Source organism: Ferrovibrio terrae (assembly GCF_007197755.1).
Taxonomy (GTDB): domain Bacteria; phylum Pseudomonadota; class Alphaproteobacteria; order Ferrovibrionales; family Ferrovibrionaceae; genus Ferrovibrio; species Ferrovibrio terrae.
Window position 1 is genome coordinate 3,197,997 of sequence record NZ_CP041636.1, and the last position, 56,267, is coordinate 3,254,263.

55 protein-coding genes (2 of these 55 cut by a window edge) are annotated in these 56,267 nt (G+C 63.5%); 21 read left to right on the top strand and 34 right to left on the bottom strand.

Features of this window, described 5'->3' with window-relative positions:
- Together FNB15_RS15565 and FNB15_RS15570 are read left to right on the top strand one after the other, a co-directional pair.
- Positions 1–191: the 3' end of a DUF423 domain-containing protein gene (locus FNB15_RS15565; protein ID WP_144069590.1), read on the top strand. Its footprint begins 196 nt before the window's first position; the window shows 191 of its 387 coding nt (coding positions 197–387); the start codon falls outside the window, past its left edge; it ends in the stop codon at positions 189–191.
- A 91-nt stretch (positions 192–282) separates the two neighbouring features.
- The gene (locus FNB15_RS15570; protein ID WP_144069591.1) at positions 283–1,494 is read left to right on the top strand and encodes an MFS transporter; all 1,212 of its coding nucleotides are present in this window, start codon (positions 283–285) and stop codon (positions 1,492–1,494) included.
- Here FNB15_RS15570 and FNB15_RS15575 read toward each other — a convergent pair whose 3' ends face one another.
- From FNB15_RS15575 to FNB15_RS15585, 3 genes are read right to left on the bottom strand one after another with little or no spacing between them, the layout of a single operon-like run.
- Entirely contained in the window at positions 1,495–2,817 is a 1,323-nt protein-coding gene (locus tag FNB15_RS15575; protein ID WP_144069592.1) for an O-acetylhomoserine aminocarboxypropyltransferase, read from the bottom strand.
- A 4-nt stretch (positions 2,818–2,821) separates the two neighbouring features.
- A complete protein-coding gene (locus FNB15_RS15580; protein ID WP_144069593.1) occupies positions 2,822–3,325 on the bottom strand; it encodes a CoA-binding protein in 504 nt (167 codons plus the stop codon).
- A gap of 1 nt (position 3,326) precedes the next feature.
- The gene (locus tag FNB15_RS15585) at positions 3,327–4,136 is read right to left on the bottom strand and encodes an enoyl-CoA hydratase (protein ID WP_144069594.1); all 810 of its coding nucleotides are present in this window, start codon (positions 4,134–4,136) and stop codon (positions 3,327–3,329) included.
- Positions 4,137–4,406: 270 nt separating this feature from the next.
- Here FNB15_RS15585 and galU point away from each other — a divergent pair, with 270 nt between their 5' ends.
- Positions 4,407–5,285 (top strand): UTP--glucose-1-phosphate uridylyltransferase GalU, encoded by an 879-nt coding sequence (galU, locus tag FNB15_RS15590; RefSeq protein WP_144069595.1) that lies wholly within the window; start codon positions 4,407–4,409, stop codon positions 5,283–5,285.
- Positions 5,286–5,313: 28 nt separating this feature from the next.
- Complete coding sequence (locus tag FNB15_RS15595) at positions 5,314–6,627, top strand: UDP-glucose dehydrogenase family protein (RefSeq protein ID WP_144069596.1); 1,314 nt, start codon at positions 5,314–5,316, stop codon at positions 6,625–6,627.
- A gap of 30 nt (positions 6,628–6,657) precedes the next feature.
- Here FNB15_RS15595 and FNB15_RS15600 read toward each other — a convergent pair whose 3' ends face one another.
- The 3 genes from FNB15_RS15600 to FNB15_RS15610 all read right to left on the bottom strand — a co-directional run bounded on the left by FNB15_RS15600 (position 6,658) and on the right by FNB15_RS15610 (position 10,540).
- The gene (locus tag FNB15_RS15600; protein WP_144069597.1) at positions 6,658–7,908 is read right to left on the bottom strand and encodes an MFS transporter; all 1,251 of its coding nucleotides are present in this window, start codon (positions 7,906–7,908) and stop codon (positions 6,658–6,660) included.
- 184 nt (positions 7,909–8,092) lie between these two features.
- Positions 8,093–9,133, bottom strand: a complete 1,041-nt coding sequence (locus tag FNB15_RS15605; RefSeq protein ID WP_144069598.1) for an adenylate/guanylate cyclase domain-containing protein — start codon at positions 9,131–9,133, stop codon at positions 8,093–8,095.
- A gap of 171 nt (positions 9,134–9,304) precedes the next feature.
- Entirely contained in the window at positions 9,305–10,540 is a 1,236-nt protein-coding gene (locus FNB15_RS15610) for a D-alanyl-D-alanine carboxypeptidase (protein WP_246068700.1), read from the bottom strand.
- 196 nt (positions 10,541–10,736) lie between these two features.
- Between FNB15_RS15610 and FNB15_RS15615 the strand changes: the two genes are divergently transcribed.
- The 7 genes from FNB15_RS15615 (at position 10,737) to FNB15_RS15645 (ending at position 18,829) form a co-directional block, all read left to right on the top strand.
- The gene (locus tag FNB15_RS15615; RefSeq protein ID WP_144069599.1) at positions 10,737–11,459 is read left to right on the top strand and encodes a hypothetical protein; all 723 of its coding nucleotides are present in this window, start codon (positions 10,737–10,739) and stop codon (positions 11,457–11,459) included.
- Positions 11,460–11,647: 188 nt separating this feature from the next.
- Positions 11,648–12,166 carry a phasin family protein gene (locus FNB15_RS15620; protein WP_144069600.1) on the top strand — a complete coding sequence of 173 codons (519 nt, stop codon included), beginning with the start codon at positions 11,648–11,650 and terminating at the stop codon, positions 12,164–12,166.
- 179 nt (positions 12,167–12,345) lie between these two features.
- The gene (gene clpS / locus FNB15_RS15625) at positions 12,346–12,675 is read left to right on the top strand and encodes an ATP-dependent Clp protease adapter ClpS (RefSeq protein ID WP_144069601.1); all 330 of its coding nucleotides are present in this window, start codon (positions 12,346–12,348) and stop codon (positions 12,673–12,675) included.
- Positions 12,676–12,691: 16 nt separating this feature from the next.
- Entirely contained in the window at positions 12,692–15,073 is a 2,382-nt protein-coding gene (clpA, locus tag FNB15_RS15630) for an ATP-dependent Clp protease ATP-binding subunit ClpA (RefSeq protein WP_144069602.1), read from the top strand.
- A gap of 181 nt (positions 15,074–15,254) precedes the next feature.
- A complete protein-coding gene (locus FNB15_RS15635; RefSeq protein ID WP_221932663.1) occupies positions 15,255–16,853 on the top strand; it encodes an ABC transporter substrate-binding protein in 1,599 nt (532 codons plus the stop codon).
- 60 nt (positions 16,854–16,913) lie between these two features.
- Positions 16,914–17,906 (top strand): ABC transporter permease, encoded by a 993-nt coding sequence (locus tag FNB15_RS15640; protein ID WP_144069603.1) that lies wholly within the window; start codon positions 16,914–16,916, stop codon positions 17,904–17,906.
- Entirely contained in the window at positions 17,903–18,829 is a 927-nt protein-coding gene (locus tag FNB15_RS15645) for an ABC transporter permease (RefSeq protein ID WP_144069604.1), read from the top strand. The genes FNB15_RS15640 and FNB15_RS15645 overlap by 4 nt, the downstream gene beginning before the upstream one ends.
- A 6-nt stretch (positions 18,830–18,835) precedes the next feature.
- Here FNB15_RS15645 and FNB15_RS15650 read toward each other — a convergent pair whose 3' ends face one another.
- From FNB15_RS15650 to FNB15_RS15685, 8 genes are all read right to left on the bottom strand, one after another.
- Positions 18,836–19,498, bottom strand: coding sequence for a tetratricopeptide repeat protein (locus tag FNB15_RS15650; RefSeq protein WP_144069605.1), 663 nt, complete (start codon positions 19,496–19,498; stop codon positions 18,836–18,838).
- A gap of 11 nt (positions 19,499–19,509) precedes the next feature.
- Positions 19,510–19,938: an HIT family protein gene (locus FNB15_RS15655; RefSeq protein ID WP_144069606.1), complete on the bottom strand. Its 429-nt coding sequence runs from the start codon at positions 19,936–19,938 to the stop codon at positions 19,510–19,512.
- Between the two features lie 70 nt (positions 19,939–20,008).
- Positions 20,009–21,196 (bottom strand): GNAT family N-acetyltransferase, encoded by a 1,188-nt coding sequence (locus FNB15_RS15660; protein ID WP_144069607.1) that lies wholly within the window; start codon positions 21,194–21,196, stop codon positions 20,009–20,011.
- On the bottom strand, positions 21,193–21,951 hold the full coding sequence (locus tag FNB15_RS15665; RefSeq protein WP_144069608.1) for a glycerophosphodiester phosphodiesterase: 759 nt from the start codon (positions 21,949–21,951) through the stop codon (positions 21,193–21,195). Before FNB15_RS15665 ends, FNB15_RS15660 begins: the two co-directional genes overlap by 4 nt.
- A 9-nt stretch (positions 21,952–21,960) precedes the next feature.
- Entirely contained in the window at positions 21,961–22,440 is a 480-nt protein-coding gene (locus tag FNB15_RS15670; protein WP_144069609.1) for a RidA family protein, read from the bottom strand.
- Between the two features lie 5 nt (positions 22,441–22,445).
- Complete coding sequence (locus FNB15_RS15675; protein ID WP_144069610.1) at positions 22,446–22,907, bottom strand: RidA family protein; 462 nt, start codon at positions 22,905–22,907, stop codon at positions 22,446–22,448.
- 112 nt (positions 22,908–23,019) lie between these two features.
- Entirely contained in the window at positions 23,020–23,733 is a 714-nt protein-coding gene (locus tag FNB15_RS15680; RefSeq protein WP_144069611.1) for a GGDEF domain-containing protein, read from the bottom strand.
- 168 nt (positions 23,734–23,901) lie between these two features.
- Positions 23,902–24,861: a 2-hydroxyacid dehydrogenase gene (locus FNB15_RS15685; RefSeq protein ID WP_144069612.1), complete on the bottom strand. Its 960-nt coding sequence runs from the start codon at positions 24,859–24,861 to the stop codon at positions 23,902–23,904.
- A gap of 130 nt (positions 24,862–24,991) precedes the next feature.
- On the opposite strand from FNB15_RS15685, the gene FNB15_RS15690 reads away from it, so the two are divergent.
- A complete protein-coding gene (locus FNB15_RS15690; protein ID WP_185973574.1) occupies positions 24,992–25,858 on the top strand; it encodes an EipB family protein in 867 nt (288 codons plus the stop codon).
- A 6-nt stretch (positions 25,859–25,864) separates the two neighbouring features.
- Here FNB15_RS15690 and FNB15_RS15695 read toward each other — a convergent pair whose 3' ends face one another.
- Both FNB15_RS15695 and FNB15_RS15700 read right to left on the bottom strand, forming a co-directional pair.
- On the bottom strand, positions 25,865–26,773 hold the full coding sequence (locus FNB15_RS15695) for an ROK family protein (RefSeq protein ID WP_144069614.1): 909 nt from the start codon (positions 26,771–26,773) through the stop codon (positions 25,865–25,867).
- Positions 26,774–26,783: 10 nt separating this feature from the next.
- Positions 26,784–27,485 (bottom strand): HAD family hydrolase, encoded by a 702-nt coding sequence (locus tag FNB15_RS15700; protein WP_144069615.1) that lies wholly within the window; start codon positions 27,483–27,485, stop codon positions 26,784–26,786.
- A gap of 101 nt (positions 27,486–27,586) precedes the next feature.
- Between FNB15_RS15700 and FNB15_RS15705 the strand changes: the two genes are divergently transcribed.
- Together FNB15_RS15705 and FNB15_RS15710 are read left to right on the top strand one after the other, a co-directional pair.
- Positions 27,587–27,961 (top strand): response regulator, encoded by a 375-nt coding sequence (locus FNB15_RS15705; protein ID WP_144069616.1) that lies wholly within the window; start codon positions 27,587–27,589, stop codon positions 27,959–27,961.
- 22 nt (positions 27,962–27,983) lie between these two features.
- A complete protein-coding gene (locus FNB15_RS15710; RefSeq protein ID WP_144069617.1) occupies positions 27,984–29,348 on the top strand; it encodes a PleD family two-component system response regulator in 1,365 nt (454 codons plus the stop codon).
- A gap of 107 nt (positions 29,349–29,455) precedes the next feature.
- Here FNB15_RS15710 and rpmG read toward each other — a convergent pair whose 3' ends face one another.
- The 10 genes from rpmG to FNB15_RS15760 all read right to left on the bottom strand — a co-directional run bounded on the left by rpmG (position 29,456) and on the right by FNB15_RS15760 (position 40,430).
- On the bottom strand, positions 29,456–29,623 hold the full coding sequence (gene rpmG / locus FNB15_RS15715) for a 50S ribosomal protein L33 (RefSeq protein ID WP_144069618.1): 168 nt from the start codon (positions 29,621–29,623) through the stop codon (positions 29,456–29,458).
- 73 nt (positions 29,624–29,696) lie between these two features.
- A complete protein-coding gene (locus FNB15_RS15720) occupies positions 29,697–30,290 on the bottom strand; it encodes an NUDIX hydrolase (protein ID WP_144069619.1) in 594 nt (197 codons plus the stop codon).
- Positions 30,287–30,982, bottom strand: coding sequence for an NUDIX hydrolase (locus FNB15_RS15725; RefSeq protein WP_144069620.1), 696 nt, complete (start codon positions 30,980–30,982; stop codon positions 30,287–30,289). The genes FNB15_RS15720 and FNB15_RS15725 overlap by 4 nt, the downstream gene beginning before the upstream one ends.
- Positions 30,983–30,998: 16 nt before the next feature.
- Entirely contained in the window at positions 30,999–31,397 is a 399-nt protein-coding gene (locus FNB15_RS15730) for a DUF983 domain-containing protein (RefSeq protein WP_246068701.1), read from the bottom strand.
- A complete protein-coding gene (locus tag FNB15_RS15735; protein WP_144069621.1) occupies positions 31,394–32,380 on the bottom strand; it encodes a magnesium transporter CorA family protein in 987 nt (328 codons plus the stop codon). Before FNB15_RS15735 ends, FNB15_RS15730 begins: the two co-directional genes overlap by 4 nt.
- A gap of 144 nt (positions 32,381–32,524) precedes the next feature.
- Positions 32,525–33,514: a glycerophosphodiester phosphodiesterase gene (locus FNB15_RS15740; protein WP_144069622.1), complete on the bottom strand. Its 990-nt coding sequence runs from the start codon at positions 33,512–33,514 to the stop codon at positions 32,525–32,527.
- Positions 33,511–35,781, bottom strand: coding sequence for a ribonuclease R (gene rnr, locus FNB15_RS15745; protein WP_144069623.1), 2,271 nt, complete (start codon positions 35,779–35,781; stop codon positions 33,511–33,513). The genes FNB15_RS15740 and rnr overlap by 4 nt, the downstream gene beginning before the upstream one ends.
- Before the next feature lie 5 nt (positions 35,782–35,786).
- Positions 35,787–38,531, bottom strand: a complete 2,745-nt coding sequence (topA, locus tag FNB15_RS15750; RefSeq protein WP_144069624.1) for a type I DNA topoisomerase — start codon at positions 38,529–38,531, stop codon at positions 35,787–35,789.
- A gap of 154 nt (positions 38,532–38,685) precedes the next feature.
- Positions 38,686–39,186, bottom strand: a complete 501-nt coding sequence (locus tag FNB15_RS15755) for a PAS domain-containing protein (RefSeq protein ID WP_144069625.1) — start codon at positions 39,184–39,186, stop codon at positions 38,686–38,688.
- A gap of 107 nt (positions 39,187–39,293) precedes the next feature.
- Entirely contained in the window at positions 39,294–40,430 is a 1,137-nt protein-coding gene (locus tag FNB15_RS15760) for a hypothetical protein (protein WP_144069626.1), read from the bottom strand.
- A gap of 137 nt (positions 40,431–40,567) precedes the next feature.
- On the opposite strand from FNB15_RS15760, the gene FNB15_RS15765 reads away from it, so the two are divergent.
- Both FNB15_RS15765 and FNB15_RS15770 read left to right on the top strand, forming a co-directional pair.
- Positions 40,568–40,891 (top strand): hypothetical protein, encoded by a 324-nt coding sequence (locus FNB15_RS15765; RefSeq protein WP_144069627.1) that lies wholly within the window; start codon positions 40,568–40,570, stop codon positions 40,889–40,891.
- 126 nt (positions 40,892–41,017) lie between these two features.
- Entirely contained in the window at positions 41,018–41,806 is a 789-nt protein-coding gene (locus tag FNB15_RS15770; protein WP_144069628.1) for an SDR family NAD(P)-dependent oxidoreductase, read from the top strand.
- Here FNB15_RS15770 and FNB15_RS15775 read toward each other — a convergent pair whose 3' ends face one another.
- From FNB15_RS15775 to FNB15_RS15785, 3 genes are all read right to left on the bottom strand, one after another.
- Complete coding sequence (locus FNB15_RS15775) at positions 41,807–42,295, bottom strand: YchJ family protein (protein WP_144069629.1); 489 nt, start codon at positions 42,293–42,295, stop codon at positions 41,807–41,809. It lies immediately after the preceding gene.
- Position 42,296: 1 nt separating this feature from the next.
- Positions 42,297–42,941, bottom strand: coding sequence for a muconolactone Delta-isomerase family protein (locus FNB15_RS15780; RefSeq protein WP_144069630.1), 645 nt, complete (start codon positions 42,939–42,941; stop codon positions 42,297–42,299).
- A 149-nt stretch (positions 42,942–43,090) separates the two neighbouring features.
- Positions 43,091–44,950 carry a PHA/PHB synthase family protein gene (locus FNB15_RS15785; RefSeq protein ID WP_144069631.1) on the bottom strand — a complete coding sequence of 620 codons (1,860 nt, stop codon included), beginning with the start codon at positions 44,948–44,950 and terminating at the stop codon, positions 43,091–43,093.
- A gap of 162 nt (positions 44,951–45,112) precedes the next feature.
- On the opposite strand from FNB15_RS15785, the gene FNB15_RS15790 reads away from it, so the two are divergent.
- The 5 genes from FNB15_RS15790 (at position 45,113) to recJ (ending at position 51,593) form a co-directional block, all read left to right on the top strand.
- A complete protein-coding gene (locus FNB15_RS15790; RefSeq protein ID WP_144069632.1) occupies positions 45,113–46,114 on the top strand; it encodes a hypothetical protein in 1,002 nt (333 codons plus the stop codon).
- A 106-nt stretch (positions 46,115–46,220) separates the two neighbouring features.
- Entirely contained in the window at positions 46,221–47,441 is a 1,221-nt protein-coding gene (locus tag FNB15_RS15795; protein WP_144069633.1) for an LL-diaminopimelate aminotransferase, read from the top strand.
- Positions 47,434–48,753 (top strand): homoserine dehydrogenase, encoded by a 1,320-nt coding sequence (locus FNB15_RS15800; protein ID WP_144069634.1) that lies wholly within the window; start codon positions 47,434–47,436, stop codon positions 48,751–48,753. The genes FNB15_RS15795 and FNB15_RS15800 overlap by 8 nt, the downstream gene beginning before the upstream one ends.
- 9 nt (positions 48,754–48,762) lie before the next feature.
- Complete coding sequence (gene glpX, locus FNB15_RS15805; protein ID WP_144069635.1) at positions 48,763–49,794, top strand: class II fructose-bisphosphatase; 1,032 nt, start codon at positions 48,763–48,765, stop codon at positions 49,792–49,794.
- A 2-nt stretch (positions 49,795–49,796) separates the two neighbouring features.
- Positions 49,797–51,593 carry a single-stranded-DNA-specific exonuclease RecJ gene (recJ, locus tag FNB15_RS15810; protein WP_144069636.1) on the top strand — a complete coding sequence of 599 codons (1,797 nt, stop codon included), beginning with the start codon at positions 49,797–49,799 and terminating at the stop codon, positions 51,591–51,593.
- A 1-nt stretch (position 51,594) separates the two neighbouring features.
- On the opposite strand, the gene FNB15_RS15815 is transcribed toward recJ, so the two are convergent.
- The 5 genes from FNB15_RS15815 to FNB15_RS15835 all read right to left on the bottom strand — a co-directional run.
- Complete coding sequence (locus FNB15_RS15815) at positions 51,595–52,515, bottom strand: DMT family transporter (RefSeq protein ID WP_144069637.1); 921 nt, start codon at positions 52,513–52,515, stop codon at positions 51,595–51,597.
- Between the two features lie 21 nt (positions 52,516–52,536).
- Positions 52,537–53,043 carry a cupin domain-containing protein gene (locus FNB15_RS15820; RefSeq protein WP_144069638.1) on the bottom strand — a complete coding sequence of 169 codons (507 nt, stop codon included), beginning with the start codon at positions 53,041–53,043 and terminating at the stop codon, positions 52,537–52,539.
- A gap of 66 nt (positions 53,044–53,109) precedes the next feature.
- Positions 53,110–53,997: an ABC transporter permease gene (locus tag FNB15_RS15825; protein WP_144069639.1), complete on the bottom strand. Its 888-nt coding sequence runs from the start codon at positions 53,995–53,997 to the stop codon at positions 53,110–53,112.
- The gene (locus tag FNB15_RS15830; protein ID WP_144069640.1) at positions 53,994–54,935 is read right to left on the bottom strand and encodes an ABC transporter permease; all 942 of its coding nucleotides are present in this window, start codon (positions 54,933–54,935) and stop codon (positions 53,994–53,996) included. Before FNB15_RS15830 ends, FNB15_RS15825 begins: the two co-directional genes overlap by 4 nt.
- A gap of 52 nt (positions 54,936–54,987) precedes the next feature.
- On the bottom strand, positions 54,988–56,267 hold the 3' portion of the coding sequence (locus FNB15_RS15835) for an ABC transporter substrate-binding protein (protein ID WP_144069641.1). Its footprint extends 226 nt past the window's final position; the window shows 1,280 of its 1,506 coding nt (coding positions 227–1,506); the start codon falls outside the window, past its right edge; it ends in the stop codon at positions 54,988–54,990.

Genomic DNA, 56,267 nt, shown 5'->3' on the forward strand with positions numbered 1-56,267 from the left:
GTTTCTGGCTGCCGGCTGCCGGCTGGTGCTTCGTCGCCGGACAGCTGCTGTTCACCGGCTCGCTCTATGCCTTTGCCTTCGGCATTGCCCCGGGCTGGCTGGGGCTGCTGACCAAGCCCGGCCTGGCCGTGCTGGTACTGGGCTGGCTGGCGCTGTTCCTGCACGCCCTGTTTGCCCGCCGACAACAATGAACCGGCAATAATGTATGGAGGCATTTTAGGGGCTTGCTCCGTGGCCGGACGGGCGTAGGCTGGCGGCAACTCCAGTTACCCGAGTCCGCAGATGTCCCGCTCTTCCGGTTTCCTGACGCTGGTTTTCTCCAGTCTGGCCCATACCTATTCGCATCTCTTCACGCTGCTCTACGCCACCATCGTGCTGGTGCTCGAGCGCGAATGGGGTATGGGCTACGACACGCTGTTCGCACTGTCGATCCCGATGAGCGTGCTGTTCGGTGCCGCAGCACTTCCCGCCGGCTGGATGGGCGACAAGTGGAGCGCGTCCGGCATGATGGCGCTGTTCTTCCTCGGTGTCGGCCTGTGCTCGATTGCAACCGGCATGGCCGATACGCCGCTCACCATCTGCCTCGGCCTGGCCGGTATCGGACTCTTCGCGGCGATTTATCATCCGGTCGGCATTCCCTGGCTGGTGCGCAATGCCGTCAACCGCGGCCGCGCACTCGGCATCAATGGTGTGTTCGGATCGGTCGGCACCGCGGCTGCTGCGCTCGTGGCCGGTTTCCTGGCCCAGCTTTACGGCTGGCGCGCGGCCTTCATCCTGCCGGGCGCAGTCTGCCTGATCACCGGCGTCGCTTTCCTCTGGGCACGACAGACCGACCGGCTGCTCGATCGTGGCGAAGATGCCGTGCCGACGCCGCCACCCGGCAAGAGCGATATCTGGCGCGTCTTCTGGGTGATGTCGGCCACCATGCTCTGCACGGGCCTCATCTTCCAGGCGACGGCTTTCGCGTTGCCCAAGATCTTCGACACGCGCCTGTCGGACTGGTTGAACGACAGCATGCTCGGCATCGGCGGCATGGTCACCATCGTCTATACCGCCTCGGCATTGTCGCAGATCGTTGGCGGAGAACTGGCCGACCGTTATGCTTTGCGCAGCGTTTATGCCGCTGTGCAGTGGTTGCAGATTCCGGTCATCATCATCGCCATGATGCTGATCCATCCAGCACTGGTGCCGGTGGCGGCGCTGATGGTCAGCCTCAATGTGGCGGGGCAGGCGGCGGAGAATTCACTGCTGGCGAAATACACGCCGCCGCAATGGCGAGGCAGGGCCTTTGGCGCGAAATTCGTGCTGACGCTCGGCGTGTCATCGCTCGGCGTGGCCGTGATCCCGGTGATCTACCGCATGACCGGCACGCTGGACGTGCTGTTCATCCTGCTGGCGGTGGCTGCGGCTGGAGCGGGGGTGTTTGCGCTGTTATTGCCACGCGACAAGGCTGCCGCTGCACAGCAGACAATCGTGCCGGTAGCGGCCGAGTAATCAGACTGCGTTCAGCGCTCGATCGAGGTCCTTGATCAGATCGGCGACGTCCTCGATGCCGATCGATAGCCGGATCACGTCGTCACCGGAGCCTGCCGCCGAGCGCTGTTCGGGTGTCAGCTGACGATGCGTGGTCGAGGCCGGATGGATCACCAGGCTGCGCGTATCGCCGACATTGGCCAGATGCGAGAAGATCTGCACGGCATCGACGAATTTCAGCCCGGCGTCGTAACCGCCCTTCAGGCCGAAGGTGAAAGTGCTGCCGGCGCCCATGGGCAGGTATTTCTGCGCCAGCTCGTGGTGCCTGTCGCCCGGCAGGCCGGCATAGTTCACCCAGGCTACCTGCGGATGTTTCAACAGGAATTCGGCTATCGCCAGCGCATTGTCGCAATGCTTGCGCATGCGAAGGCTCAGCGTCTCCATGCCGGTCAGGATCATCCAGGCATTGAAGGGCGAGATCGCCGGGCCGAGATCGCGCAGCGAGATCACGCGGCAGGCGACAGCGAAGGCCATGTCGCCGAAGGTCTCCCAGAAGGTCAGGCCGTGATAGGCCGGCGAGGGTTTCGATAGGTGCGGGAACTTGTCGTTCTGGCCCCAGTCGAACTTGCCGGAATCCACAATCACGCCACCCATGGAGTTGCCATGGCCGCCGAGGAACTTGGTGGCCGAATGCAGCACGATATCGGCGCCATGCTCGATGGGACGGCAGAGATACGGCGAGGCCATGGTGTTGTCGATGATCAGCGGGATACCGGACTCATGCGCGATCTCGGCCAATGCGGCGATATCCGCCACCACGCCGCCGGGATTGGACAGGCTCTCGGCATAGATGGCTTTGGTCTTCGGTGTGATCGCCTTGCGGAAGCCGTCGAGGTTGTCCGGATCAACGAAAGTCGTGTGCCAGTCGAAGCGCTGGAAGCTGACGCCGAGCTGGGTGATCGAGCCGCCATAGAGCTTACTGGAGGCCACGATATGGTCGCCCGGGCTCATCAGCATGTGGAAGGCCACCAGCTGCGAGGCATGGCCGCTGGCGACAGCCGTTGCCGCGCGGCCATTCTCCAGCGCCGCAACCTTCTGCTCCAGCACGGCGGTCGTCGGGTTGGTCAGGCGGGTATAGATGTTGCCGAAGCTCTGCAGGTTGAACAGCGAGGCGGCCTGGTCGGCATCCTCGAATACAAAAGCCGTGGTCTGGTAGATCGGCGTCGAGCGCGCGCCGGTGACCGGATCGGGCGCCGTGCCGGCATGCACCTGCAGGGTATCGAAGCCATAGGGCGAGGTGTTGTCTGCCGCACGACCTGCAGCAGGCTTCTTGGTATCGGCCATGATCTTAAATCCGCCGTTGACGCTTGGAGTTGATAACGCGGGTATTCACACCCATCCAGCCGATCTCCTGGCTGAGCCGGCCGTATTCGATCTTGGGGCAGCGGTTCATCACCACGTTGAGCCCGGCGGCCTCAGCCTTCTGCGCTGCGGCATCGTTGCGCACACCGAGCTGCATCCACAGCACTTTGGCGCCCACCTTGATCGCTTCGTCGGCGAGCGGCGGGATGGCATCGGAATTGCGGAAGCAGTCGACCATGTCGACCTTCACCGGAATCTCGTTGACGCTGGCATAGACCTTCTCGCCAAGAATCTCTTTACCGGCTTCCTTCGGGTTGACCGGGATGACGCGGTAGCCTTTCTGCTGCAGGTATTTCATCGCGAAGTAGGAGGGGCGGTTCCAGTTTGCGCTGGCGCCGGCCATCGCGATCACATTCACCTTGCGCAGGACGCCGCGAATGTAATCGTCGTCGTAATTGTCGTGGTCGATCTTTTCCAGGACAGCACTCATGTCAGCGGCCCTCCCATTTGGGGTCGCGTTTCTCGATAAAAGCGTCGATGCCTTCTTCGGCATCGCGTGCCAGCATGTTTTCCGTCATCACCCGGCTGGCATAGTCGTAGGCTTGAGCCAGCGGCATGTCGACCTGGCGGTAGAAGGCTTCCTTGCCGATCTTCACGGTCAGCGGCGACTTGGCGGCGATCTGGATGGCCAGTGCCAGCGCGGCATCTGCGAGGCCAGCTTCCGGCACCACGCGGTTGACCAGGCCGATCTCGGCGGCGCGGGCCGCCGGCAGCAGGTCGCCGGTCAGCAGCATTTCCATCGCATGCTTGCGCGAGACGTTGCGCGACAGCGCCACCATCGGTGTCGAGCAGAACAGCCCGATATTCACGCCGGGCGTCGCGAAACGTGCGGTATCGGCCGCCACGGCCAGATCGCAGCTCGCCACCAGCTGACAGCCGGCGGCGGAGGCTACGCCATGTACCTGCGCGATCACCGGCTGGGGCAGGGCGACCACCGACTGCATCAGCATCGAGCATTGCCGGAACAGGGCTTCGTATTGCTGCCGGCCCGGATTGGCCCGCACTTCCTTCAGGTCGTGGCCGGCGCAGAAGCCGGGGCCACTGGCGGCGATGATCACCACTTTGACACTATCCCGCGCGGCCTTGATGGCATCGAGCTCAGCCTGCAGGGCGGTCATCATCCCGACCGAGAGGCTGTTATAGGCCTTGGGCCGGTTCAGGGTCAGGCGGACAATGCCGGCTTCGGGCTGGGCGCGCAGGACCGGCTGGTCGTTTGGCTTCAAATCAGGTGCGGCGGACACGGGCCTCTCCGGGCATTTTCGGGGATGGGCGAGGGGCCATGATAGGGTCCGGGCCAGGATAGTGAAAGGCGGGCAGGGACAGTGGCCGGGTCACTGCCGCCGCGCCCCGTTCCGGGCCGCATTTCTGCCCCATTACCGGGCCATGAAAGGCGGCCAGAAGTCCGGCCGGACCCGGCCCCCCAGTTGCACGAGACCGGGGCGGCAGCGTAAAAACGCGCAGTGGCCCGGGCTCGAATCGCCCCCGTTCAACAACAAGAAAGTGCCAGTCGCATGATTCGTCCGATCCGCAAAGCTGTGTTTCCTGTCGGAGGCCTCGGCACCCGCTTTCTGCCCGCCACCAAGGCGATGCCGAAGGAAATGCTGCCGGTCGTCGACAAGCCGCTGATCCAGTATGCCGTGGAAGAGGCACAGGCCGCCGGCATTGAGGAGTTCATTTTCGTTACCGGCCGTGGCAAGCAGGCGATCGAGGATCACTTCGACCGTTCCTACGAGCTCGAGGATACGCTCAAGGAGCGCAACAAAAACGACCTGCTCGACTTGATCAACAGCTGGATGCCCAAGGCCGGCGCGGTGTCCTACACCCGCCAGATGGAACCGATGGGCCTGGGCCATGCCGTGCGTTGCGCCAAGTCGCTGGTCGGCGACGAGCCCTTTGCCGTGCTGCTGGCCGATGACCTGATCCTGTCGAAGCGGGGCTGCCTCGCCGAAATGGTGGATGCCTACAATAAGGTCGGCGGCAACATGATCGCGGCGATGGATGTGCCGCACGAACACACCAAGCGCTATGGTATCGTTTCGCCGGGTAAAGACACTGACAAGCTTGTCGAGGTGAAGGGCCTGGTGGAAAAGCCGAGCCCGGACAAGGCGCCGTCGCGCACCGCCGTGATCGGCCGCTATATCGTGCAGCCGTCGGTGTTCGATCATCTTGACAAGGTGCAGCGTGGCGCTGGCGGTGAGATCCAGCTGACGGACGCGCTGGCCCGCATGATCGGCGAGGTGCCGTTCCATGGCCTGCGTTTCAGCGGTACGCGCTACGATTGCGGCGACAAGATCGGCTTCCTGCATGCCAACATCGCTTACGCGCTCGATCGCGCCGATATGAGCAAGGATGCGGCCGAGATCGTCCGCGAGGTTTACAAGACGCTTTAAACGCGGCGGTACCGCCGGGGGGTAGAGAATGCGCGTAGCGATGATTGGCACCGGCTATGTCGGCCTGGTGTCCGGAACCTGTTTCTCCGAGTTCGGTCACAGCGTCACCTGTGTCGACAAGAATCCCGACCGCATCAACAGCCTGTTGCGTGGTGAAATTCCGATTTTCGAACCGGGTCTGGACGATCTGGTGCTGCGCAACGTCAAGGCCGGCCGCCTGTCGTTCACCATGGACATCAAGGCGGCGGTGGCCAATGCCGATGCGGTGTTTATCGGCGTCGGCACGCCGTCCCGCCGCGGCGATGGCGAAGCAGACCTCTCGTATGTTTATGCGGCTGCCAAGGAGATTGCCGAGGCGCTGACGCATTACACGCTGATCGTCACCAAGTCGACCGTACCGGTGGGTACCGGTCGCGAGGTCGAGCGCATCATCCGCGAAACCCGTCCCGATGCCGAATTCGAAGTCGCTTCCAATCCGGAATTCCTGCGCGAAGGGGCGGCCATCGAGGATTTCATGCGTCCGGACCGCGTGGTCTGCGGCGCAGGCAGCGACCGGGCCAGGGAGCTGCTGCGCGCGCTCTATCGTCCGCTGTATATCAACGAGACGCCGATCCTGTTCACCACGCTGGAAACGGCGGAGCTGATCAAATACGCCGGCAACGCCTTCCTGGCGACCAAGATCACCTTCATCAATGAAATCGCCGACCTGTGCGAGAAGGTGAATGTGAACGTGCAGGACGTGGCGCGCGGCATCGGCCTGGATGGCCGTATCGGTGGTAAGTTCCTGCATGCCGGCCCGGGCTACGGCGGCTCCTGTTTCCCGAAAGACACCAATGCGCTGGCAGCCACCGGCCGCAAGTTCGACGCTCCGCTCAGCATCGTCGAGACCGTGATCGATGTGAACGACAAGCGCAAAGGCCGCATGGCTGAGAAGGTAGTGGCTGCCTGCGGCGGCTCGGTGAAGGGCAAGACCATTGCGGTGCTTGGCCTGACCTTCAAGCCCGAGACCGATGACATGCGCGACAGCCCCAGTCTGGAGATCGTGCCGGCGCTGCAATCGGCTGGGGCGACCATCCGTGCCTTCGATCCCGAAGGCATGCATGAAGCCAAGAAGCTCTTCAAGGATATCGTCTGGTGCGATGACGGCTACGAAACCGCGACCGGTGCCGACGTCCTGGTGATCATCACCGAGTGGAACCAGTTCCGGGCGCTGGACATGGAAAAGCTCAAGACGCTGCTGCGCGCACCGGTGATGGTTGACCTGCGCAACATCTACAAACCGGCCGAAATGAAGCAGGCCGGCTTCCGCTATTACTCGGTCGGTCGCCCTCCTGTTCAGTAAGGCGCCGGTGCAGTAAGGCGCCGCGGTCGTCTAAGCGGCTGTGCGGCGCGGCAGCAGATACCAGGCCAGCCCCAGCAGCAGCAGCACCATCGCCAGGCCGAAGGTCCACTGATAGGCGACCAGCGGATAGCTGCCGTTATCGCCGCGCGGCCACAGTGCGATCAGCCAGCCCATGCCGGCTTGGGCGAAGAAGGTGAAGCCGAACACCACGCCGTTCAGCAGCGTGTTGATCCGCCCGGCCTGTTCCGGCGCGAACTGGCTGCTCAGGATCGGATAGGCCAGAACGGTGGTGTTGCACATGATGCCGAAGGCAATCCACAGCAGCGGGCTGGTCGGCATCCAGCCGCTGGCCAGTGCCGCCAGTACGATGGCATAGAGCACCACGCCCCAGGACATGACCCGGCCGAGCGGGATGCCACGGCGCTGCAGCCGGTCGGCGGCAATGCCGGTCAGGGTGAAGCCGGCGGTGAGGGCTGCCGCCATGATGAACAGCACCTGCGCGGCGCCGGCGCGGTCGAGACCGCCGACATCCCGCAGGTAAGGCCCGGCCCAGAGTCCCTGGATCGACATGCCACTGGCCATGCCCATCATCGAGACCGGGGCGATGCGCCAGAACCGCGCATCGGCCAGGAAGCGACCGCATTCGCGCAGCTGTTCCCCCAGATTGGCGGTAGAGGGCGGCCTGGCTTCACGCTCTGGCACAATGAAAAAGATCATCGTCGAAGCGAACACGGTCAGCGCGGCCAGGCCCCAGAATAATGCGGTCCAGTGATAATGCTCCAAAGCCAGTTCGACCGGCAGTGTGGCGGCCAGTGCGCCAAGGCCGCCGGCGGTCATGAATACGCCATTGGCCAACGCCCAGCGCTCCTTGGGCAGCCACAGCGCAATGGCCTTCATCGCCGACATCAGCCCGCCGGCGACACCGAAGCCGACCAGCGCGCGACCAATCACCAAATGCGACAGATTGCTGCCCACGGCGAAGACCACGGCGCCCAGGGCGGCTGAGAGCAGCAGGCAGGCCTGTACGCGGCGCGGGCCATAGCGGTCGAGCAGGATGCCGAGCGGCAGCTGGAACAGCGAGAAGGTGACGAAATAGGCGGCAGTCAGCGTCCCGAGATCGCCCGCGCCGATACCGAGATCGCGCTGCAGGTTTGGTGCGATCACCGCATTCACGCTGCGGAACAGGTAAGACATGAAATAGCCGCAGGCAAACGGCAGCAGCACGCGGAAGGCTACGAAGGCCATACTGGCGGAGGTCACGTTGGGGGTAGAAGCAGGCATCGCCCCTGATCCTTTTGGTCTATGCCCTCCTGCCGGCCGTCAGGGCCGGGCAGGGAGAAGCAACCAAGGGGCGGGATGCCATGTCGCCTGCAACGGGGCGGGCGACAAATCAGGGCTTCGGGCGAGGCTGAAAATAGCAAATGGAACCGCGGCTGTCAGCGCAGACGAAACAGGCTTTTTGAGATCAGGTGATGCTGTAGAGGACGACGGGGGTCGACTTGCCCGGCAGCGGAAAGGTGCCCAGCCCCTGCGACGTCATCCCGTCCGGCAGTGCGGCTGCCGCAAGGGCCTCGGCCGAGGCAATGATGTCGTTGGGCAGGGTTTTGGCGACCGTTTCGATTTTCGCGGTGGTGTTGACCGTATCGCCCAAAAGTACGATCTCGCGTTTCACTTCACCCATTTCACCTGCCACCACCGGGCCGGCATGCAGTACGGCGCGGAAGTCTGGCGCAACCCCGAAATCCTGACGGTAGCGGTCTGACAGCTGGGCGAACCGCTGCTGCGCCTCGCGTACGGCTGCATAGGCGCCGGCCGGATTCCGACGGCCGTCCAGCGGCCAGGTCACGATCATCTCGTCACCGACATACTTATGCACCACACCGCCCCAGGCCAGCACGGGTTCGGTCAGGTCGACAAAGAAGCGGTTCAGCAAACTGTGGAAAGCCATGTCACCGATCTTCTCGGCGATGGCGGACGAGCCGCGCATATCGAAGAACACCATCAGCCGGTGCTCCAGCCGCGGGCGGTGATAGCGGCCACGCAGCATGTTGCCCAGCACGCCGGGGCCCAGCAGCATCGACATTTCCATGGTGAAGTTGATCAGCAGCGCGAAGCCGACCGAAAAGAAGAAGGTGATGGCAGTAATGCGGTTGAAGCCGAAACCCGGGTCGCCGGGTGCGCCGAAGAATGTGCTGCCCAGCCAGTCGCCGCCGAGGATGGCGCCGATGTAGACGACCTCCTTGATGGCCAGCAGCTGCCAGAAGGGACGGCGGCGCAGCCCGTTGGCGCCCTCGACGACATAGATCTCGAAATAGGCGATGGCGGAGCTGACCAGCAGACCGGTGAATGCTCCCCGCAGCGTGCCGTGCACCAGGATATGGGGGAGGAAGTCCTCGCCCATGATGATGCCGAGGGCTGTCCCGTAAGCAGCGCCAAGCAGGATGCCCAGCAGCATGAACAGGTGCAGGAGCTTGAGGCGGCGGCGGCGGGTGTGGGTCAGGTCCATGAGTGCAGCTCGGGGTGTCGCGCGATCATAAAAAGCCGGGAGTTGGGAGGAAAGCCGACATGGCGGTCATCTTGTGCCGGCGCGCACATTCCGGGCCCGGAAACGGCGGAAATGAAAAAGGCCGCGGCAACCTGGATCGCCGCGGCCTGTTTGAAATGCGATCCGGCGCGCTCAGGCGTCCGGCGAAATGACCGCGCAGGTCATCTTTTCACGCTTGAGCTGTTCGCAGGCCTGACGGGCGGAGGTCTGGGTCAGGCCGGTGAGGCGGGCGCGGTACAGCGTGCTCCTGCCGGCATCGATGGCATCCACCAGCGGCTCGGCCTCCGGCAGCTTGGTCTTCACACGGTCGAGCAGCTTCTCGGCGGCAGCAGCCTGTTTGAAGGCGCCGAGTTGCACGGCCCACTCGCCAGACGGTGCGGCAGCCTCGCGCGGTGCGGCGACCTGGGTTGCCTTCTTGATCTGTTTGGCGCGGGCAGCGGTGGGCGCGGGCGCGGCCGCTTCGGCATTCGAGATCAGGCCGAGGCCCTGGTCACGCTTCGGCGCGTCGACCATCAGCAGTGGGGCATTGCGGTCCTCGCCGCTCTCAAGCTTCTCGAAACCGATGTCGAGCAGCTGGATCATGCGGTTGTCGCGGGCCTGCACGCTGGTGCCGCCATAGACCACCGCCACGATGCGGCGGCCATCGCGCTTGGCCGAGGCCACCAGGTTGAAGCCAGAGGCGGCGATGAAGCCGGTCTTGATGCCGTCGGCGCCTTCATAGCGCGCCAGCATGTGGTTGTGGGTGCGGACAGGCGTGCCCTGCCATTCAAATTCGGCGGTTGAGAAGTAGCTGTAGTAAGCCTTGTGGTTCTTGACCAGGGCGATACCCAGCGTCGCCATGTCGCGCGCCGTGCTCTTCTGCTTGGTGTTGGGCAGGCCAGAGGCATTCTGGAATATAGTGCTGTGCATACCGAGCTGCTGGGCGCGGCGGGTCATCATCGCGGCGAACTGCTTCTCGGTGCCGCCGATGGCCTCGCCCAGAACGGCAGCCGCGTTATTGGCCGACTTGGTGATGTTGGCGAGGATGGCGTCGCGCACGGTAATGGTCTGGCCGGCGCGGAGCGGGATGCCGTAGGGCTGGGCTGCGGCGTGCTTTGACACGGTCAGCCGCTGGTCCATTTTCAGCCGGCCGTCCTTCAGGGCATCGAAGGCCATGTACAGGGTCATCATCTTGGTCAGAGAAGCGGGATAACGGGCGGCGTCCGGCTCCTGGGCATGGAGCACTCGGCCGTTATCGGCATCGACCACGATGGCGGAATAGGGACCGGCCAGGGCGGGGGCAGCCGTTAAGGCCAGCGCCAGGGCAGTGAAACAGATTGTTACAATAGCCGGGAGAATCCGCCCCTTGGCCAAATCGGTTCGCATCATTATCTGCCTTACCTCGGTATCCCTTAGGGCGATGGGTGCCCTGACTGCGGGTAACGACCGGGTGCCCCCCAGGCCGCGAATCGGGAGAAGGATATTAACCAGACCTACCCCTTGTCCAGCGCATTGTTTACTAACAGATTGAATCGGCATGGATTCACCAGGATCCGCAAGCCGGAAACGCAGGAAAACCCAGACTATGACGAAGAGCTTTAAAAAAGTGTTCGCGGTTGGCCTTGCCCTAGCGGCAGGTCTGGCTGGCTGCGCCTCCCAGGGCCCGACCGACAATCCGCTCCGCCGATCCCTGACCTGGGACCGCTATGTGGGCGGGGACGACCTCGCCCGTGCCTGCACCGCCGGCCAACCCGCGAAATATCGGCTGGTCTACAATGCCCGGCAGGACGACCAGCAGCGCAGTTATGACATCACGGCGCAGCCCGATGGCGGCGCGATGATGGAGGCCCGGGTGCTGGGCCGGGGCCTGCTGAACAACATCCTGATCACCGATCCGTTGCGGCCGTGGAACGGGGAGCAGGCGCTGTATCGCATGAATCCGTCGGAGTTCACCCAGTTGCAGGCGGCGATCACGGCGACCGGTTTTGAAGCGCCGGCGCCCAGCGGGCTCTTCCTGCGTGGCGACAGCTTCTACTGGACTGCCAGCGCCTGCCGGGAGGGTAAATTCCACTTCCATGCCTGGGGCTGGCCCTCGCCGGAATTCGACCGCATGGCCGTGCCGCTGCTGCGCGCTGTGGCGCCGTTCGACAAGACGGCCGAGAAACCGATCGAGCCCTATGAAGTGGCGCTACCGCCCTATGGCACCATGCTCAGCCAGGGGACGGAAAAAGGCATGAAATCGGTACCCCATCGCTACATCGTGGGCGAGAACGGCCTGCGCTACAGCCAGGGCATCCTGTTCAACTAAGCGAGTTTTTCACAGATTTCGGCCGATTCTATTGCGGCGCACAAGATTTTTGTGCACCGCACCATTTTTTCATTGACGATCCGGCAGGCAGTGCCTAAATTCAAGGCTGTTGCAGCGCAGCATTTTGCCGTCCCCCTCCAGGTGGGTCAGGCCAGTGATAAACCCCGAGACAGCAAGGACAGCACCCCATGGCTACCAAGAAGAAGATTGAAGGCACCGAAACCGAAGCCCTCGCCAACCCGTTTGAGGCTGTGATGTTCGCTTCGAAGGAGCAGGTCGAAAAGTCGATCGCCGCGAGCACCGAAGCGCTGGAGAAGGCGTTCTCGATGAGCAAGGAGCGTTTCGACGCCGTCAGCAAGAGCGTTGATGACGCCGCCAAGCTCGGCAAGGATCAGGTCGAAGCCTACGTGACCGCCGGCAACGTCGCCAGCAAGGGCCTCGAGAGCATCAATGCTGAAGTCATGTCCTTCACCAAGACCCAGGTGGAAGACCAGATTTCCGCCGCCAAGGCGATGATGGGCGCCAAGACCCTGCAGGAATTCATCGAACTGCAGAGCGGCTACGCCAAGAGCGCCTTCGAGGCCTACACCGCGCACACCACCAAGCTGAGCGAAGTGGCCACCAAGGTCGCGCAGGACGCCTTCGCGCCGATCAATGCCCAGGTTCAGGCCGCCGTCGAAAAGATGGTGAAGCCGCTCGCCGCCTAAATATTATGGCGGCTTGCGCCGCCAGAGTTTCCTCCCCAGTAGAGTATGTTTTAGAGCCCGGTCACAAAACCGGGCTCTTTTTTTGTCCCAAGGCTACTGGTATTTTTAACCCGCGTGGCCATATCATCATTCCGTGCACCAATTGTTTTCCTGGTGCCGCAAGTTTGCTGGGTCTGGGTATGAGCGAACGGGATGGACGTGACGGGCGCGGGCGCACCGAGGTCGGCGTGGTCACCAAGACCCGGCCAAAGACGCAGAAGCCGCCTATGTACAAGGTTATGCTGCTGAACGACGACTACACTCCCATGGAGTTCGTCGTGCATGTGCTTGAGCGCTTTTTCAACAAAGCGCGCGAGGATGCGACCCGCATCATGTTGCATGTCCATCAGAAGGGCGTCGGCATCTGCGGTGTCTTTACCTACGAAGTTGCCGAGACCAAGGTTACCCAGGTGATTGATTTCGCGCGCCAGCACCAGCATCCGCTGCAGTGCACGATGGAACGCGACTGAGGGAGGCTTACACGTAATGGCATCTTTCTCCCGCACGCTTGAACAGACCCTGCATCGCGCGCTGTCGCTCGCCGGCGCCAAAAAGCACGAATTCGCCACGCTCGAACATCTGCTGTTCGCCCTGACCGAAGACCAGGATGCGATTGCGGTGCTGCGTGCCTGCAATGTCGACGTCGAGAAGCTGCGCCAGCGTGTCGGCACTTTCATCGATGAAGAACTGCGCGGCCTGGTGGTCAGCATCCCACAGGATGCCAAACCGACGCTGAGCTTCCAGCGCGCCGTGCAGCGCGCTCTGTTCCATGTGCAGTCGTCCGGGCGCGAGGAAGTGACCGGCGCGAACGTGCTGGTCGCGATCTTCTCCGAGCGTGAAAGCCATGCCGTGCATTTCCTGCAGGAGCAGGACATGACCCGTCTGGATGCCGTCAGTTATATCAGCCATGGCGTTGCCAAGGCGCCGGGCAGGGGTGACCGTCGTCCGGTGCGGGGTGCCGACAGCGATGTCGAGCAGCGCGCCGAGCGCGTCGAACGCGGTGAGCGCGAGCGCAGCGGCGGCGACCGCAATGCGGCTAAGGACAAAGAGGCGCTCAGCGCCTACTGCGTCAACCTCAACGAGAAGGCCAAGGCCGGCAAGATCGATGCCCTGATCGGCCGCGAGGCCGAGATCGAGCGCACGATCCAGATCCTGTGCCGCCGCACCAAGAACAACCCGCTTTATGTGGGCGATCCCGGTGTCGGCAAGACCGCCATTGCCGAGGGCCTGGCGCGCCGCATCGTGCGCGGCGAAGTGCCGGATGTCCTCAAGGACTCCACCATCTATGCGCTCGATATGGGCAGCCTGCTGGCCGGCACGCGGTATCGCGGTGATTTCGAAGAGCGCCTGAAGCAGGTGATGCAGGAACTGGAGGGCCAGCCCGGTTCGATCCTGTTCATCGACGAGATGCATACGGTAATTGGCGCCGGCGCTACCTCGGGTGGCGCGATGGATGCCTCCAACCTGCTGAAGCCGGCACTGGCCTCGGGCGCGCTGCGCTGCATCGGTTCGACGACCTACAAGGAATTCCGGTCCTATATCGAGAAGGACCGCGCGCTGCTGCGCCGGTTCCAGAAGATCGACGTCAACGAGCCGACGCCGGCCGACGCGATCAAGATCCTGAAGGGCATCAAGGGCTACTACGAGCAGCATCACGGCGTGCGCTACACTGAGGATGCGATCAAGGCTGCCGTTGAACTTGCCGCGAAATACATCAACGACCGCAAACTGCCCGACAAGGCGATCGACGTGATCGACGAAGTCGGCGCGGCCGAGCTGATGAAGCCGGAACACAAACGTCGCAAGACCATCGGCGTGAAGGAGGTCGAGGCCATCGTTGCCAAGATCGCCCGCATTCCACCCAAGTCGGTTTCGCGCGAGGACAAGGAGTCCCTGCGCAATCTTGAGGCCGAGCTGCAGCGCGTGGTCTACGGCCAGGACAAGGCCATCGAAGCACTCTCCAGTGCCATCAAGCTGGCGCGTGCCGGCCTGCGCGAACCGGAGAAGCCGATCGGCAGTTACCTGTTCTCGGGCCCGACCGGTGTTGGCAAGACCGAAGTTGCGCGCCAGCTCGCCACCATCATGGGCGTCGAACTGATCCGCTTCGACATGTCTGAATACATGGAACGCCACAGCGTCAGCCGTCTGATCGGTGCACCGCCGGGCTATGTAGGCTTCGACCAGGGCGGCCTGCTGACCGATGCGGTCGACCAGCATCCGCATTGCGTGCTGCTGCTCGACGAAATCGAGAAGGCGCATGGTGACCTGTTCAATATCCTGTTGCAGGTGATGGACCACGGCAAGCTGACCGACAATAACGGCAAGCATGTCGATTTCCGCAATGTCGTGCTGATCATGACCACCAATGCCGGCGCGTCCGAAATGTCCAAGAATGCCATCGGTTTCGGCCGCGGCATGAAGGAAGGCGAGGACGAAGAGGCGATCAAGAAGATGTTCACGCCGGAATTCCGCAATCGTCTCGATGCGGTGATCCCCTTCGCGTCGTTGGCTCCGGAAGTGATCAACAAGGTGGTCGACAAGTTTGTCGCCCAGCTCGAAGGTCAGCTTGCGGATCGCAATGTCACCGTTGCCCTCACTGACGAAGCCCGTGCCTGGCTGGCCGAGCGTGGCTATGACCAGCTCTATGGCGCGCGTCCACTCGGCCGCGTCATCCAGGAGCACATCAAGAAGCCGCTGGCCGACGAGCTGCTGTTCGGGCAACTGGTGAAGGGTGGTCACGTCCTCGTGAAAGTCGAAGACGACAAGCTGGCCTTCGAGTTCACCGTCGAAAAGGGCGGACCGGATAAAAGCGGGAAGGGCGGCACCGATGGCTCTTCCGACGGCAAGGTGCCCGAATACGCGCACTGATCCCGGTTCGCGTCATACGGGTTAGCGTTACGGAAGCGCTCGCGAGTCCGTAGACATAAATTCTCCATAAAATTACAGTGGTGTCCATGCGGCGCAGGCTTCAGGCCTGCGCCACAGGGACCGTCCGGCCTGGGGAAAGCTCTGGCCGCGCGGGGAGGACAAAAAACAACAGGAGGCTATATTGGCCAAATTCCGTATCAAGGCCGCGCTGCTTGCCGGCGCGCTGACACTTGCTCTGCCGCTGATCGCCGCTCCGGCACTCGCGCAGGGCAAGGTGCTGCGCTGGGCGAGCCAGGGCGACTACCTCACCATGGACCCGCACAGCCAGAACGAAGGCCTGACCCGCACGGGGAGCTTCCAGACCTATGAAGGCCTGGTTGGCTACAGCGCCGATCTGAAATTCGTGCCCGCGCTCGCCACCTCGTGGAAGGCGGTCAATGACACCACCTGGGAATTCAAGCTGCGCCAGGGCGTGAAGTTCCATGACGGCAGTGACTTCACCGCCGACGACGTGGTCTTCTCGGTGAAGCGCGCTCAGCACCCCAACTCCGACTTCAAGACCTACATCGCCAGCGTCAAGGACGTGAAGAAGATCGACGCGCAGACCGTGCACGTCGAAACCAATGGCGCCAACCCGATCCTGCCGAACCAGATCGCCAACATCTTCATGATGTCGAAGGCCTGGGCGGAAAAGAACAATGTGGTCAATCCGCAGTCCTACAAGGACAAGGAAGAGACCTTCGCGGTGCGCAACACCAACGGCACCGGTCCGTTCGTGCTGAAGACCCGCGAACAGGACGTCCGCACGGTTGTGGCCAAGAACCCGACCTGGTGGGGCCTGAAGGACAACCCGCATAACATCGACGAGATCGTCTATACCCCGGTGACCACGCCGGCGACCCGCGTCGCCGCACTGCTGTCGGGCCAGCTCGATTTCGTGCTCGACGTGCCGGTGCAGGACGTGGAGCGCGTGAAGCGCTCGGCCGGCCTGCAGGTGAAGAAGACCAACGAGATCCGTACGATCTTCCTCGGTCTTGATGTCGGCAGCCCGGAACTGAAGTACGGCGACGTGAAGGGCAAGAATCCCTTCGCCGACAAGCGCGTGCGTCAGGCCATGTACCATGCCATCGACATGAACGCGATCGCCCAGAAGGTGATGCGCGGCGATGCGGTGGTGGCGGGCATGATCACCTCGCCGGGCGTGCATGGTTACGAAAAGGCGCTGGACAAGCGCCTGCCGTATGACCTGAACAAGGCGAAAGCGCTGATGAAGGATGCCGGCTACGCCAACGGCTTCGGCATCAAGCTGGATTGCTCGAACGACCGCTACGTGAATGACGAGGGCATCTGCCAGGCTGTGGTTGGCATGCTGGCGCAGATCGGCATCAAGGTTGATCTGGCGGCCCAGTCGAAGACCCTGCATTTTCCCAAGCTGCAGAAGAAGGATACGTCCTTCTACCTGGTGGGCTGGGGCGTGCCGACCTTCGACAGCCACTACGTCTTCTCGTATATGGCCCAGACGCCCGACGGCAAGAACGGCAGCTGGAACTTCACCAACTACTCGAACCCGAAGCTGGACGGCATGATCAATGGTATGCTGAGCGAGCTCGATCCGGCCAAGCGTGACAAGCTGATCCACGACGCGTGGACCATCCTGAACGACGAGATCATCTACCTGCCGCTGCACCACCAGGTGCTGAACTGGGCGATGAGCGAGAAGCTGGATATGCCGATCATCGCGGACAACGTGCCGCGCTTCCACTTCGCCAAGATGAAGTAACCCCAACCGCCGCCCCGGGTCATACCGGGGCGGCGGACCTTTTTTTGTAAGTAAAGCCCCATGCTCGGTTACATTGTCGGACGACTGGCGCAGGCGCTGGCGGTCATGCTGGCTGTCGCTCTGGTGGCCTTTATGCTTTTCAATTACGTCGGCGATCCGATCAACAACATGGTTGGTCAGGACGCCACGACCACGGATCGTGCGGAGTTGCGCGAGCAGCTCGGCCTCAACGATCCTGCGCCCTTGCAGTTTGCCCGTTTCCTCGGCAATGCGGCGCAGGGCAATTTCGGCCTGTCGTATCGCCTGAAGCGGCCAGTTTCAGTGCTGATCCAGGAGCGTGTGCCGGCCACGCTGGAACTGGTCTTTCTCTCGGCCCTGGTGGCGCTGGTTGTCGGCATGCCGCTCGGTGTCTATACGGCGCTCCGCCGCGACAGCTGGCTCAGCCGCGTGATCCTGACGTCCAGTCTAGTCGGTGTGTCGCTGCCCACCTTCGTGATCGGTATCGGCCTGATTTATCTCTTCTCGGTGCAGTTCGATTGGCTGCCCAGTTTCGGCCGCGGCCAGGTCACGCATCTTGGCTGGTGGAGCACCGGTTTCCTCACCAAGTCGGGCTGGGCCGCCATCATCATGCCGGCCATCACGCTCAGCCTGTACCAGCTGACGCTGGTGCTGCGTCTGGTGCGCACAGAAATGATGGAAGTGCTGCGCACCGACTATGTCAAATTCGCCCGCGCGCGGGGCCTGAGCAACCGCATCGTGCATTTCCATCATGCGCTGAAGAACACCATGATGCCGGTGATCACCATTATAGGTTTGCAGGTCGGTGGCCTGATCGCATTTTCCATCGTCACCGAGACGGTGTTCCAGTGGCCTGGCATGGGTCTGCTGTTCATCCAGGCGGTCGGTTTCGCCGATATCCCGGTGATGGCGGCTTACCTCGTGCTGGTCGGCGCCATGTTCGTGGTGCTGAACCTGATGGTCGACCTGGCCTATTTCGTGATCGATCCGCGGTTGCGCATGGATCGTGGCAAGGCGGCGGGGAAGGCGACATGAGCTTTTCTTTTGGCGCCATCCTGCGCAGCTGGGTCGACAGCGACCTGGCCTACAGCTTCCGCCGTTCCCCGGCCGTCGTGGTTTCAGCCGTGGTGGCGCTGACGATCATTCTCGCCGCGGTGCTGGCGCCGCTGGTCTCGCCGTTTAATCCGTTCAACCCGGCCGCCGTCAAGTTGATGGATGCCTTCACGCCGCCGGCCTGGACGGACGAGGGCCAGCTGACCTATCTGCTCGGCACAGACGATCAGGGCCGTGATCTTTTCTCGACCCTGCTGTATGGCAGCCGGATCTCGCTGCTGGTCGGCTTCTCGGCCATCGCTTTCGCAGCCGTCTTCGGCACGCTGATTGGCGTGCTCTGCGGATATCGCGGCGGCTGGCTCGATATCGCCGTCATGCGCGTCGCCGATGTGCAGCTGACCATCCCAAATATCCTGATCGCGCTCACCATCGACGGTATCGCCCGCACAGCTCTGCCGCGTGAGTTGCACAACGAGATCGCCATCTTCGTACTGATCTTTGCGATCGGGATCGCGGACTGGCCGCAATTCGCCCGCGTCGCCCGTTCAGCGGCGCTGGTGGAGCGACACAAGGATTATGTTTCGGCCGCCCGCGTGATCGGCCAGCCGTCCTGGGTGATCGTGCTGCGCCATGTGCTGCCCAATACGCTGGGGCCGGTGCTGGTGCTGGCCACTGTCGGCCTGGCACTGGCGGTGCTGGCGGAAGCAACGCTGAGCTTCCTCGGTGTCGGTGTGCCGCCCACGCAGCCTTCGCTGGGCACACTGATCCGTGTTGGGCAGAGCTTCCTGTTCAGTGGCGAATGGTGGATCACCTTCTTCCCGGCACTGACGCTGGTACTGCTGGTGCTGGCGGTAAATGTGCTCGGTGACTGGCTGCGTGACGCCCTGAATCCCAAGCTGCGCTGAAGCGGGCTAATTCAGCTTCTTTGCCTTGCGCTGCCAGTAGTCGCGCTTGGTCGCATCCGGCGGCATGCCCGGACGGCCGTCGGCGTAGAAGCGGACCAGATCCTGGATCGCGGCCGCATAGCCAGCTTTGGCTGACCGTTCGAGCCAGCGCAACTCCTCTGCGGGATCGACCTTGATGTCTTCGCCGCTGTTGTAGCGGACGGCGAGGATATAGGCTTCGGCAGGATCGCCGAGTTCGGCGGCTTTCCGCCCGGCACGGTTCGCATCGGGCCTGTTCTTCATGTAGCGGTAGCAGTCGGCCAGAAGCGTCCAGGCCTTCAGGTGGCCGGGCTCGGCCGCGACGATCAGTTCCAGTTCCTGTGCTGCCTTGGGGTATTCGTTGATCAGCGCGGCGAAACCAGCATAGCGATAGCGATGTTCCGTTGCGCCGTTCGAGGTGATGACGGCCTCGCGCAGGGCCTTCAGCCCCTGGTTATACAGCCCGCTGGCGAAATAGGCCTGGCCGAGCAGGGCATGCAGGTCAGGATCGCGCGGCGTGACGGCGATGGCCTTCTGGCAGGCCTGGACCTGTCCGCGCTGCGCCTCTTCGCGGCAGAGCGCGGTATAATCCTGTGCCGCCGCCGACAGGGTGAGCAGCGACAGAATGAGGCCGAGATGCCAGGACTTCAAAGCAGCCCCCGTTACAGCCGAGCCTTGATATCGGCAGCCTGTTTGGCAATGGCTTCGTGATCGCCCGGCGACAGGCTCCAGTTCAGCTTGGCATTGTCGCCCAGCCGGCGCGGCAGCACATGCACATGATAATGCTGCACCGATTGGGCGGCGCCCGGGCCGTTGGCCTGCACGATATTGACGCCGTCATTCGGCACGCAATCGACAACCGCGGTGGCGATTTTCTTTGCCGTGCGGGCGACCGCGGCGACGCTGTCGTCGCTTGCTTCATGCAGGTTGGCGTAATGCCCCTTGCTCAGCACCAGTGCATGGCCGTGGTTGAAGGGATTTATATCCATGATGGCAAAGCTGAGATCGTCTTCGTAGAGCTTGAAGCTCGGTGCGTCGCCCTTGACGATCTTGCAGAAGATGCAGCCGTCGTGCTGCGGTAATCCCGCCATGTCAGTTCCCTCCCCAGCAAGCCCGATGTTACCCCGGGTCCCTAATATACTCTTGCGTAATGGGGATAGACTATTCGCTTTCTTCGGTCGGCGTCACCTGACGAAAGGGTGAATGCTGGTCGAGCGCGGCGATCATGCCGGCCATATGGGCGCGCTCTTCCTTCAAAAACCGCGCAACCGCCTGCTGGAAGGCCGGCTCGGCAAGCCAGTGAACGGAATAGATCGGCACGGGGAGGTAGCCGCGCGCCAGCTTGTGCTCGCCCTGGGCGCCGGCCTCGACCCGGCTCAGGCCGTGGCGGATGGCATAGTCGATCGCCTGATAGTAACAGCACTCGAAATGCAGGAACGGATGCTGTTCGATGCAGCCCCAGTTGCGGCCATACAGCGTGTCGCTGCCCAGCATGTTCCAGGCGCCGGCGATCCAGCGGCCCTCGCGCTGTGCCATCACCAGAACCACGCGATCCGCCATCGTCTCCTGCAGGCGGCGGAAGAAGTTGCGGTTCAGATAGGGCTGGCCCCATTTGCGGCTGCCGGTATCGATGTAGAACTCGAAGAACGCATCCCAGTGCTCGTGCGTGAGAGCATCACCCTGAAAGGTGTGGATTTCGATACCACGTTCGATGGCTTCGCGGCGCTCCTTGCGGATCGCCTTGCGTTTGCGCGAGGCCAACTGCGTCAGAAAAGCCTCGAAATCCGCATAGCCGTCGTTCTGCCAGTGGAACTGCTCGCCGATGCGCAGCAGCATGTCGTGGCCCTGCGCCCAGTTCGCTTCGGTTTCACCCAGGAAGTTTACATGCAGCGAGGACAGCCCGTACTGGCGGGCGATTTCACGTGCGGCCTGCAGCAGTGCCGCCGCCACGGTGTCGAAGTCAGCGTCCGGTGCGACCAGGAAGCGCCGTCCGGTGACCGGCGAGAAAGGCACGGCTGACAGCATTTTGGGATAATACTGCCCGCCGGCGCGGGCATAGGCATCGGCCCAGCCGTGGTCGAAGATGTATTCGCCCTGGCTGTGCCCCTTGATGTAGAGCGGCAGGACGCCGATCATCTCGCCGGCGCTGTTCTCAGCCACCAGATGCGTCGGCTGCCAGCCCGTGCGCGGCGTGACGCAGCGCGACTGTTCGAGGGCATCGAGGAAGGCATGGGCGAGGAAAGGGTTATCGCTGCCGGCGCAGCGGTCCCAGTCGGCGGCCGGCAGGTCGGCAACCTGCGTCAGCGCCCGGATGGTGATTTTACTTGCTGCGTCGCGGCGTGCGGTCATACAGCCGTGGTCGACAGATCCTCGAAGATCACATTGTCGGCATGTGCCGCGGCGCGGGCACGCTCGCCGGGCGTGCGTACGGTCCAGCTCAGGAGAGGCAGGCCGCGCCGGCGCGCTGCCGCGGTGATCTCGGAGGGCAGGTCACGCACGTCATAGGCGAGGAAATCGGGATTGCCGTAGCCGGTCATCAGGGCCCGCTTCAGTTGAAGTCTGGTAAACCAGTTAAGGCCCTTGGTCATATTGGCAAGGTCGGTCGCGATCTGGCCGCGGATGATCTGCGGTGCGTTCTTCTCAAACCACTTCACGGTACGCGGATTGAACGACTGGATCACGAAGGGGCCGGGATAATGCTGCAGCATGCGGGCCACGCTGCTTTCCAGCGGACCGACGGGCTCGCCCTTGTCCTTCTTGATCTCCACCACCAGCGGCACGGCGCCCTGCACCAGATCGAGCAGGTCGCGGAAGCTCGGCACGGTTTCTTCGGTGCCCAGCAGCCTGAGCGGTTTGAGATCGGCCAGCGGCATCTGGCAGACGATGCCATCCCGACCGCACAGCCGGGTCAGGTCGGGATCGTGGAACACCACCACCTGCTTGTCGCCGGTGATGCGCACATCGGTTTCGATGGCGTAGCCGGCTTCCATCGCCTTGCGGAAGGCGAGCAGCGAATTCTCCGGCACGCCTTTGGCGATGTCATGCAGGCCGCGATGCGCCACCGGCGTTTTGGTCAACCATTTCGGGATGTCGAGACGCGGCATGTTGAACTCTCAATGCAGCAGGAAAACGCTATCGGCCTCGAAGGCGATATTCATGGGAAGGGACGGAGCGGTGGTGGTCGAGCGCGCAGGCCGGTCAGCCTGGCCGAACACCTCGGTCAGCAGGTCGGTGGCGCCATTTGCAACCTTCTGCGCATCCATGTAATCCGCCGTGGTGTTGACTAGGCACAACAGCTTCACGCAACGCGCGATACGATCCAGGTCGCCATCGCAGGCGACCTGCATATGAGCGAGCAGGTTGAGGGCCGTCAGTCGCGCGGCGGCATAGCCGTCCTCGAAGCTGATGTCGTGCCCGACTTTGCCGGCATGGCGGATCTCCTTGCCCCAGGTCGGGCCGACGCCGGCGACATGCACCAGCTTGCCGACCGTGACAAAGCCGATATAGGTCGCCACCGGCAGCGGAGCCGGGGGCAATACCAGGCCCAGCTCCTTCAGGCGTGCGGCAACCTTACCGCTTCTTGGGCCGGCCATGGCGATCAGGCGATCTCGAAGATGGCGTCGACTTCAACGCACACGCCGCGCGGCAGAGACACGGCGCCGACTGCGAAACGCGCATGCTTGCCGGCATCACCGAACACTTCGACCATCAGGTCGGAGGCACCGTTGACCACCTGCGGATGATCGATGAAGTCCGGCGTGCAGTTGACGAAGCCGCCGACCTTCACACAGCGCTTGACGCGATCGAGGCTGCCGCCGAGCGCTGCGCGCGCCTGTGAGATGATGTTCAGGCCGCAGAGGCGGGCCGCCTGCTTGCCGGTTTCGATGTCGATGCTGGCGCCGAGCTTGCCGAGATGGCGAAGCTCGCCATTGAAGATGGTGATCTGGCCGGCGACGAACAGCAGGTTGCCGGCAATCACGGTGGGCACGTAATTCGCGGCCGGGGTGGCCGGGGTCGGCAGTTCGATCTTGAGGGCGGCGAGGCGGGCGTCGTGGCTCATGGTGCGTTATCCTGGCGCGATCCTGGGAGTAAACAGGAGGGTAAATCCTGTCCACCTGTCTAGCCCGGATGGCGCGCTGCTGGCAACGCGTCGGCCCCTGAGATGACGACTGTCAGTCGTCGCGGCGGGCCTGTTTGCGGATGTACATGGCGTGGTCGCAATCGCGCAGCAGGGTCGGCAGATCGGTGCTGCCGTCATAGCTGGACAGGCCATAGCTGATACCGACCGGGATCAGGGCGTCGCCAAAGCGCAGCGGCTGCTTTTCCACACGTGTCGCCAGCTCGGACAGTCGGACCTCGGCCTGGTCCCGGGTCGCACCGGGCATGGCCAGCACGAACTCGTCACCATGCAGGCGGGCGAGGCAATCGGTGGCGCGGGCGGCGGGCTGCAGCCGCAGGGCGATCTGGCACAGCACTGCATCGCCGGCGGCATGGCCATGGCGGTCGTTGATGGCTTTGAAACGGTCGAGATCGAGGAAGGCGAGCGTGCCGCCATGGCCGTCGCGGCTGGCGCGGGCCAGGTCGGCGGCCATGAAGCTCTCGAAGGCGCGGCGGTTGGGCAGGCCGGTCAGTTCGTCGGTGGTCGACAGGGCCTCCAGTTCGGCGATGCGCTGGGCCTGGTCGATCAGGCGCTGCTCGCTTTCGGCGGCGGCGGTCAGGATCTGCTCGACAAGGCTGCGCTTCACCGGATCCGGGTCACGGCGCAGCGCCAGGCGCAGGCGCAGCACCAGACTGGCAAAGCCGGTGGAATGGGGCGCGAGATGGGCCTGACCTGCCAGGGCGGACAGGGGCCATTCAGTCAGCGGGGTGTCGTTTGCAGGCATCATGGTACGGGTTCCTCAGGCCTTACAAAGCAAGGCATGTGCCAGAGGGAAAAGGCCGGAAAACCGCTATTATTCGTTTTGGAGCCGAGGCAGGTTTTGCCGCCTTCCCAACGACTTACACTTAACAGGATGGCGGGATTACGGCACAGTCTGGTTAAAACGGGTGGCCCGCTAAATTGGATGGGGCACCGGCCGGCCTTGCAGCACGGCGTCGATATTGTCGAGCGCCATGAAGCCCATCCGGTCCCGGGTTTCGATCGTGGCGCTGCCCAGATGGGGCAGCAGGTAGGCGTTCGGCAGTTCCAGATAAGCCGGGTTGAGCTGCGGCTCGCCCGCAAAGACGTCCAGACCGGCGGCACGCAGCCGGCCGGCCTTCAGGGCTGCGATCAGCGCTGCGTCGTCGACCATGTCGCCGCGGGCGGTATTTACCACGATGGCGCCGTCCGGCATGCGGGCGATGGCATCGGCATTCAGGATATGGCGGGTTTCAGGCGAGGAGGGGGCGTTGATCGACAGGATGTCGCTCACGGCCAGCAGGTCGTCGAGATGCTCGTGGAACACCGCGCCCTGTTCCTCGGCGGCCGGCAGGCGGCGGCGGTTGTGATAGTGGATCTGCAGGCCGAAGGCGCGGGCCCGCTCCGCTACCGCCCGGCCGATCCGGCCCATGCCGAAAATTCCCAGCCGTTTGCCGACGAAATCGACGCCGAGCAGCATGGTCGAGGTCCAACCCTGCCATTCGCCTCGCCGCACCATCTGCTGCGCTTCATAGCCGCGCCGGGCGGCGCCCAGCATCAGCAGCATGGCAATATTGGCCGTCGCCTCGGTCATGGCGCCCGGTGTGTTCGCCGCCACGATGCCGCGCGCCCGGCAGGCGGCGACATCCATATGCTCGTAGCCGACAGAGAATGTCGAAATCACCTTGAGCCGTGCCGGCAGGCGTTCGACCAGCGCAGCCGTAATCTTTTCCGAGGTACAGATCAGCATCGCATCAGCATCGGCCGCGTGGGCGATCAACTCGTCAGGCGTGTAGATCCGGTCGTCCGGATTGAGACGGGCATCGTAGTCGCGCGCCACCCGGGCTTCGACGGCGGGCGGCAGCTTTCGGGTCACGAAAACAATGGATCTGCCCATGCAACCTCCCATTCTGATTCCATCTGGCCCGATTCCATCTCACCAAGGCCGGTCGGTTTCATTTCATCGGCACTGGCGCTATTCTTATCCCCATATGTTGCTACCAGCTACAGACAGGCATGGCCGCAGAATGATGGCCCGGACCGGAACAGATGCCCGCATTGGCGCCCTGCTGCGCCGCGCGCTTACGCTGGCCGTGCTGTTGCTTGGCCTGATCGTCGTGCCCGCGGAACCGACCCGCGCCGTCGACAGCGACCTTCAGGAAGTGGCGCGCAATCTGGCCAGCCATCGGGCACTCTATACGTTGTCGGTCGCGCGGCTCGATCCACGCAATTATCGCCACGGTATTGCCGGGGGATTGAGCCTGGAATTCGTGCATGCCTGCGATGGCTATGTGCTGAACCAGCGTTTTGTGATCGAGACCACGACGGATGACGGCACCATCCTGAACAACATGGTGCTGAACTCCTGGGAAGCGCTGGACGGCAAGAGCTTCCGATTCAAGATGCGCGACGAAGTGAATGGCGACCTTGAGCAGGAGTTGAAGGGGGAAGGCAAGCTGAGCAGCAGGGGAGGCAGCGTGACGTTCACGCAGCCGGAAGACACAGACCTCGACCTGCCGCCGATGACCCTGTTTCCGACTGAACATACCGTGCGGCTGCTGGCGCTGGCGCGTAGCGGCGGCAACTGGCTGCAGGCCAGCATCTATGATGGCGCGTCGGCCGATGCCTACAGCGAAGTCGGTGGTTTCATTGGCGGTGAACTGCCGGTCGAAACCGGCGGCAATCCCATTGTGTCCGAGCTGAAAGGCCAGCGTTCGTGGCGCATTCGCCTCGCTTACTTCACGTCCGAAAAGGCGCAGGACACGCCGGATTACGAGATCGCCTATCGCCTGTATGAAAACGGCGTCGCCGACGATATCGTCTTCGACTATGGCGATTATGCGATCCGCGCCACGCTCAAGCTGCTTGAACTCAAGCCGCGCGAAGCCTGCTGATCTTAGCTACTGGGCCGGCCAGAGCCAGGCCGCGCCGCGTACACCCGAGCTGTCGCCATGGCGGTTCTTCACCAGCGGTGTGACGACCGTGTCGGAGAACACATAAGCCCCCCACAGTTTCGGCACATTGCGGTAGAGCCTGTCCTGGTTTGACATGCCGCCGCCCAGCACCACGATATCCGGATCGAGGACGTTGAGGATCACGGCCAGGCCGCGCGCCAGCCGGTGTTCGTAGCGCTGCAATGCGGCTTCGGCCTGCGCATCGCCGGCCTCGGCCGCCGCGACGACATCTGCGCCTTTCAGGTCGCGGCCGGTCTGCGCGCGGAAATCGCGCTCCAGACCGGTGCCGGCCATAAAGGTCTCCTGGCAGCCGAACTTGCCGCAGTAGCATTTCGGCCCCGGCAATTCGTCGGGTTGTGGCCAGGGCAGGGGATTGTGGCCCCATTCACCGGCGATGGAATTCGGGCCGGAGACAATGCGGCCGTCCACCACGATGCCGGAGCCGCAGCCGGTGCCGAGAATCGCTCCAAAGACGACACCATGACCGGCACCGGCGCCATCGTTGGCTTCCGACAGCGCGAAGCAGTTCGCGTCATTGGCCAGCCGGACGGATCGTCCCGTGGCGTCGGCAAGATCGCGATCCAGCGGATGGCCGATCAGCCAGACCGAGTTGGCATTCTTGATCAGGCCGGTGGCCGGCGAGATAGTGCCGGGAATCCCGACGCCGATCGGGCCGGTCGCACCGGCTTCGCTCTCCACCGCCTGCGCGAGGTCGCGCAGGGCGGTGACTGTGGCCTGATAGTCGCCACGCGGGGCGGGCACGCGCCGTCGCGCCCGGATCGTGCCATCGCCTTCAAGTGCGATGGCCTCGATCTTGGTGCCGCCGAGATCTATGCCGATCCGAATCTTCGTCATCTGCTGCGGGTCACGTTTGCGCGAGGAGAGTCTGGATATGCGTCAGCATATCGGGCCAGGTATCGGCGCGATGGTGGCAGTCGGGCGCAGGGCCCAGCAGGGCCGCCAGCCGTGTGTCGGCAATGTAATGCAGGCGATGCACCGCGGGTGCCATCTCAGCCACGGATTTGTGATTGTGCGGAATATCGTCGATGAAGACCGCAGACCCCTTCGTCTGCTTCAGCATCGCGACCACGGCCGGGCCCTTGGGGCCGGTATTGGCGATCAGCGGAAACGCCATGCCGTGGCGGGCGAGGGCACGGATGCGCGCGTTGCGGGCCGGCATCGGCACATTGCTCAGCACTACCACCTGCGAGCTCCGGCTCAGTTCAGCCAGAGCCTGTGCCGCGCCGTCCACCGGCTCCAGTTCCTCGGTCGCTTCGGCGAAAAAGCGTTGCAGCAGGGGATGCAGGATTTCGGCAGCAACAGGGGCGTCGTCCCGGCGCTGGCGGATGTTCCCGTGCAGTGCATACGAGGCCCAGTCGAAATAAAGGTCGCGGCTTTCCAGGAAGCGCTCCAGGCCGCGCATGAAGTAGAAAAGCACCTCGTCGGCATCCACGATGACCAGCGGCTTCCCGTGCGTCAGGGTGAGAGTGGCGAGTTGCTCGGCTACCGGGGCGGGAAGCTCGGTCGGATCAGGGATTTTTGTGCTCATCAGCTGCTGGAATGTCATGGTAAACGGCTTGGCCCGGCCGGTAGGGGATGCTACAAAATACTGGATACGCAGGGAAAACGGCGAGTGCGACCGTAGATACTATCCGGGGACCGGGGCTGATGAGCAAGACTGTACTGATCGTCGAGGACAACGAACTCAATATGAAGTTGTTCCACGACCTGCTGGACGCCCATGGCTACCAGACCCTGCAGACCAAGGACGGCATGGAAGCGCTGGCCATGGTGCGCAAGCACCGGCCCGACCTGATCCTGATGGATATCCAGCTTCCCGAGGTGTCCGGCCTGGAAGTGATCAAGTGGATCAAGGAAGACGACAACCTGCGCAGCATCCCGGTGGTGGCTGTCACCGCTTTCGCCATGAAGGGCGACGAAGAGAAGATGCGCGAGGGCGGCTGTGACGCCTATATCGCCAAGCCCATTTCGGTCGGCAAGTTTATCGAGACTGTGAAGCAGTTCCTCGATCCGAAGGCCTGAGATTTAGCGGCCGAGTGATCCGATGACCGCACGCATTCTGGTCGTCGACGACATCCGCACCAATATCAAGGTGCTGGAAGCCAAGCTGACCAGTGAATATTACGAGGTGATCTCGGCCAGCAATGGCCCGGAGGCGCTGGAGGCTGCCGTCATCCAGAAGCCGGATCTGATCCTGCTCGACGTGATGATGCCGGGCATGGACGGCTTCGAAGTCTGCCGCCGGCTGAAGGCCAATCCCGACACCGCCCATGTCCCTGTCATCATGGTGACCGCGCTGGGCGATCCTGAGGATCGCGTCCAGGGCCTGAGTGCCGGCGCCGACGATTTCCTCACCAAGCCGGTCGACGACACTGCGATGTTCGCGCGCGTGCGCTCGCTGCTGCGCGTCAAGCTGATGCTGGACGAGCTGCGGATGCGTGAGCGCACGTCGGCATCGCTGGGCGTGATTTCGCCGCCGGTGCCAAGCCTGCACGAAGACTATGCCGCTGCGCAGATACTGCTGGTGGAGGACAATCCGCGCGATCAGGTGCGCCTGCAGCGCATGATCGAGGGCCAGTTCCGCACCGAAATGACGGCGGATGGCATGGATGCGCTGAACCGTGCCCGCCAGACCGAATATGATTCCGTGGTGGTCAGCCTGAGCCTGCAGAATCCCGATGGCCTGCGGCTTTGCTCGCAGTTCCGCACCACCGAGGAAACCCGCAATGTGCCGATCCTGCTGCTGGTGGGGCCGGACGACCAGAAGCAGCTGGTGAAGGGGCTGGAGATCGGCGTCACCGATTATGTCGTGCGTCCGATCGACCGCAACGAATTCATCGCCCGCCTGCGCGCCCAGGTGCGCCGCAAGCGCTATCAGGATCGCCTGCGCCTGCACTACCAGCAGAGCATGGAGATGGCGGTCACCGATCCGCTGACCGGCCTGTACAATCGCCGCTACATGGCCTCACATCTGGCCACACTGCTGGCGCAGAGCGCCAGCCAGCATGGCACGTCGGTCGCCATCATCGATCTCGATCACTTCAAGCAGGTCAACGACACGCATGGCCATCCGGCCGGTGACGACGTGCTGCGCGAGGTCGGCAACCGGATCGTGCGCAACATCCGCGGCATCGACATGGCCTGCCGCTATGGCGGCGAGGAATTTGTCGTGCTGATGCCCGACACCAATCTGGAAGCGTCGGAAGTGGTGGCCAACCGCCTGCTGAACGCCATCGGCGGCAAGCCGATGCAGACCCGCAGTGCGGGCGAGATGACCGTGACCTGCTCGATCGGCTGCACGGCTTCGCTGGAGACCGATACCGCGGACACCCTGCTCAAGCGTGCCGACGATGCGCTGTACGAGGCGAAGCACGGCGGTCGCAACCGCATCGTCTATCGCCCGTCCTGACGGGCTGGCATCGAGCCAAAACGAAAAGCCCCGCCGGTGGCGGGGCTTTCTGATACTGGCGGCCTGACGCGCCCGGATATGCTTCCTGGGCGCCAGCGCGGGAAACCTTACTTGATCTTGGTTTCCTTGAATTCGACGTGCTTGCGGGCGACCGGGTCGTACTTCTTCAGCGACATCTTCTCGGTCTTCGTACGCGGGTTCTTCTTGGTCACGTAGAAGTAGCCGGTGTCGGCGGTGCTCAGCAGCTTGATCTTGAGGGTGGTCGGCTTGGCCATGACTCGGTTCCAAAAATACGGGGCAGCTAGGATTGGCGGCGCAGCATAGGGATTCGCGCCCCGATGTCAACGCCTAAGGATTATCCCAGCGGATCATGGGCTTACCCCGGCGATAACGCCAGAAAGCCACCCGCTGCGGCGCCAGGTCGGGCGCCAGCCCGCCGACCATGCCCAATACGAATTCCGTGATGTCGGCCAGCGGCAGCCGCAGGGCGGTGTCCAGGGGCCGGAAAGCGAGGTCGAGGAGCTCGCCTGAGCCCCCCAGCTTGAGCGGCATCCCGGTCACATCGCGCAGGAAAAACCGGGCATGGAAGCGGATCGGGCTCTCGGCCGGAGTGATCGCCCGGCACAGGTAATGGAGGCCCGAGAGGTCGGGCCGCAGCCGGCCGGCTTCCAGCAGGCCGAGCGGAATCCCGGTTTCCTCCCAAGTCTCCCGTATCGCGGCCACAGCCGTCGGCTGGAGGAGTAAGTCATTACTATTCAGTGGGTTGATGGGTACTTCTGATTTATCAGATGAATCCACTCGGCCGCCCGGAAAGGCATAGACGTTAGGCAGAAAGCGGTGCTTGCCGGCGCGGCGGCCGAGCAGGACTTCCGGTCCCTCAGGACCCCGCCGGACCAGCACGAGGCTGCCGGCATCATGCGGAAGCGCAGGGCGGGTCATCATTCCCAGTCCAGCAGTCGCTGGCCGTGCAGCATGTGATGGAAGGGTACCCGCAGGGCAGGGTCGGAGGCGGATTGCGGGCTCAGCCAGTGCTCCAGATTGGCGATCACATACTGGGTGATGCCCGGCAGCGGCAGACCCTCGGTATCGGTCTGGGTGACCCAGCTCAGCTTGTCGAGTTCCGCTGAAGGCTGCAGGTCGCCGGTGGCCAGCTCGGCCGGGGCGGCGAAGAAGCGGGCGTCGAACCGGCGGGGCCGTCCGGGCGGCGTGATGGCCCGGCAGATATAGAGCAGGGCCGAGGGATCCGGGGCCAGGTTGCCGGCGCAGAAAGCCGACCAGCTCGGCGCCGTCGCTCTGGCGGTTGATGCCGGGTTGGCGATGCGCAGTCCGCTTTCCTCGAAGGTTTCGCGGATCGCCGCCAGCGCCAATGCGACGCCTTTGCGGGGGCCCGTGCCACGGCAGCGCAGCAGCCGCGCGGCGCTGACCGGATTGAGTGGCGCGGCCGGCCGGATGCGATAGTCGGCCAGATCGAGACGCCCGCCGGGGAAGACATAGCGGTTTGGCATGAAGGCGCTGGCGCCATGGCGCTCGCCCATCAGCACTTCCAGTCTGCCCTCGCGCCGGCGCCACAGGATCAGCGTGGCTGCATCGCGAATTGGCTGAGGCGGCGTCCTGGCCGAGTCGGCATTTCCCATTGGCAGAGTATAACGGCTAATGCGGCTCGTTGCCGAAGCCGTGCATGCGCCGCGCCCATTGCAGGCCAATGAGAACGCCTTTGATACGGGGCAGCAGCCACAGGCAGAGTAGCACGGTGAGCGGCGGCCACAGTGCCATATGCTGCCATTCCGGCGGCTGCAGGCGCTGCTCGAACATCAGCATCAGCGGCACGATGATATGGGCCACGATCAGGATGGTGAAATACGGCGGTGCATCATCGGCGCGATGGCCGGCCAGTTCGAGCCCGCAGGAGGAGCAGGTGTCGTTGACCTTGAGATAGCGGCCATACATCCGCCCCTGTCCGCAGCGCGGGCAACGCTGCTTCCAGCCGCGCCACATCGCTTCACCGGTTGGCCGCTCGATGAAATCGTCGAGCAGCGGGGGCTGGGTCACAGCCAGCCCTTACGCTTGAACCACCAGTAAGGCAGCACGGCCGAGGCGATCATCAGCACGATGGCCATCGGATAGCCGACCTGCCAGCTCAACTCAGGCATATGTTCGAAATTCATGCCGTAGATGCTGGCGATAAGGGTCGGCGGCAGGAACACTGTGGCGGCCACCGAGAAAATCTTGATGATCTTGGTCTGCTGGATGTTGATCAGGCCCAGCGTGGCATCGAGCAGGAAGTTGCCCTTATGCGCGAGGAAGGCAGCCTGTTCGTTCAGCGACTGCACGTCGCGCGCCAGCGTCTTCAGCCAGGTGCGGCTTTCCTTGGTGCCGCGCTGCTCGGCCATGGTCAGCGTCAGGAAGGCGATCAGACGGGTCAGCGACAGCAGGCTGTCGCGGATGCGCGAGTTCAGATCCTCGATATGGCCCAGCTTGCGCACCACCGCTTCCAGATCGGATTCGTCATCAGGGACTTCATCGGGCTTGCGGCCATAGCCGAAAATATCGCGCGATATGGTGTCGAGGTCCTTGCTGCCGATTTCCAGCACGTCGGCGGCACGGTCGATGATGGCATCGAGGATGCCGCAGAGCGCGGCATCCGGCGAAGCGAGCAACGATGTCTGGCGCTGGGCGCGGGCGACAAACTGGCGGAAGCTCTGCGGGTCGGCATAGCGCAGCGTCACCGTGGCGCGCGGCGTGCGCATGAAAGTGACGGCCGTGGTCTGCGGCTGCGGCGTCTCGGCGTGATAGAGAATATTCGCCGTCATGAAGCTGGCATCGCCCTCGCGATACAGACGGCTGGAGATTTCGATCTCCTGCATCTCTTCGCGGGTGGGCAGCTCCATGCCGAGCAGGGTTTCGATGGCTTTTTCTTCGGCCTGGCTGGGTTCGAGCAAGTCGATCCACACGACGCCATCGGGAAGCGTCGAGGTAGGGGTAAGCTCAATACGTTGCAGCTGGCCGCCTTGCGGCAGGTAGGCAGTGATCATGCTGGCCGTCCCTGGTGTTCCGGCGCTGACCCGGCGGTACAGCGCGGCGCCCTTGTAGCCCCGTAAGCCGGGCCTGGGAAGCCCTGAAAACCGGTCTGCGGCGATTTTGCCGCAGGTCCAGACTGGCTGCGGAGTGCGACGGATTTATGGCGTGACGGGGCTCGGCGTGGGCAGGGGCATGCCACGGGCCTGCATCATCTTACGCAGGCGATCAGGATAATCCGAGATCAGGCCATCCACCTTCATGTCGATTTGGCGCTCCATCTCGGCCGGATCGTTCACCGTCCACGGGATCACCTGCAAGCCGAGCTTCTGGGCTTCGCTCACCAGCTCTGGCGTGACGTTACGCCAGAAGGGCGACCAGACCTGGCCGCCGGCCGCTTTGACCAGCGCTGGCGTGGAGGGGTAGTCGTCGGCATCCAGGCCGCCCATCCAGGGACTGGCGCCGGGCTGGCCACGCTGCACGTTGTCGCTGTTGCCGCCTTCGATCGTCAGATGCACGCGCGGAATTTCCGGTGCCAGCGCGGCAGCGGCTTTCAGTGTGCGCCAGTCGAAGGACTGGATGCTGGCGCGCCGCGTCATGCCGGCATCACGGATCGCCTGCACCAATGCGGCGGCGAACTGTTCTGGCGGTGCGCTCTCGTCAGGCTTTGCCGGATTGAGCTTGGTCTCGATATTGAAGCGCACGGTCGTGTTGCCGCTCTTGGCGACCAGCGCGAAAACCTGCTCCAGCAGCGGCATGCGCGTGCCGTCCACCGGCTTCTGTTCCGGATAGGTCTGGCCGTAACGCGAAGCAGGATCGAGGCGGCCGACGTCGTAACGGCGGATATCTTCGGCCGTGCTCTGCCAGATCACCGGGCCCGGCGAGGTGATCCATTTATTGTCGAGCCGCGCCAGATGCGGCAGCAGCACCGGATCATGTCCGACGACCAGCTTGCCGTCCCTGGTCAGGTTGACGTCGAATTCCAGCGTGGTGACGCCGAGCGAAAGCGCAGTGGCGAAAGCGGGAATGGTGTTTTCCGGTGCCAGGCCGCGCGCGCCGCGATGGCCCTGCAGTTCGAATGCCCATGCATCAGTAATGCTGGCTGGTCCTGCCGCCAGCAGGAATGCCATCGTCAGGAGTACGGGTTTCATTTCCGCTTCTTGCTCCGATGCTTCGACCATGGTGCGCGGTTGGTTGGTTTCTTGAGGGCAGGTTTCCCTGCGCCGCCACGACGGGTGTTGGTACTCTGTCCGCCGCTGCCCATGATCTCGAACCGCAGGCCGCCAGTGACGGGGGTGGCTTCGGCCAGCCGGATGGTGACGCCATCGCCCAGGCGGAAGCGCTTGTTGCTGCGCTTGCCGACCAACGCGCGATGCGCCTCGTCATGCTCGTAGAAATCGTCGCCCAGCGTGGAAATCGGCACGAAGCCGTCGGCGCCGGTTTCATCCAGTTCGACGAACAGGCCAAAGCGGGTGACGCCGGTGATACGCCCCTCGAACTGCGCGCCGACATGCTCGGACATGAAGGCCGCGACAAAGCGATCCATCGCATCGCGCTCGGCCTGCATCGAGCGGCGTTCGGTCAGCGAGATATGTTCGGCGATATTCTCAAAATCGGCATCGTCCTCGGGCGGCAGGCCATCATCCCCCAATCCTAGGCCACGGATCAGGGCACGATGCACGAGCACGTCGGCATAGCGGCGGATCGGCGAGGTGAAATGCGCGTATTTGTGCAGGTTGAGACCGAAGTGGCCGCGATTATCTGGCGAATAGGTCGCCTGCATCTGGCTGCGCAGCACCACTTCGTTGATCAGGCGCTCATGCTCGCTGCCGATGGCGGCCTTCAGAATGGCGTTGAAGTGCATCGGGCGCAGGCCCTGGCCCTTGGCCAGCTTGTAATCCAGCGTGTTGAGGAATTTGCGCAAAGAGTCGATCTTCTCGTCCGACGGTTGCTCATGCACGCGGTACATGCAGGGCTGTTTGCGCTTTTCCAGTTCTTCCGCTGCCGCCACATTGGCCGCGATCATGAAATCCTCGATCACCTGATGGCTCAGCATATGATCGCGCGGTTTGATGGCAGCGATATGACCATCCTTGCCCATAACCACCCGGCGTTCCGGCGCGTGGATGGCCAGCGGCTGGCGTGCCTCGCGCGCCTTGTTCACAGCGGCATGGCAGGCATAGAGCGGCTTCAGCACCGGCTCCAGGAAAGGCAGCGCCATTTCGTCGGGCATGCCGTCGATGGCGCTCTGCACCTGACGGTAATTCAGCCCGGCGGCGCAGCGCATCAGGCCGCGCACGAATTTATGACGCTTCTTGTTGCCCTCGGCATCGAACCATAGATGCACCGCCATGCAGGCGCGATCCTTGTGCTCGACCAGTGAGCAGAGATCGGCCGAGAGCGCCTCGGGCAGCATCGGTACGACGCGATCGGGGAAGTAGGTCGAATTGCCACGCTGGCGCGCATCATGGTCGAGCGCGCTGCCCGGCCGCACATAATGCGCCACGTCGGCGATGGCGACGATGGCATGCCAGCCGCCGGGATTGCCCGGATCTGTGTCCGGTTCGGCAAACACAGCGTCATCGTGGTCGCGTGCATCTTCGGGATCGATAGTGATCAACGGGATATCGCGCAGGTCCTCGCGCTGGCCCAGCGTCACCGGCTTGGCCTTCTCGGCGTCGTGGAGCGCGGCGTCGCTGAATTTGGTCGGGATGCCCAGCGTGAATATCGGGATCAGGCTGAGCGCCTTCGGATCCAGGCTGCTGCCGATCACCTCGACGATTTTGGCGGTCTTGAGTCCGAAGCGGCGACCCTGCTGCGGCTGTGCCACCACGATCTCGCCGGCCTTGGCATTGTTCCGGTGTTCTGGCGCGATGGTGTATTCGTGGCGGACTTTCTTGTCGGTCGGCTGCAGACGGCCTTCGCCGTCTTCGGTCAGCGTGAAAACGCCGAGTACCGGCTGCTCGTCTTTTTCCAGCCGTTTGATGACGCGTGCGACATACCGGTTGCGGCCAGCGCGAGTGAGGCGGGCCAGCACGCGATCCCCGACGCCGACATCGGCCATTTCGCGGCGGCGCGCCTTGCCGCCGCCTTCAAAAACGATACGCGGCGGATCGCCTTCGCCTGTCCATTCCACCGGACGTCCCATCAGGTCGCCATCGCGGTCGAGCCGCAGGATATCGACCAGCGTCACCTCGGGAAGTTCGCCCTTCGGCGCCATGCGCTTGCCATGACCCTGGTTGATATCGCCTTCAGCTTTCAGCTCGCGCAGCAGGCCCTTGAGTTGCACACGCAACTCGGGCCCGACACCGAAGGCCTTGGCGATCTCGCGCTTGCCGACCATGCCGGGATTGTCGGCAATGTACTTCAGGATGTCCTGTTTGGACGGAAGGCCGTCTGTGACTTTCTTCTTGGCCACGCGGCTTACGCTGCTGCGGCTTTCTTGGCCGCGGCTTTCTTTTTCGGCGCGGCTTTCTTCACGGCCTTCTTGGCAGCCTTGGGCTTTGCTTCGGTCTTTTCAGCGGCTGCTTCCTTCTTGGGTGCAGCAGCCTTCTTGGCCTTCGGAGCAGCCTTCTTCTTGCCCTTGCCGCCCTTCTTGGCGCGCGAAGCAATTGCCTCAATGGCCTGATCGATGCTCAGCGCATCGACCTCGGTGCCGCGCGGGATCGGTGCATTGGTGGCGCCATGCTTGATATACGGGCCGTAGCGGCCGTCGATCACCTGGATCAGCTCTTCATCATCGGGATGCTTGCCGATTTCGCGCAGCACCTTCAGTTCGGCGCGCTGGCGCGGACCTTTGCGGCGCGCATCGGCCTCGGCGATCTTCTCGACCGCATGATTGATGCCAATTTCGAGCGCCTCCATGGCGTCCTTCAGCTTGGTATAGGCACCGTCATGCAGCAGATACGGTCCGAAGCGGCCGAGGCCGGCGAGGATCTCCTTGCCGCTGGTCGGATGCAGGCCGACGGTGCGCGGCAGCGCCAGCAGCTTCAGCGCCATTTCCAGCGTCACGTCTTCCAGCGTCACGCCCTTGGGCAGCGAGGCGCGCTTCGGCTTGGTCTTGGCCTTGCCTTCGCCTTCAACCTCGCCGAGCTGAACGTAAGGACCGAACGGACCCTGGCGCAGCGTGATCATCTGGCCGGTGACCGGATCGGTGCCGACTTCCTGCGGCCCCGAGATGGCGATGTCGCCGTGACCGTTGCTGCCGGCGCTTAGCGGCCGGGTATAGCTGCATTCCGGATAGTCCGAGCAACCGATGAAGGCGCCGGTGCGGCCGGCCTTGATGCCTAGATTACCCTTGTTGCAGGCCGGGCAGAGGCGGGCGGGCTTGCCGTCTTCGCGCGGTGGGAAGAAGTGGTTCTCCAGCAGCGCGTTGATCGCATCCAGCACTTCGCCACGGCGGCCCATCTTCTCGTCGATGCGCGTGACCGCATCCTTCACCGAGGAGAAAACCGGATCTTTCGGATCATGCTGGCTGAAATCCTGCCAGAAGTCCTTCAGCACCTTCTTCCAGTCAAGATTGTGCTCGGCGATCTCATCGAGCTTCTCTTCCAGACCAGCCGTGAAGCTGTAGGCGAAATACTGTTCGAAGAAGCAGACCAGGAAGGCATAGGCGAGCCAGCCGGCATCTTCCGGCTGGAAGCGCTTGTTCTCCAGCGCCACATAGGAGCGGGCCTTCAGCACTTCGAGAATCGCGGCATAAGTGGACGGACGACCGATGCCGAGTTCTTCCAGCTTGCGCACCAGGCTGGCTTCCGAGAAGCGCGGCGGCGGTTCGGTGAAATGCTGTTCCGGCTTGACGCCTTCTTCCTTCATCGCCTCGCCGACAGTCATCTTCGGCAGGCGGGTACCTTCCTCGTCATCGCTCGATTTGTCGTCGACGCCTTCCTCGTACAGCTTGAGGAAGCCGGGCGACAAGACAACGGTACCGGTGATGCGGAAGGTACCGGCCTTGTTGGCGGCCGCGATATCGACAGTGGTGCGTTCCAGCTCGGCCGATTCCATCTGGCTGGCGAGCGCGCGCACCCAGATCAGCTCATACAGCTTGAGCTGCACCTCATCGAGATAGCGGGCGACCGATTTCGGACGACGGCGGAAATCGGTGGGGCGGATCGCCTCGTGGGCTTCCTGCGCATTCTTCTGCTTGGTCTTGTAGACGCGCCAGTTTTCCGGCACGGCATCGCGGCCGAAATCCTCGGCGATCACGTCGCGTGCGGTGCGGATGGCTTCGTTCGCCATGCTGACGCCGTCGGTACGCATATAAGAGATGAGACCGGTGGTCTCGCCGCCGATGGTCACGCCTTCATACAGGCGCTGGGCGATCTGCATGGTCATCTGCGCCGAGAAGCCAAGTTTACGCGCGGCTTCCTGCTGCAGGGTCGAAGTGGTGAAGGGCGGCGAGGGATGGCGCTTCGCCGGCTTGATCTGCACATCGCTGACGGCATAGCTCTGCCCGGCCAGCTTGGCCACGGCGGCCTTGGCGGCGGCTTCGTTATTAATGTCGAACTTGTCGAGTTTCTTGCCGGCCAGTTCGATCAGGCGTGCGGTGATGGTCTGGTTCTGCGGCGTGCGGAAATCGGCGCCGATGGTCCAGTATTCGCGGGCCCTGAAGGCCTCGATCTCGGTTTCGCGCTCGCAGATCAGGCGCAAGGCGACCGACTGCACGCGGCCGGCCGACTTGGCCGAGGGCAGCTTGCGCCACAGCACCGGCGACAGGGTGAAGCCGACCAGGTAATCCAGCGCGCGGCGCGCCTGCTGGGCATTGACCAGGTCCATGTCGATGTCGCGCGGGTTGGCCATCGCCTCCAGCACGGCGGTCTTGGTGATCTCGTTGAATACCACCCGGCGCACGGTCTTGCTCTTCACGACCTTGCGGTTGTTCAGGGCTTCCAGCACATGCCAGGAAATTGCCTCACCCTCGCGATCCGGATCGGTCGCCAGAATAAGTGTGTCGGCATCCTTCAGCGCGCCGGCGATGGCCCGGATCGACTCCGCGCCGCGGCCGGACATCTCGTAATGCATCTCAAAGTCTTTGTCGGGTTCGACAGATCCATCCTTGGCGGGCAGATCGCGGACATGGCCGAACGAGGCCAATACCGTGTGACCGGGACCGAGATACTTCTCGATGGTCTTTGCCTTCGCCGGGCTCTCGACGACAACGACTTTCATAATGCGCTGTTTTCCAACAAAAATTATACGGACACACATACCAAGTCTGGGCGGAGGCCCGACCGGCGCGGCAGGCGGAACATGGGCGATGGAATCCGCCTTGTCAAACCCGACCGTCGGACGGTCGATATAAACTACTGAAATATATTGATTTTTAGGAGAGCCGGTCTTCCGGCGCCGGCTCCAGCGGGAAGGCGGCAACCAGCAGCATCTTCACTTCGGCACCCCCGGCGGTCAGCGGCAGGGCCAGCCGCTCCCAGCTACGCTCAACCTGCCAGGTCGAGCGCTTGTCGCGCGAGGTGTAGTCGAAGGTAGCGGTGTAGCGGCGCGACATCGGGATGCCGCTATGCACGACAGCGTCGTATTCGCTGCGCAGCAGTTCGGCCTGTTTTTCCGGCAATCCGTTGACCCGTTTGCCGGTCATGTCGACCTTGAACTGGTTCACGAAGGTCGAACCGTAGAGACGATAGAGATAGTCGCCGCCCTCAAGACGCTCGACCAGCATCAGGTTACCCAGCCAGGCCTTCATCTCGATGGGGTCGATATCGGCGCGATCGGGCAGGGCGCGGCCAGCACGTTTGCCCGCCCAGTAATTATACAGGGCCCGGAGCGTCTCCAGCGTCAGTTGCGGCGCGCCTTCCAGCATCAGGCCCATGCGGTTGTTTCACTACCCCCGATTCACGATTCTCTGTCGCGAACACCCGGATGTCGACCCAACATCCGGTATGTTTCGCATCATGATACCGCAAAAGGATGAATCTGTCAGCCCTGACGGCACATGCGCAACACAGGATTTGCCAGCACGACACGCATTAAATCCGCCTGCCGGCCACAGCCGGTCTTGGCGAACACGGCTTTGAGCTGGGATTTCACCGTATGCGGGCTGAGCGCGGTGCGCAGCGCATAATCATCGATATGCTCGCCATCCAGCAGGGCGGCGGTCAGGCGTGCTTCGGCCGGCGTTAAACGGAACTGCGTGGCCAGCGCGGCCTCCGCAGGGGTTATGCGGTCATCGGGATTGTTCACGAAGATGATCGCGGTCGCCTGCAGCAGGTCGGCGCCGAGCCGGTAGCCGGGCGCGGGGCTGACCAGCAGCGACAGTGGCAGCGCATCCTGGCGCGGCAGAACCAGCATGCCGGCATGCGACGAGCGGCCGGTGAAGCCGGCGATGGCCTGGCGGATCGTGTGCTGCAGCAGCGGGTTGCGCTCCGCTATCTGCGCGCGCAGATGGCCGTGGCTCACCGTGATGCCCTGTCCTTTCTGCAGCAGGCGTTCGGCCACGGTGTTGGTGAACAGCAGCTTGCCGGCCGCATCGACGACCATGACGCCGACCGCCATGGCCTCCAGCGCGGCCAGACCGATCGCGCCCTGCCGCTCCATCCCGTTCAGACGGCGATACATCTTCAGCGCGCGCGTCAGATGCGGTAGCAGCAGGCCCATCGCTTCGCGGTCGGCGACATCGTAACCATCCGTTTCATAGGGACGGTGGATGCCGATGCCGGCAATGGCGCCGTCATCGATGGCCATCATCGCGCCGGTCAAATGAAAGATGCCAACATGTTTCAGCCAGTCGGCGTAATATTCAGAATTGAGCAGTTTGTTGTCATCGACAACCTGACTGCCGATGAGCGGCACGCCTACGCCCAGCTTCATCGCACCTTTCACATACATATCCGACGCATGAAAATGTGCTTCATACTCGGCGATCGCCCTGGCGTCGTAATTGGCGGTGTTCGTGAGGACAACAGTTTTGCCGGCAGCGAGATCGCGCAACTGAATCGCGCAACTGCCTGAGTTAAAGGCGCGGGCAAGATCGTTTGCCATGCTGCGCCAGCCTTCCGGATTCAGCGCAGCCTCATACAGCCGCTCCACCAACACAGAGAACTCGCGTAACTCCATGCATCCCCCAACCGTCTGACGCGGCCGCGAGCATCTAAGCACGGCACGCGTACCGCCGGTACATGAACTTTGCGCGCATACCTCGTTCGGGCGATGCGATGACGACACCGCATCCGGCAAGTTGATGAAGCAACGTCATGCGCCGTCCACTGATGAATGGCGCGACTTCATCACGGGAGAGACAGATGAAACTCAGCTTACTGATTGGTGCGGCCGCTTTGGTTTTGTCGATGCAGGCGGCGCAGGCCGCTGAAAATCCGGCCGAGGTCGATGCCGTTGTGGCGGCGACGATGGCGGCCAACGATAAGGCCAAACTCTGCCAGTCCGGTCAGCCGGGGATCACTGCGGCCATTGGTACTCAGGTCCGGACGCTGGCTGGCCAGGGCAAGATCAAGGGCAATCCGCAGGCGGTGGGCGCTGAAGCCGGCCAGAAGATCGGCCGGAGCTGCCAGGGCGGCTGAGGTTAAACCCACAGACACGCCGCTGCCGGAGCCGAGGCCGGCAGCGGCGTCTCGCCGGCACTGGTCAGGATACGGCGTAACCGGCTAGCCTCCTTCCGAACAAGAAAACGCGGAGGAGTCGCCGGCATGAGTGTCGTCACCAACAAGGTCGCCTTCATCACCGGTGCGGCCCGCGGCCTTGGCCTCGCCGCAGCGACCAAGTTCCTCGACGAGGGCTGGCGCGTGGTGCTGCTCGACATCCTCGGCGACGTGCTGGAGGAGGCGGCCAAAAGCCTCGGCGGCCCGGAGAGAATCCTCACCATCCGGGCCGACGTTTCCGACCCCGGCAGCGTGCAGGATGCCGTGCAGAAGGCGAAGGATACGTTCGGCCGCATCGACGCGCTGGTGAACAATGCCGGCATCGCCATCTTCAAGCCCATTCTGGACGTGACGCTGGAGGACTGGCAGCGCGTCATGGCGGTGAACCTCACCGGGCCCTTCCTGACGACGCAGGCGATTGCGCCGCTGATGCGCGACCAGGGCGGCGGCGCCATCGTCAACATCACATCCATCTCGGGCCTGCGCGCCTCCACGCTGCGCGTCGCCTATGGCACCAGCAAGGCGGGGCTGGCGCATCTCACCAAGCAGCAGGCGGCCGAACTCGGCGAATACGGCATCCGCGTCAATGCGGTGGCGCCCGGCCCGGTGAACACGGCGATGGCGGTGGCCGTGCACACGCCGGAAATCCGCGCTGACTATCACGACCACATGCCGCTCAACCGCTACGGGCTGGAAAGCGAGCTGGCCAACGCGATCTATTTCCTGAGCAGCGATCAGGCCAGCTTTGTCACCGGGCAGATTCTCTGCGTCGATGGCGGGTTTGATTCCACCGGTATCGGCTTGCCGACATTGCGGGGTGAGCGGCGGAATGCCTGATCAAGCCCGCCCGCAGCACTGCTTGAACTTCTTGCCTGAGCCGCAGGGGCAGGGATCGTTGCGGCCAGGCTTCTTCACCGGCTGCACGGCCGTCTCACCGTCGACGTAGACCCAGCCGTCTGTCGCGTCGCGGCGGAAGCGTGAGCGTTCGTGCAAAGCGCGTGTCTGCCCTCCAGTCTGCTCTCGGGCCTGAAACCGCGCGACGAACTCCACGATGCCGGTGCTGTCCTCTGTGCCGCCAGATTCCGTGTCGAGAATCTCCAGCCCGAGCCACTGCGTCGTCTTCATGCCGGCGCTGACATCGGCCATGTCGAAACCGGCGCGATGCTCGAGCGCCAGCGTGCGCGCCAGATGCGCCACATCACCGCGTGCGTAAGCCGTGTAGCGCGAGCGCATCAGCGCCAGCGCGGTGGGCGCCGGTGCGCCAGCGAGGATCGGGCCGCAGCAGGCCTCGAAGGACTGGCCGGACTGGCAGGGGCAGGACGACAACTTACGCCGCCGGCTTCTCGTGCGTTTCGGCCGGCCGCGCGAATTGCGGGAAGTTCGGATGCATCGCCAGCGGGATCACGTCCACCTTGGTGAAGCAGGGATAGAGCGGCATGCCGCGCAGCGTGGCCGCCACCGCATCGGCATCGGGCAGATTCCACAGCACAAAGGTGCCCAGCGCATTGGCGCGGCGCCAGATGCCGACCAACTGGTACTTGGCCAGCATCGTCTCGGACTCGCGCCATTCGGCCTGCACCAGTTCCTTGAACCTGTCGCCGGCACGCAGGTATTCGATCCGCACGTCGCAAAGGAACAGGTTGCTGTCGGGCTTGGGCTTGCTGTCCGGCTTCTCATGCGTTTTCGGCGCGCGCGCGAACTGCGGGAAGTTCGGATGGCTGATCAGCGGTGTGACGACGACATTGGTGAAGTAGGGATAGAGCGGCATGGCGCGTACCTGGTTGCCGACCGCCTCGTTGTTCGGCAGGTCGACGATGAACATCGTGCCCATGCCATTGGCCTTGCGCCAGATGCCGATGAACTGGCCTTTCGCCAGCAGCCGCTCTTCCTCGTCCCATTCGGCGCGCACAAGCTGCTGCGCCTTGTCGCCCAGCGTGGTGAAGTTGAAGGTGACGTCGATGAGCGCGAGCATGGTTTTTTTGTCCTTCTCCAAATTGTCATGCCCGGACTTGATCCGGGCATCCACGTCTTTTCTTTTTAACTGCAGGCTTTTTGAGAACCTTGTCACGTGGATGGCCGTCAAGCCCGGCCATGACACAAGAGAGGGATGGCGACGAGGCCTTAATCCACGATCCGCTTTTTCACGTAACTGCCCGGCGCCGCCTCGATCACCTTGAGCTTGCCGTCGCCCGGCTTGCGGGCCGGCACCTTGTCGCCGGATTTCGGCGCCAGCCAGGCATCCCAGTCATTCCACCAGGAGCCGGGATATTCTTTCGCGCCCTTGATCCAGTCTTCCACGTTCGGCGGATTGGTTTTCGTGTCGTTGAGCCAGTGCTGGTACTTCTTGGCATCCGGGTGATTGATCACGCCGGCGATATGGCCTGAGCCCGCCATCATGAAGCGCACCGGGCCGCCATAGAGCTGCGTTGCCTTGTAGACCGACTTGTAGGGCGCGATATGGTCGTCCTTGCTGGCCTGCAGATAGACCGGGATCTTGATCTGGCGCAGGTCGAGCTTTTCGCCGGCCAGTTCCAGCTGGCCTGGCTGCGACAGCAGGTTCTTCTGATACATGTTGCGCAGATAGAAGGCATGCATCTTGGCCGGCATGCGCGTGCAATCGGCATTCCAGTAGAGCAGGTCGAAGGGGAAGGGCTCCCTGCCCAGCAGGTAGTTGTTGACCACGAAGGACCAGATCAGGTCATTGGCGCGCAGCATGTTGAAGGTGGTCGCCATCTCGCCGCCGTCGAGATAGCCCTTTTCCGCCATCAGGTTTTCCAGATAGGTCAGCGTCTCCTCGTCGGTGAAGACGCTGAGCTCGCCGGCCTCGGTGAAATCCACCTGCGCGGCGAAGAAGGTGACGGCCTTGATGCGGTCGATTTTCTTCTGCGCCATCCAGGCCAGCGTGGAGGCCATCAGCGTGCCGCCGATGCAGTAGCCGATCGCGGTGACCTCGTCCTCGCCGGTCGCCTTCTTCACGGCGTCGAGGCCCTCCAGAATGCCTTCGCGCATGTAGCTCTCGAAGGTTTTGTCCACCGTCGTCTCGTCCGGCATGTTCCACGACACGACAAAGACCGTGTAGCCCTTGTCGACCATCCAGCGGATGAAGGAATTCTGCGGCTTGAGATCGAGGATGTAATATTTGTTGATCCAGGGCGGCACGATGAACAACGGCCGCTGGTAGACCTGCTTGGTGGTCGGCTCGAACTGCAGCAGCTGCATCAGGTCGTTCTGGTAAACCACCTTGCCGGGCGTGGTGGCGATGGTTTCGCCCACGGTGAAGGCCTTGGAATCCACCATCTTGACGGCAAGCTTGCCCTTGCCACGCTCGATATCCTCCAGCAGGTTTTCCCAGCCTTTGACCAGGTTCTCGCCGTTGCTCTCGATGGTGGCACGCATCACCTCGGGATTGGTGAGGACGAAATTCGATGGCGACAGTGCATCGAGGAACTGTTTGGCGTAGAACTCGGCCTTGCGGGCGACCTTGGGGTCGACGCCTTCGGCCTGGCTCATGGTGGACTGCACCCAACGCGAGGTCAGCAGGTAGGACTGTTTCAGGAAGTCGAAGACCGGGCCGTCCTGCCAGCCGGCATCCTTGAAGCGCTTGTCGCCCTTGTCGGGCTCCACGAGGGGCGCGGCCGGGCGGCCGAGGAAGCGGTCGGTGGTATTGGCCCAGAGCTTGGCGTAATCCTGCCACAGCTTCATCTGTGCCTCGGCCAGCCTGTTCGGGTCGGCCATCAGGTGCTGGGCGATTTCCATGAAGGCGCCGCCGACATTAAGCGGGTCGGGATTGGCCGGGGCATGCAGGGGCGCCCCCAGCGGGCCCTGGGGCGGCTGTTTTGCCTCAGGCTGCTGGCGGGCAGCCATATCGGCCATCAGTTTCTGACTTTGCTCGGTAATCCGGGCCCAGTTCCGGGCCCAGGCCGCCGGATCGGGCAGTTTTATGTCGGTTTCCGGTTTGCCACTGTCCGGTTGCTTCGCCATCCGACAGTCCTTATTCTCGGGGCCCGTTTCCTCGCCGTGCGATTCCGGTTTTCGGCCGGATTTCCACGGTCGGAATTGAGGTTACGGGATAGGGAATCGCGCTGCAAGGCCGAACGACCGGCGGCAGGCGAGAGGCTGTTTTTAGTGTTTCAGGGGGTTCGGATGGTTCTGATCGGCAAGACCTCCGCCAGCGCAGCGGCGCCGGGCGGTTTTATGCTGCGCAGCATGGCTGGTGCAGCATTGCTGGTCGCCATGCTTGGTCTGGCGGGCTGCGGCAGCTGGGCGGATCCCACCGAGTGGAAGGATCCGACCGGCTGGTTCGGCGGCGATGACGCTGACGCGGCCCCGGTGCCGAGCGGCAATATCGCCCGCGATGCCGGCACCAATGCCGAGCGTTTCCCCAATCTGGCCCGTGTTCCGCCCCGTCCGGTGGAAATGTCGGCCAACAGCGAGCGCCGTCAGGCGGTCGACAGTCTGGCCGCGGATCGCGCCAATGCCCGCTATACCGACGAGGAACTGCGCGCCCGCCCGGCCGACAGCAACACGCCGCCGCCGGCGCCGCGGCAGCCGGCGACCCAGCTGCCGAGCGCCAATCAGCAGCCGCTGCCGCGTGGCGCCGTCGAGCCGCGCAGCCAGCAGATGGCCCAGCAGCCCGGAGCGGCGCCCGTGACCCAGGCCCCGCTGCCGGCGCCCGGCCAGCAGGCCCAGGCACCGGCTCCGGTACCGGCGGCCACACCGCAGCGGACGGACACCTATTCGCAGAGCCTGGCCCAGTCGGGCGCTACCACGCTGCCCGCCGGTCTGGCGCAGCCGCAGGGCGGGGCGAGCTACAGCCCGGTGGCGCTGCCGGGTTCGCAGCAGCTGCTGGCCATCGTCCGTTTCGGCAACGGCGCCAGCGGTCTGGGCAACGACGACAAGGCGCTGATCAAGCGCGTCGCCGAGTATTACAAGGGCGTGGGCGGCAAAGGCAGCCTGAAGGTGACGACTTATGCCAGCCAGGCCACGACCGGGCTGGCGCAGCGCCGCACCGACAATGTTCTGGCCGAGCTGCGTCGCCATGGTGCGTCGGAGATCGCAGCCGCTACCACCGCGCCGCCGGCAGGCACTGCCGGGGGCGCCGCCGACGACTACGGCCGCAGGGTTGAAATCTATCTCGTGAACTAAACGGATTTCGACTGAGGCTGAAGCGGGGGCGCGGGGCGAAAAGCTGCCGCGCCTTCGTGTAACTGAGACCCTGTTTTCTTTTTTCTTCGTACTGGATCAGAGACCCATGGATACCGAGTTCTACCGCATCAAGCGCCTGCCGCCCTACGTGTTCGAGGAAGTGAACCGTATGAAGGCCGCAGCGCGAGCTCGCGGCGAGGACATTATCGACTTCGGCATGGGCAACCCCGACAACGCCACGCCGCCGCATATCGTGGCCAAGCTGGTTGAGGCGGCGACCAATCCGAAAGCCCACCGCTACTCGTCCAGCCGTGGCGTGCCCGGCCTGCGCAAGGCGCTGTCGAACTATTACGGCCGCCGTTTCGGTGTCGAGCTCGATCCCGAGAAGGAGGCCATTGTCACGCTGGGCTCGAAGGAAGGGCTGGCCAATCTCGCCATGGCGATCTCGGCGCCGGGCGACACCGTGCTGGTGCCCAATCCCAGCTATCCGATGCATGCCTTCGGTTTCGTCATCGCCGGCGCCAATGTGCGCAGCGTGCAGATCGGTCCGGGCATCGATTTCTTCGCCGGCCTTGAGCGCGCCTACCAGCACAGCGTGCCCAAGCCAATCGCGCTGATCGTCAGCTTCCCGGCCAATCCCACGGCGATGACGGTCGATCTGTCCTTCTACGAGGCGATGGTCGACTACGCCAAGAAGCGCAACATGTGGATCATTTCCGATCTGGCCTATTCGGAGATCTATTTCGACGGCAATCCGCCGCCCTCGATCCTGCAGGTCAAGGGCGCCAAGGATGTCGCCATTGAATTCACCTCGCTCAGCAAGACCTACAACATGCCGGGCTGGCGTATCGGTTTCGGGGCCGGCAATCCAGCCCTGATCGGCGCGCTGGCACGCATGAAGTCGTATCTGGATTACGGCGCCTTCACGCCGATCCAGGTGGCGGCTACCGCGGCGCTGAATGGCCCGCAGGATTGCGTCGAGGAAATCCGCCAGACCTACAAGTCGCGGCGTGATGTGCTCGTGAAGGGGTTGCAGGCCGCGGGCTGGAATATCCCGATGCCGAATGCTTCGATGTTCTGCTGGGCGCCGATCCCCGAGCGCTATGCGCATCTCGGCTCGGTCGAGTTCTCCAAGCTGCTGCTGCGCGAGGCGGAAGTCGCTGTCGCGCCGGGTATCGGCTTCGGCGAACATGGCGACAATTTCGTGCGTCTGGCCTTTGTCGAGAACGAGCACCGCACCCGCCAGGCTGTGAAGAACATCAAGAAGCTGCTGGCGTCGCCATCGAACATGCCGGAGTCTTCGGCCAAGGCGGCTGCCAATGACTAAGGCATATGTCAAATCGGCCGCACCGCTCAAAGTCGGTATTGCGGGCCTTGGCGTGGTCGGTGCCGGCGTCATCCGTCTGCTCGACAAGCAGGCCAGCATGCTGGCGGCGCGTGCGGGCCGCCCGATCAAGGTGGTGGCGGTATCGGCACGCGACAAGCGCAAGAAGCGCGACATGCCGAAGGGCAACTGGCGCTGGCATACCGATGCGCTCGACCTGGTCTCCGATCCTGAAGTTGAGGTCGTGGTCGAACTGATCGGCGGCTCGGAAGGCAAGGCGCGCGCGCTGGTCGAAGCCGCGCTGAAGGCCGGCAAGGGTGTGGTCACCGCCAACAAGGCGCTGCTCGCCATGCACGGCACGAAGCTCGCCATGATGGCCGAGACCAAGGATGCGCCGCTGGCTTTCGAAGCGGCAGTCGCCGGCGGCATCCCGATCCTGAAGGCCCTGCGCGAGGGCCTGGTCGGCAACCGTATCGAACGCATCACCGGCATTCTGAACGGCACCTGCAACTACATCCTGACCGAGATGCGCCAGACCGGTCGCGATTTCGGCGTGGTGCTGAAGGAAGCCCAGCAGCTGGGCTATGCCGAGGCCGATCCCAGTTTCGATGTCGATGGCATCGACGCGGCGCACAAGCTGGCGGTGCTGACCTCGCTGGCCTTCAACACGCAGGTCGATTTCAAGGCCGTGCATGTCGAAGGCATCCGCCATGTCTCGGCGGTCGATATCGCCTTTGCCAAGGAATTCGGCTACCGTATCAAGCTGCTGGCGATTTCCCATCGTACCTCGCGCGGCATCGAGCAGCGCGTGCATCCCTGCATGGTGCCGGCCGATACGCCGATCGCCCATGTCGATGGCGTGTTCAACGCCGTGGCCGCCGAAGGCGATTATGTCGGCCGCATGATGTTCGAAGGCCGTGGCGCCGGCAGCAACCCGACGGCCTCTGCCGTGGTGGCCGATCTGGCCGATCTGGCCGCCGGTCGCCGCCTGCATGCCTTCGGTGTGCCGGCCGTCAAGCTGCAGCCGCTCAAGGCCGCGCCGATGGCCGAGCATGTCGGGCGCTTCTATATCCGCCTGATCGTGCGCGACCAGCCCGGCGTGCTGGCCGATGTCTCGGCCGTGCTGCGCGACGAAAAGATCTCCATCGAGAGCCTGGTGCAGCGTGGCCGTTCCGAAGCCGAGAACCAGCCCGTTGCCGTGATGCTGATCAGCCACGAGGCGCGCGAGGCCGACATGGCACGGGCCATGAAGAAGATCGCCAAACTGCGGTCGGTGCTGCAGGCGCCGGCGTTGATCCGCATCGAACCGCTCTGAGGACAGACCATGGCCGCAGGCAAGACGACGACGGCGAAAAAGGCAAAGGCTGAGAAGCCGGCGGAGACTGTCGATATCGGCAGCCTTTCGGTCGAGCGTAATCTCACGCTTGAGGTGGTGCGCGTCACCGAGGCCGGTGCGATTGCCGCCGCCAGACTGACCGGTCTGGGCGACGAGATGGCGGCCGACCAGGCTGCCGTCGATGCCATGCGCACCGCGCTGAACGACCTGAATATCGACGGCACCGTCGTGATCGGCGAGGGCGAGCGCGACGAAGCACCGATGCTCTATATCGGCGAGAAGGTCGGCACCGGGAAGGGGCCACGCATCGATATCGCGCTCGATCCGCTGGAAGGCACCTCGATCACCGCCAAGGGCGGCAGCAATGCGCTGACCGTGATCGCGTTTGCCAATGCCGGCTGTTTCCTGAATGCGCCGGACGTCTATATGGACAAGATCGCGGTCGGTGGCGGGCTGCGCGAAGGTGTGGTCGATCTCGATCTGACGCCGGCCGAAAACCTCAGACGTCTGGCCGAGGCCAAGGGCATTGCGGTGTCCGAACTGACCGTCTGTATCCTCGACCGGCCGCGGCATGCCGAACTGATCAACCAGGTACGCACCACCGGCGCGCGGATTTCGCTGATCTCGGATGGTGACGTGGCCGGGATTATCGCGACCACCGATCCGGCTACCGGGATTGATATCTACATGGGCTCGGGTGGCGCGCCGGAGGGCGTGCTGGCGGCGGCGGCTTTGCGCTGCATTGGCGGCCAGATGCAGGCGCGCCTGATATTCCGCAGCGAGGATGAGCGTAATCGCGCGCGCCGGCTTGGCATCGACAAGCTGGATCGCAAATATGCCCTGGCCGATCTCGCCTCAGGCGATGTGATCTTTGCCGCCACCGGTGTCACCGATGGCTCGCTGCTGCATGGCGTGAAGCGGATTCCCGGCGGCTTCAAGGTCAACTCCATCGTCATGCGGTCGCAGACCGGCACCATTCGCCGCATAGAAGCTGTCATCCGTCCTCCGCACCAGGGCTGATCATGCAAGTCGAGTCCGCGCCTGCTTTCCTGGGCGTGACCCAATCCATCGGTGGGCGGCGCTGGCGTCTGCGCAACACCGATGAGCGGCTGGCGCTGGCTCTGGCGCAGCAGGCCGGCCTGCCGGAAGTGCTTGGTCGTGTTCTGGCCGGCCGTGGTATAGGGCTGGACGGACTGGAAGACCATCTCAATCCGAGCTTACGCCGTCTGCTGCCCGATCCGTCCCGCTTTCGCGACATGGATGCGGCCGCCGAACGCCTGGCGCAGGCAATTGTGAAAGATGAGCGCGTCGCCGTCTTTGGCGATTATGACGTGGATGGCGCCACCTCGACGGCGTTGCTCAGCCGCTTCTTCCACGGCATCGGCCGCGACCTGCGCGTCTATATCCCGGATCGCCTGAAGGAAGGCTATGGCCCCAATGCGCCGGCCCTGCGCCAGCTGGCGCGAGAAGGCGTGAAGGTTGTGATCACGGTCGATTGCGGCACGCTGGCTTTCGCGCCGCTGGAAGATGCCGCCGCCATCGGACTGGAAGTGATCGTCGCCGATCATCATCTGGCCGAACCTGAATTGCCCAAAGCCGTCGCCGTGGTCAATCCGAACCGGCTCGACGAGACGCCGGGCTTCGGCCAGCTGGCCGCTGTCGGCGTGACGTTCCTGATGGTCGTCGCGGTCAATCGCCGGCTGCGCGCCATGGGATACTATTCGAAAGACAATCCTGAGCCGGACCTGCTCGGCTGGCTCGATCTGGTGGCACTGGGCACGGTCTGCGACGTGGTGCCGCTCACTGGCCTGAACCGCGCCCTCGTCAGCCAGGGCCTGAAAATTCTGCGCGGCCGTGGCAATGTCGGGATGGCGGCACTCGCCGATGTGGCTGGCGTGTCTGAGCCGCCCGGCGCCTATCATCTCGGCTTCCTGCTCGGTCCGCGCGTCAATGCTGGTGGCCGTGTCGGTCAGGCCGATCTCGGCACACGGTTGCTGTCCACCAATGACGCGCGCCTCGCGCAGCAGATCGCCGGCGAACTCGACCGCTACAATCGTGAGCGGCAGGACATCGAGGCTGGTGTCCTGCTGGAAGCGATGCAGGAGCTGGAACATGTGCCTGACAGTGCCGCTCTGGCGCTGGTGGCGCGCAAGGGCTGGCATCCGGGCGTGATCGGCATTGTCGCCGCGCGCGTGCGTGAAGCCTCCGGCCGGCCGAGTTTTGTCATCGCGCTGGATGAGAATGGCATCGGCAAGGGCTCCGGCCGTTCGATCCCCGGCGTGGATCTCGGCGCGGCAGTCGTCGCGGCGAATCAGGCCGGCCTGCTGGTCAATGGCGGCGGCCATGCGATGGCGGCGGGTCTGACGGTGGAGACAGCCAAGCTGAACGAGCTGAAAGCCTTCCTGAATGCACGGCTGGATGCTGCCGTGCAGGCGGCCGGAGCTTCGGCTTCGATGGGCTTTGACGGTGCGCTCGGTGTCGGTGGTGCCAATGCCGATCTCTGCGACAAGCTGGAACAGCTCGGCCCCTACGGTTCAGGCAATCCAGAGCCGCGCTTCGCGCTCGCCGGTGCGCGCGTGATCACCGCCGATGTGGTGGGCGAAAAGCATGTGCGCTGCATGATCACCTCGGGTGACGGCAGCGGACCGCGACTGGCCGCGATTGCTTTCCGTTCGGTCGAGGCTGATCTGGGTCCGGCGCTGATGCAGGCGCGCCAGACCGGTGCGCCGCTGCATATCGGCGGCCATCTGCGCACCAATCACTGGCGCGGCGAAAAGCGCGTGCAGTTCGTGCTGGAGGATGCGGCGCAGCCTGGTTGAGTTAAGGCGGCGGTGTGGCCGCAGCCTGGGCAGCGGCTTCCTTGCCGCGCAGGCGTTCGCGGTGCAGCACGTAAAGTCCGCTGCCGACGATGAATACGATACCGACGCTGGCCAGCGTGTTCGGCACATCGCCCCAGATGAAATACCCCAGCAGCAGTGCCAGCGGCAGGCCGGCATAGCGCATCGGCACGATCACGGTCACTTCTGCGTGGCGGAAGGCATCCACGGTGCAGATATAGCCGACGGCAATGCACAGCGCGGCCACCGCCACGAAGCCGAACTGGCCCCAGGTCATCGACACCCAGCCCTCGAGCAGCGCCAGAGTGAGCGCCACCAGCGTCAGCATGCCGACATTGGTCAGGATGATGATGGAAGAAGGGATCTCGGCGGCGATCTTCTTTGTCACCAGGTCGCGCAGCACCACGCAGGCCGCCGCGCCGACGCCGAGCATCGAATAGGCGTTGAAGTTCTCGGCACGCGGCTGCACCACCAGCAGCACGCCGACAAAACCGACCGCCACCGCGCTCCAGCGCCGCCAGCCGACCGTTTCGCGCATCACGAGGGCAACCACCGCCGTCATCATCAGCGGCGAGGACATATGGATCGCCATCACGTTGCTGATCGGCGTATGGAACAACGCGATCATGTAGAAGTAGCTGCTGACCAGATCGATGCTGCTGCGCAGTAGCACCGGGCGGTCGAACATCCGCAGGATGCGGGGCATCGCGCCCGTGACCTGGATCATGGCGACAACGGCGGCGGTGGCGATCAGGCCGCGCAGGGCAAGAATCTGGTGGGTCGATACCTCGCCATAGACCAGCTTGCAGAGCGCCTCGTTGATGGTGAAGAGGAAAACTGCGAGCAGGAAGGAGATGATGCCGCGCCGGTTGCCGGAACCGTGGAACCGTTTCAGGAAATTCATTTCAGGGGTGGGCGGGCAAGATCAGCGTTTGGCGTTCGGATCGGCATGGATGGGGTCGACCCAGGGCACGTTCTCGGGCTTCTCCACCGGTTCGATATCCAGATTGACCACCACCGGTTCCTGACCCGAGCGGACCAGCACGCATTCCAGCACCTCATCGGTGCTGGCGTTGATTTCCTGATGCGGTACATAGGGCGGCACGAAGATGAAATCGCCCGGGCCGGCTTCGGCGGTGAATTCGAGGTTGTTGCCCCAGCGCATGCGCGCCTTGCCCTTCACCACATAGATCACGCTTTCCAGATCGCCGTGGTGGTGCGCGCCGGTCTTGGCATTGGCATGGATATGCACGGTGCCGGCCCAGATTTTCTGGGCGCCGACGCGGGCATTGTTGATTGCGGTGGCCCGATTCATGCCGACAGTCTTGCCAGCCGAGGTCGGATCGAGCTGATCTCCCCGGATCACCCGCACGCCGTCATGTTTCCAGTCGGTATGATGGTGGTGCCCATCGTGATCATGGTCGTGGCCCATGACGCTCCTCCGCAACGTATACGGAGAATGGTAGTCGCGGCCCGGGACTGCGGCAAGGGGTGGGGATTATTCCTTGTGGCGCGGATCGAAAGCGTCGCGCAGGCCATCGCCCAGAAGGTTGAAGCAGAGCACGACGAGGAAAATCGACAGGCCGGGATAGACCGCCATCCACGGCGCATCGGTCATATAATCCTTGGCGGTGTTCAACATGCTGCCCCAGCTCGGCTCCGGCGGCTGCTGGCCAAGGCCAAGGAAGGAAAGGCTGGCTTCGGCGATGATGGCCGAGGCAATCGTCAGCGTCGCCTGCACCATCAGGGCCGGCCAGATATTGGGCAGGATATGGCGAAACGCGATGCGCAGCGGCGAATTGCCCACGGCATGGGCGGCCTCGATGTAATCCTCCACCTTCACGGCCTGCACCTGCGCGCGGGTCAGGCGCACAAATATGGGTGCTGCCGCGATGCCGATGGCGATCATGGCGTTGGTCAGGCTGGGCCCGAGGAAGGCGGCCATGGCAATCGCCAGGATCAGGAAGGGTACCGCCAGCATCGCATCGGTGAAGCGCATGATCACGCCATCGACCAGTCCGCCGGCGTAGCCTGAGAGCAGACCCACGGGAATCCCGATCAGCAGCGCCAGCAGCACCGAGACGACGCCGGCAAACAGCGAGGCGCGGGCGCCATGGATCACGCGGCTCAGCACGTCGCGGCCCAGTTCGTCGCTGCCGAACAGATGCTCTACCGTCGGCTCGCCGCGCAACGCACCCCAGTCGGCCGCGATCGGGTCGTAGGGTGCGATGAGTTCAGCCAGTAGCGCGAAGCCGATGAAGACCAGCACGACGGCCAGACCGAACACCGCGCCCTTGCGCCGGAACAGGCGGCGCAGCGCGCGCCGTGCCGGGCTTTGCTCAGTAGCCGGTTTGGCGACGGGCGCGGAGATCACAGCCTCGCTCATGTCCGCAGCCTCGGATTAACCAGGAAGTAGGCGATGTCGGCCAGCAGGTTCAGCAGGATATAGGCGGTTGCCGTACAGAGCACGACGCCCTGAACCACGGCGTAATCGCGGTTGAACACGGCATCGACGATCAGCTTGCCGAAGCCGGGAATGGAAAAGATCTGTTCGGTCAGCACCGCGCCCGACAGCAGCTGGCCGAATTCCAGCGCACCCAGCGTGATCACCGGCACGGCGGCATTGCGGAAGGCATGCTTGCCGATCACCACGCGTTCATACAGGCCCTTGGCGCGGGCGGTGCGGATATAATCGCTGGCCATCACCTGCAGCATGGCGCTGCGGGTGTGGCGCATGAAGACGGCAGCGATGCCGGTGCCGAGAACGAAGGCCGGCATGATCATGGCCTGCAGATTGGCCCAGAGGTCTTCGGTCGGCGAAACGTAACCTGACGCCGGCAGCCAGCCGAGATGCACCGAGAACAGCAGGATCATCATGATGCCGAGCCAGAAATTCGGCGTCGACAGGCCCCAGAGGCCGATTACATTGGCGACGTAGTCGGGCCAGCGGCCGTTGTGTAATGCGGAAATGACGCCGGCCGGCAGACCGATGGCCAGCGCGATCAGCATGGACAGGAGCGCCAGTTCGATGGTGACCGGCAGCTTTTCCAGCAGCAGCTGCGACACCGGCAGCTGGATACGGATCGACTCGCCGAAATCGCCCTGCAGGATGCCGCCGATCCACAGCCCGTACTGAACCCAGATCGGCTTGTCGAGATTGTATTTGGCCCGCACTTCGGCAATCGCCTGCGGATCGCGCTCCTCGCCAGCCATGGCGATGGCGGGATCGCCGGGCAGCAGTTGCTGCAACCCGAAGATGATGATCGACACGAACAGCAGTGTCGGCAGCAGGATGGCGAGGCGCCGGAGCAGGAAGCGGGTCATAGGGGGCTTTACAAAAGAGCGGAGGGCACGCCGAAGCGTGCCCTCCGGCGCATTACATCTTCATGCCGGCGAAGCGGACCAGGCCATCGGGATATTCCTTGAAGCCGGTCAGCTTGGCGTTATGGGCGTAGAGCCACTTGCGATGCAGCAGATAGATGATCGGCCGCTCGGCATTGATGATCTTCGCTGCCTTTTCCCAGGCGGCCTGGCGCTGAGCCAGGTCGGTGGTCAGGCGGCTGTCGTTCAGGATCTCGTCCAGCGCCGGATTGCACATGCCGGAATAGTTCAGCGGCTGCTTGCAACCATGGAAGCTGTAGAGATTGCCATCCGGGTCGGGGCGACCGCTCCAGGCCAGGATATAGGCCTCGAAATCGCCCTTGTCGGCCATGTTCAGGGAGGTGGCGAATTCAGTCGCCTGAATGCGCACATCGAACCCGGCTTCCTTGGTCATGGCCTGCACGACCTGCGCGATCTTGTTGGCGTCGGTCGTGGTCGGCGTCACCAGGTTGACCACCGGATTGGTGTTGCCGGCTTCCTTCAGCAGCGCCTTGGCCTTGGCGACATCGCGCTTCGGGATCGGCACCGACTTGGAATAGCCCGGATTGTTCGGCGCGACCCACTGGTTGCCCGGCACGGCCAGGCCATCGAACACGACCTTGTTGAGGCCGTTGCGATCCAGCGAGAGCTCGAAAGCCTCACGGATCTTGGCATTCGACCCGATCGGCGACTTCGACTTGTCGCTTTTGCCGATGTTGATCGTGATGCCGTAATAGCCGATCTCGGTGATCGAGGCGAGTTTCAGCTTGCTGTCCTTCTGTACACCGCCGGCATCGGTGGCCGACAGGCGTTCCAGGAAGTCGAGCTGGCCCGACCGCAGGTTGGCGAGACGCACGGTGGCGTCGATGAAGGGACGGAACTCGATGCGCGAGAAATTCACATTGTCCTTGGCCCAGTAGCCGTCATATTTCTCGACGATGATGCGATCCTGCGCGACGCGTTCGACGAACTTGAACGGACCGGCGCAGACTGGCGCGGTGGCGAACTTGTCACCCAGTGCCTTGCCGGCCTTCGGCGAGATCATCATGCCGGCGCGGTCGGTCAGCGTGGCCAGCAGCGGCGCGAATGGCGCCTGGGTGTTCAGTCGCACGGTCAGCGGATCGACCACATCCACGGTGGTCACGGCCGACAGTTCGCCGCGGCGCTGCGAACCCTGCATGGTCTTGTGGCGCTCGATATTGTATTTCACCGCTTCGGCGTCGAACTTCTCGCCGTCATGGAAGGTGACATTCGGGCGCAGCTTCATGGTCAGCGCCTTGTTGTCGGCCGACCAGC

Bases quoted from the DNA above. Each gene is read 5' to 3' on its own strand.
- FNB15_RS15570 (WP_144069591.1), top strand. From the start codon at position 283: ATGTCCCGCTCTTCCGGTTTCCTGACGCTGGTTTTCTCCAGTCTGGCC.
- FNB15_RS15575 (WP_144069592.1), bottom strand. From the start codon at position 2,817: ATGGCCGATACCAAGAAGCCTGCTGCAGGTCGTGCGGCAGACAACACC.
- FNB15_RS15580 (WP_144069593.1), bottom strand. From the start codon at position 3,325: ATGAGTGCTGTCCTGGAAAAGATCGACCACGACAATTACGACGACGAT.
- galU (WP_144069595.1), top strand. From the start codon at position 4,407: ATGATTCGTCCGATCCGCAAAGCTGTGTTTCCTGTCGGAGGCCTCGGC.
- FNB15_RS15595 (WP_144069596.1), top strand. From the start codon at position 5,314: ATGCGCGTAGCGATGATTGGCACCGGCTATGTCGGCCTGGTGTCCGGA.
- FNB15_RS15600 (WP_144069597.1), bottom strand. From the start codon at position 7,908: ATGCCTGCTTCTACCCCCAACGTGACCTCCGCCAGTATGGCCTTCGTA.
- FNB15_RS15605 (WP_144069598.1), bottom strand. From the start codon at position 9,133: ATGGACCTGACCCACACCCGCCGCCGCCGCCTCAAGCTCCTGCACCTG.
- FNB15_RS15610 (WP_246068700.1), bottom strand. From the start codon at position 10,540: ATGATGCGAACCGATTTGGCCAAGGGGCGGATTCTCCCGGCTATTGTA.
- FNB15_RS15615 (WP_144069599.1), top strand. From the start codon at position 10,737: ATGACGAAGAGCTTTAAAAAAGTGTTCGCGGTTGGCCTTGCCCTAGCG.
- FNB15_RS15620 (WP_144069600.1), top strand. From the start codon at position 11,648: ATGGCTACCAAGAAGAAGATTGAAGGCACCGAAACCGAAGCCCTCGCC.
- clpS (WP_144069601.1), top strand. From the start codon at position 12,346: ATGAGCGAACGGGATGGACGTGACGGGCGCGGGCGCACCGAGGTCGGC.
- clpA (WP_144069602.1), top strand. From the start codon at position 12,692: ATGGCATCTTTCTCCCGCACGCTTGAACAGACCCTGCATCGCGCGCTG.
- FNB15_RS15640 (WP_144069603.1), top strand. From the start codon at position 16,914: ATGCTCGGTTACATTGTCGGACGACTGGCGCAGGCGCTGGCGGTCATG.
- FNB15_RS15645 (WP_144069604.1), top strand. From the start codon at position 17,903: ATGAGCTTTTCTTTTGGCGCCATCCTGCGCAGCTGGGTCGACAGCGAC.
- FNB15_RS15655 (WP_144069606.1), bottom strand. From the start codon at position 19,938: ATGGCGGGATTACCGCAGCACGACGGCTGCATCTTCTGCAAGATCGTC.
- FNB15_RS15660 (WP_144069607.1), bottom strand. From the start codon at position 21,196: ATGACCGCACGCCGCGACGCAGCAAGTAAAATCACCATCCGGGCGCTG.
- FNB15_RS15665 (WP_144069608.1), bottom strand. From the start codon at position 21,951: ATGCCGCGTCTCGACATCCCGAAATGGTTGACCAAAACGCCGGTGGCG.
- FNB15_RS15670 (WP_144069609.1), bottom strand. From the start codon at position 22,440: ATGGCCGGCCCAAGAAGCGGTAAGGTTGCCGCACGCCTGAAGGAGCTG.
- FNB15_RS15675 (WP_144069610.1), bottom strand. From the start codon at position 22,907: ATGAGCCACGACGCCCGCCTCGCCGCCCTCAAGATCGAACTGCCGACC.
- FNB15_RS15680 (WP_144069611.1), bottom strand. From the start codon at position 23,733: ATGATGCCTGCAAACGACACCCCGCTGACTGAATGGCCCCTGTCCGCC.
- FNB15_RS15685 (WP_144069612.1), bottom strand. From the start codon at position 24,861: ATGGGCAGATCCATTGTTTTCGTGACCCGAAAGCTGCCGCCCGCCGTC.
- FNB15_RS15690 (WP_185973574.1), top strand. From the start codon at position 24,992: ATGATGGCCCGGACCGGAACAGATGCCCGCATTGGCGCCCTGCTGCGC.
- FNB15_RS15695 (WP_144069614.1), bottom strand. From the start codon at position 26,773: ATGACGAAGATTCGGATCGGCATAGATCTCGGCGGCACCAAGATCGAG.
- FNB15_RS15700 (WP_144069615.1), bottom strand. From the start codon at position 27,485: ATGACATTCCAGCAGCTGATGAGCACAAAAATCCCTGATCCGACCGAG.
- FNB15_RS15705 (WP_144069616.1), top strand. From the start codon at position 27,587: ATGAGCAAGACTGTACTGATCGTCGAGGACAACGAACTCAATATGAAG.
- FNB15_RS15710 (WP_144069617.1), top strand. From the start codon at position 27,984: ATGACCGCACGCATTCTGGTCGTCGACGACATCCGCACCAATATCAAG.
- rpmG (WP_144069618.1), bottom strand. From the start codon at position 29,623: ATGGCCAAGCCGACCACCCTCAAGATCAAGCTGCTGAGCACCGCCGAC.
- FNB15_RS15720 (WP_144069619.1), bottom strand. From the start codon at position 30,290: ATGATGACCCGCCCTGCGCTTCCGCATGATGCCGGCAGCCTCGTGCTG.
- FNB15_RS15725 (WP_144069620.1), bottom strand. From the start codon at position 30,982: ATGGGAAATGCCGACTCGGCCAGGACGCCGCCTCAGCCAATTCGCGAT.
- FNB15_RS15735 (WP_144069621.1), bottom strand. From the start codon at position 32,380: ATGATCACTGCCTACCTGCCGCAAGGCGGCCAGCTGCAACGTATTGAG.
- FNB15_RS15740 (WP_144069622.1), bottom strand. From the start codon at position 33,514: ATGAAACCCGTACTCCTGACGATGGCATTCCTGCTGGCGGCAGGACCA.
- topA (WP_144069624.1), bottom strand. From the start codon at position 38,531: ATGAAAGTCGTTGTCGTCGAGAGCCCGGCGAAGGCAAAGACCATCGAG.
- FNB15_RS15755 (WP_144069625.1), bottom strand. From the start codon at position 39,186: ATGGGCCTGATGCTGGAAGGCGCGCCGCAACTGACGCTGGAGACGCTC.
- FNB15_RS15760 (WP_144069626.1), bottom strand. From the start codon at position 40,430: ATGGAGTTACGCGAGTTCTCTGTGTTGGTGGAGCGGCTGTATGAGGCT.
- FNB15_RS15765 (WP_144069627.1), top strand. From the start codon at position 40,568: ATGCGCCGTCCACTGATGAATGGCGCGACTTCATCACGGGAGAGACAG.
- FNB15_RS15770 (WP_144069628.1), top strand. From the start codon at position 41,018: ATGAGTGTCGTCACCAACAAGGTCGCCTTCATCACCGGTGCGGCCCGC.
- FNB15_RS15780 (WP_144069630.1), bottom strand. From the start codon at position 42,941: ATGCTCGCGCTCATCGACGTCACCTTCAACTTCACCACGCTGGGCGAC.
- FNB15_RS15785 (WP_144069631.1), bottom strand. From the start codon at position 44,950: ATGGCGAAGCAACCGGACAGTGGCAAACCGGAAACCGACATAAAACTG.
- FNB15_RS15790 (WP_144069632.1), top strand. From the start codon at position 45,113: ATGGTTCTGATCGGCAAGACCTCCGCCAGCGCAGCGGCGCCGGGCGGT.
- FNB15_RS15795 (WP_144069633.1), top strand. From the start codon at position 46,221: ATGGATACCGAGTTCTACCGCATCAAGCGCCTGCCGCCCTACGTGTTC.
- FNB15_RS15800 (WP_144069634.1), top strand. From the start codon at position 47,434: ATGACTAAGGCATATGTCAAATCGGCCGCACCGCTCAAAGTCGGTATT.
- glpX (WP_144069635.1), top strand. From the start codon at position 48,763: ATGGCCGCAGGCAAGACGACGACGGCGAAAAAGGCAAAGGCTGAGAAG.
- recJ (WP_144069636.1), top strand. From the start codon at position 49,797: ATGCAAGTCGAGTCCGCGCCTGCTTTCCTGGGCGTGACCCAATCCATC.
- FNB15_RS15815 (WP_144069637.1), bottom strand. From the start codon at position 52,515: ATGAATTTCCTGAAACGGTTCCACGGTTCCGGCAACCGGCGCGGCATC.
- FNB15_RS15820 (WP_144069638.1), bottom strand. From the start codon at position 53,043: ATGGGCCACGACCATGATCACGATGGGCACCACCATCATACCGACTGG.
- FNB15_RS15825 (WP_144069639.1), bottom strand. From the start codon at position 53,997: ATGAGCGAGGCTGTGATCTCCGCGCCCGTCGCCAAACCGGCTACTGAG.
- FNB15_RS15830 (WP_144069640.1), bottom strand. From the start codon at position 54,935: ATGACCCGCTTCCTGCTCCGGCGCCTCGCCATCCTGCTGCCGACACTG.